A 56517-nucleotide genomic window follows, 5' to 3' on the forward strand; every position below is an offset into this window, starting at 1 on the left:
GTGCCGGGCGGGCAGTCCTCGCCCGCAAAGCCGATGACCGTGGCGTATTTCAGCACCGGCGCGCCACGGGCGATGTGCCGGGTGGCTACCTTGTGGCCCGCGGGCACGTCCGAAAGCGCCACCAGCCCGTCGCCCAGGTCGGTGCCCGCGGCGATGGCCACGCGCGCGACGGCGGTGTTGTCCTGCGCATCGAGGCGGATCAGGGGGCCGGGCACGGTGTGCGCCGGGCTGGCTGTCAGGGTATCGGTCATCGCCCGGTCTTCTGCCGCCAGTCCTCGTACTTCTGGCGGTTCTCGTCCTTGGTGCAGGGATAGAGGCCGATGATGGTCGCCCCGGCCTTCACCTGTTCCAGCGCGAAATCCTCGTAGGAGGTCATCTCGGTCGCCTCGGCGGCGATCTCGTCGGCGAGGTGCGCGGGGATGACGATCACGCTGTCGTCGTCGCCCACCATGATGTCGCCGGGAAAGATCGCGACGTTGCCGCAGCCAATGGGGCCGTTGATCTCGATCGCCTCGTTGTTGGTGAGGTTGGTGGGCGAGGAGGGGCGCTGGTGGTAGGCGCGCATCTCCAGCGTGGCGATGTTCATCGCGTCCCGGAAACCGCCGTCGGTCACGACGCCCGCGCCGCCGCGCATCATCAGCCGGGTGATGAGGATGTCCCCGGCGGAGGCCATGGAAGCGTCGCCGCGGCTGTCCATCACCAGCACGTGGCCCTCGGGGCAGGTTTCGACGGCGACGCGCTGCTTGTGGTCGGGGTTGCGGAAGACCTCGATCCCGTTGCGGTCCTCGCGGGCGGGGATGTAGCGCAGGGTGAAGGCGGGGCCGACCATGTTGCGGCCCTTCATCGCGACCGGGTGGACGTCCTGCAGCACCTGCTTCTTCAGCCCGCGCTTGAAGAGCGCGGTGGCCAGCGTCGCGACAGAGACCTGTTCAAGCTGCGCCTTGGTGTCGGGTTTGAGCGGAAAGTCGGTCATGCGGTGTCCTCAGATCAGGCCGTTGGCGGTCATGAAGGTTTCCAGCCGCTGGCGCTGGCTGTCGGAGAGCGGCCAGGCGGCGGGCGGTCGGGCGGCACCGCAGTCCTCGCCCATCATCTGGAGCGCGGCCTTCACGCCGGGCACGTTGGCGCCGCCCTGTTCCTCGGCGCGGATGTCCTCGAACACCTGCATCCCGGCGATCAGGCTGCGCGCCTCGTCGTAGTCGCCGCCTTCGAGCGCGGTGTTGATCGCGACGGAGCGTTCCGGCCAGACGTTGATCAGCCCGGAGGTGAAGCCGCGCGCGCCCACGGCGTAGAAGGTGGGCGCCCAGACTTCGGCGAGGCCGCCGGTCCAGACGATGTCGTCCGGGCAGGCGGCGATGGCGGCCTTCAGCTTCATCGGGTTGGGGGTGGCCCATTTGACGCCGATCACCCCGTCGATCAGGCACATGGCGCGGATCGCGTCGGTGCCGATGGCGTCGTTGCGCAGGTACAGCACGATGGGCAGGCCGTCGCCGGCCTCGCGCACCGCTTCGACGTAGTGGACGAGGCCACGGGGCGAGACGAAGGGATCGGGCGGCTGGTGGATCATCAGGGCGGAGGCCCCGGCAAGCCCCGACGCCTCGGCCAGCGCCTGCGCGTCGCGCACGCCGCGCCCGACGCCTGCGACCATGGGCACGCGGTCGTCGATGTGCTGGCCCGCGGCATGGACCATGGCCTGCGCCTCTTCCAGCGTCAGGCCGTAGAACTCGCCGGTGTTGCCGTTGGCGGTCAGGACATGAACGCCCGCCTCGATGGCGCGCTCGACGATGGGGCGTTGCAGGTCGGGGGCGATTTCGCCCGCCTCGTCGAAGGGGGTGACGAGGATGCCGGACACGCCGGTCAGGCTCTTGTGGAGGTCAGATGGCATGGGGTTCTCCGTGAAGCCGGGCGGCGGTCCTTCGGCAGGGCCGCGCGCCACAGGTGAAGAAATGGATGGGAGGAATGCGGGTCATGCCTGCCCTTTCCGGAGGGCGTTTAGGCACAGGAGCGCCAGAAGCGCAGGGCCCGCGATGTAGGGGAGGGCGCCCGGGTCTTCGAGCGCGCCGAAGCGGATGGCGATGCCGGTGAAGACGACCCAGACCGAAGCGATGAGCCAGAGCCCGGCCCGCAGGCCGCGCGGCGCGGGCCGCGCGGGTGTGCGGAAGAGGCGGATGAAGTGCACCGCGTTCCAGAACGCGATCCCCATCATCAGCGGGCAGAGGCCGACGTAGAGCGGCGACAGCATCAGGTCCCGGCGCGAGAGGCGGTCGGCGGTGAACATGTCCACCAGTACGCCGGCCAGCAGCACGCCGTAAAGCAGCGCCAGCGCGGCCAGCGCAAAGGCCGCCAGTGCGCCCAGGAGCACCGGACCGGGAAGGCCCTCCGGCCTGTCGTCTGCCGCCACCTCCGACACTCAGTTGATTTCCGGTTCCGGCACGGGGCCGCCGAATTCGCTGGTCAGGAAGTCGAAGTCGCAGCCCTTGTCGGCCTGTTCGACGTGCTTGGTGTAGACGTAGCCGTAGCCCCGTTCGAAGCGCGGTTCGGGCGCGGTCCAGGCGGCGCGGCGTTCGGCCATCTCCGCGTCGGAGATCTGCACGTTGAGGCGGCGGTTCGGGATGTCCATCTCGATCATGTCGCCGGTGCGGATCAGGGCGAGCGGGCCGCCGACGAAGGCTTCGGGCGCGACGTGCAGGATGCAGGCCCCGTAGGAGGTGCCGGACATGCGCGCGTCGGACAGGCGGACCATGTCGCGGTGGCCCTGTTTGAGCAGCGCCTTGGGCATCGGGATCATGCCCCATTCCGGCATCCCCGGCCCGCCCTGCGGCCCGGCGTTCCTGAGGACCAGGACGTGGTCCGGGGTCATCGGGTAGTTCTCGTCGTTGATGATCTCCTTCAGCTCCGCGTAGCTGTCGGCGACGATGCAGGGGCCGGTGTGCGTCTGGAACTTCGGGTCCATGGCGGCGGGCTTGATGACCGCGCCATCCGGGGCGAGGTTGCCGCGCAGCACGGCGAGCGAGCCTTCGTGGTAGAGCGGGTTGGACAGCGGGCGGATCACGTCTTCGTTGTAGTTCACCGCCGACTCGATGGTTTCGCCCAGCGTCTTGCCGGAGACGGTCATCACCGACAGGTCGAGCTTGTCGCCCAGTTCCTTCATCAGCGCCGGGAGGCCGCCGGCGTAGAAGAAGTCCTCCATCAGGTATTCCTTGCCCGAGGGGCGGATGTTGGCGATCACCGGGGTCGTCCTGCCGATCTCGTCGAGGTCGTCGAGCGTCAGCGGGATGCCCGCGCGGCGGGCCATGGCGATCATGTGGATGATGGCGTTGGTCGAGCAGCCGGTGGCCATGGCGACGGTGACGGCGTTGCGGGTGGAAGCCTCCGTCATGATCTTGTTCGGGGTCAGGTCTTCCCAGACCATGTCGACGATGCGGCGCCCGCAGGCCTTGGCCATGCGCTTGTGGCCCGCGTCGGGCGCGGGGATCGAGGAGGCGCCGGGCAGGGTCAGGCCCCAGCCGTCGGCGATGCTCATCATGGTGGAGGCGGTGCCCATGGTCATGCAGGTGCCGTAGCTGCGGGCGATGCCGCCCTGCACGCCCATCCACTCTTCCTTGCCGATGGTGCCGGCGCGGCGTTCGTCCCAGTATTTCCAGACATCCGTGCCGGAGCCGAGCTTCTGCCCGGCGTAGTTGCCGCGCAGCATGGCGCCCGCGGGCATGAAGATGAACGGCAAGCCCATGCTGACCGCGCCCATGACCAGCGCGGGCGTGGACTTGTCGCAGCCGCCCAGCAGCACCGCCCCGTCGATGGGGTGGGAGCGCAGGGTTTCCTCCACCTCCAGCGCGCCCATGTTGCGGTAGAGCATCGAGGTGGGTTTCAGGAACTGCTCGGAGAACGAGTGCACCGGCATCTCGACCGGGTGGCCGCCCGCCTGCAGGATGCCCTGCTTCACGAACTCTGCCCGGTCGCGCAGGTGGTGGTGGCAGGGCGAGAGGTCGGACCATGTGTTGATGACGGCGATCACCGGCTTGCCGGTCCAGTCCTCGTCGTCCCAGCCCATCTGCATCGCGCGGGACCTGTGGCCCATGGAGCGCAGGTCGTCGGGCGCGAACCAACGGGCGGAGCGGAGCTCTTCGGGGGACTTGCGGCGGTCGGTCATGGTCTTTCCTTACTGGTATTCGAAACTGGCGGCGCTGGCCGGGTCATTGCCGGCGGCGCGCGGCAGAAGGGTTTGGCACGGGGTCCGGAGGATGCTGCCCGGCACCACCATGCCATCTGCGGGGCTCGTGGTCACGTGGGCCCCGATGGGGTCTTGGGCGGGTTCTGCGAACGGTTCGTCCCCGGGCTTGGCGGCGTCCGGTCCGCGCCGGGGCCCGTGCGGGGGCGTCGGGTGCTCTGGCATCTCTTCCCCCTCCCACGGGCCGGCGTTCACGAAATCGGCTGTGCGGCACCGAACATGATGCCGATGATGACCGCCACCAGGACAAGCCCGAGGAGCCAGGGCCAGATGCCGTAGCCGTCGATGTCTTCACGTGAGTCGCGTCCGATCATGGCTCTACCTCAGTTCAGGAGTTCGGGAAGGAAAAGGGCAATCTGCGGGAAGACCATCACCAGCACGAGGCCGATGATCTGCAGACCGATGAAGGGCAGCACCGCGAGGAAGATCTCCTGCAGGGTCACGTCCTTCGGCGCCACCGACTTCAGCCAGAAGCAGGCCGGGCCGAAGGGCGGCGACAGGAAGTAGATCTGGATGTTCATCACGAAGAGGATGCCGAACCAGATCTTGGCCTGGTCCTCGGTCAGGCCGAGTTCGGGGGCCAGCGTCATGACCACCGGCGCGAAGACCGGGACGGTGATCAGCACGATGGCGATCCATTCCATGAAGGTGCCCAGCACCATCAGGATCAGCATCATGACGATCACGGTGCCCATGGCCGACAGCCCGAGGTCGAGGAACAGCGAGCGCATGAACTCTCCGCCGCCGACGAGGTTGAAGATGCCCACGAAGGAGACCGCGCCGAGGATCAGCCAGATGATCGTGCCGACGGTGGCCATGGTGCCCATGAGCGCGGCGGTCACCACCTCCCAGTTGAAGCGGTTGCGGATGGCGGCGATCACCATGGCGCCGATGCAGCCCACGGCGGCGGATTCGGTGACGGAGGCGATCCCGGCGTAGATCGACCCCATGACCGTGGCGATCAGCGCGATCGACAGGATCACGGCGGTCATCCGTTCGGAGGAGAGCTTCTGTTCGGTGCCGGTGATCTCGGCCACTTCCCTCGCGGTGGGCGCCATGGAGGGGGTGATGTTGACGCGGATCAGCACGTAGCCCGCGTAGAACACCGCCAGCATGATGCCGGGGATGGCGCCGGCCATGAACAGGTCGCCGATGCCGACCTCGGCCGAGAGGCCGTAGACGATCATGATGATCGACGGCGGGATCAGCGTGGCGAGCGCACCGGCGGCGCAGATCAGGCCGATGGTGATCTTGCGGTCGTAGCCCAGGCGGAACATCTGCGGCAGGGCGACGAGGCCCAGCATGACGATCTCGCCGCCCATGACGCCGGACATGGCGGCGAGGATCACGGCGACGACGGTGGTCTGCACGGCCACGCCGCCGCGCAGGTTGCCCGCGAAGATCGACATGGCGTCGAAGAGGTCCTCGGCGATGCCCGCCCGTTCGAGGATGGAGGCCATGAGCACGAAGAACGGCACCGCGACGAGGGAGTAGTGTTCCAGCAGACCCACGGCGTTCGAGGACACGAGGAACAGCCCGCGCGGTCCGAAGAAGCCGATGGCCATGATGACCGACACGATCAGCGTGACGATGCCCAGCGGCATCCCGGTCATCATCAGCGCGATCAGCATGACAACCATGATGAGCGACACGGTGCCGAGGTCCATGGACCGCATGTCGAGCGCCTGCGACGGGTCGAGCGCCTTGCCGATCCCGGAGATGAAGCCCGAGAACATCTCGGCCGGGGCGAAGGCGAAGACTTCGGCCAGGAAGGCGGAGGCGAAGTAGAGGACGAAGTAGGCGGAGACGATCTTGACCAGCAGGCGCCCGAGGTTGGAGTTCAGGTGCCGGTGCAGGTTCATCATGAGCTGCGCGAGGTACATGAAGGCACCGATCACCATCAGCGACTTCATCATCATCGGCAGCGGGGAGTTGAAGGCTGAGCCGGATTTCTCGACGCGTTCGATGCTGACATAGGCGCGGATCGGCGCGTCGGTCAGCAGCATGTAGAGCGCGAAGATCCCCACCAGCATGGCGAAGAGGTCGAGCCACCATTTCTGGCGCCGGGTGGTCAGCCCGTGGATGACGGTGATCGCGATGTGCCGCTTCTTCAGCGTGACGTAACCCGCCGACAGCATCCACGCGGCGGCAACCGTGGTCATCACCGTCTCGAACGCCCAGAAGGTCGGGTGGTTCAGCACGTAGCGCGAGAAGACCTCGTACAGCGTGGCAAGCGCCGCGACGAGGTAGAAGGAGGAGATGGCGATGCCGGTGATGTGGCTGGCATGGTCGACCACCGTGTAGTCAGACATCGGCAGGTCCCGCTCCTCCGCGTGGGCGAGGGGGTCCTGATCGGCGATTTCCAGATCGGTTTGGGCGATGGCGTCGTCGATGTTTCGGGTCACAGCGGGAGTCCTCCCTCGGGGCCGGGAAAAGAGGGCCGCAGACGGGCCCTAGAGGTGCTGCGGCGCCCCCTTGGCCGGGGGCGCCATCGGGTCTCTGTTGGAGTGCGTCAGAGCAGCCCGGCTTCCTTCATGAAGGCGATGTGCGCGTCGTAGACTTCCTGCGCGAGGTCGGAGCCCTTGGCGAAGTCTTCCCATGCCTGCTGCGCCACCTTTCGGAAAGCGTCGCGCTCTTCCTGCGGCCAGTCGATCACTTCCAGCTCTCCGGCGGCCTTGTCACGGGCGACAAGCTGGCGGTCGAGGCGGTCGAAGTGCTGGCGCAGCCCGTTGTAGGCGGCGAGATACCAGGTTTCGAGCGCGACCTGCTCCTGCTCCGACATCTCGTCCCAGACGGCCTGGGAGACGGTGAACTGCAGGATCGGGGTGGAGTGGATGCCCGGGAAGATCGGGTACTTGGCGATCTTGTGCATCCCGTTGGCGTCGTTGTTGGCATAGGCGGAGTTGTCCGCCGCGTCGATCACGCCCTTTTCGAGCGCGCCGTAGGTTTCGGAGCCGGACATGGACACGGGCGCTGCACCGACGCGCTTGAAGACGTCCGCCGCAAGCCCTTCGGGGGAGCGCACCTTGACGCCCTCGAAGTCCGCCACACCCCGGATCGGCACCTTGGAGACAAAGGCCTCACGCGCGTAGGCGCCGCAGCCGACGACGTGCACGCCCTCGAAATGCGCGTCGAAGAGCTTCTGCAGCATCTCCTTGCCGCCGCCCTGCGCGCAGAACGCCTGGATCTGGTCGGCCGAGTCGTAGCCTGCGATCAGGTCGCCCATCAGCGCGAAGGCCGGGTCGACACCCGCGAAGTAGTTGATCGAGGTGAGGTCGCCGTCGAGGATCCCGACCGAGATCGCCTCGGCCGTCTCGCGGCGCGGCACCACGGCGTCGATCGGCAGAAGCTCCACCCCCAGCGATCCGCCGGTCATGGTTTCCAGCTTCGGCACCCATTCCTCGTTCAGGTAGGCGAGCGAGGCGTGGCTGGCGTTGGACGAGGTCTGGATCTTCAGCGTCTTGTCTGCGGCGCTTGCCGCCGTGGCCAGTGCCGCGACGGAGGCCGCAAGGACCGCCGCCTTTGACATGTTCTTCAGGATGTCGGTTTTCATTGAGTTCCTCCCTTGGTGCAGTGCACGCGACGCGGCCCTCCTCGACCGGCGCTCACGAGCTGGTCAGACTAATATATTAGTTGAATTAGACGGTCAATCTTGATTGAATTGGCGAAGCGCCGATATTGAGTGGAGGCAAGGCCGCCACGGTGGCGCAATCGGAACGGACATGGCGATCATCGAACAGGCCTTCGGCGAACATGGAGAGAAGCACCCCGTCTCGGCGGCGGGCGCCGTCTATGACGCGCTGCGCAAGAAGGTGGTGTCGCTGGATTATCCGCCGGGCACAGTCCTGTCGCGCACGGCCATCGCGCAGGAGTACGGGGTCAGCCTGACGCCGGTGCGCGAAGCGCTGCAGCGGCTGGAGGAAGACGGGCTGGTCCGGATCATGCCGCAGTCCGGCACGGTGGTGAAACGCATCGACGTCGACCAGCTGCGCGAGACGCAGTTCCTGCGGGTGTCCGTCGAGACGGAGGTGGTGCGCCGGCTGGCGCTCGACCCCGATCCGGAGGTGATCTCACGCGCGCGGGCGATCATGAACATGCAGGAATCGCTGCACGGCGACACCACGCAGATGGGGCTGTTCAACGAGCTCGACCGCGCCTTTCACCGCACGCTGTTCGCGGGTGTCGGCATGACCAACCTGCAGCAGATCCTGATCCGCAGGCTGGGCCACCTGTTCCGCTGCCAGATGCTGGACCTGCCCTCCGAGGGCAAGATGGCCGACATCGTGGAGAAACACTGGCGCATCCTGCACGGCATCGAGCGGGGCGACCCCGACGAGGCGATGGAGGCGATCCGAGTCCATCTGTCGGGCACGATACGCCGGCTCGACATGCTCCGCGGGCAGTTTCCGGAGTTCTTTTCGAGCTGACGTCCCGCCGGGGCGCTCTGGGCGTTCAGGCGCTTTCGCGGACCTCTGCCACCTGCCGCTGTTCGTTCATCAGGGCGGTCAGCAGGGCGCGCGTGTCGATCGTGCCCACGGGCCTGCCGTCCTCCATCACGATCAGCGGATCGGTGTCCTGGCTGAGCAGGGGAAGGATCTCGCGGATCGGCGTCGTGGGGGCGACGTGCCGCGCCGAAGCGGGCGGCGAGGCGGGGGCGGGGCCCATGATCTCCATCGCGCGCAGGACGTTGAGCGGGTTCATGTGCGCGACGAAATCGGCGACGTATTCGGTGGCGGGGGTCAGGACGATGTCCTGTGGCGTGCCGCATTGCACGATGCGCCCGCCCTCCATGATCGCGATCCGGTTGCCGATTTTCAGCGCCTCGTCGAGGTCGTGGCTGACGAAGATGATCGTCCGCCCGAGTTTTTGCTGAAGTTCCAGCAGCTCGTCCTGAAGACGGTTGCGGATCAGCGGATCGAGGGCCGAGAACGGTTCGTCCATCAGGAGGATCGGCGCTTCGGTGGCAAGCGCCCGGGCAAGGCCCACGCGCTGCTGCATCCCGCCGGACAGTTCCTGCACCTTGCGGTCAGCCCATTCGCCGAGGTTCACGGTGTCAAGCTGCCGTCGGGCGCGGTCGAGGCGTTCGGCGGCGGGCACGCCCGCGATTTCGAGCCCGAAAGCCACGTTGTCGATGACCGTGCGCCACGGCAGCAGGCCGAACTGCTGGAAGACCATGGCGACACGCTGGGTGCGGATCTGGCGCAGCGCCTTCGGCGAGGCCTTGGCGACATCGACGAACCTGTCGTCGACGCGGACCTCCACCTTGCCGCGCGCCACGGGGTTCAGCCCGTTGACCGCGCGCAGCAGCGTCGACTTGCCGGAGCCGGACAGGCCCATCAGCACGAGGATCTCGCCGTCGTGCACGTCGAGGGTACAGTCGTGCACGCCCAGCACCTGGTTTGTGCGTTCCTGGATTTCGGGCCGCGAGAGGCCTTCGTCCATCAGCGGAAGGGCGGTTTCCGGCGCGTCGCCGAAGACGATGTTGACCGCGTCGAAGCGGACCATGGGACGGTTCATCACGGGATCGCTCATCTCAGGCCCCCCGCTTCTTGAACATGCGGTCGAAGATGATCGCCACGAGGACGATGGCGATGCCCACCTCGAAGCCCTGCGCGATGTTGACGGAGTTCAGCGCCCGCAGCGTCGGCACGCCCAGCCCGTCGGCACCGACCAGCGCGGCGATGACGACCATCGAGAGCGACAGCATGATCGTCTGGGTCAGCCCGGCCATGATCTGCGGCATCGCGTAGGGCAGTTCCACCTTGTAGAGCAGCTGGCGGCGGGTGGCGCCGAAGGCCTCGCCCGCCTCGATCAGCGCGGTGGGGGTGGATGTGATCCCGAGGTGGGTCAGGCGGATGGGGGCGGGGATGGCGAAGATCACCGTGGCGATCAGCCCCGGCACCATGCCCAGCCCGAAGAGGATCAGCGCCGGGATCAGGTACACGAAGGTCGGAATCGTCTGCATCAGGTCCAGCACCGGCGACAGCGCGTTATAGAGCCACGGACGGCGCGCGGCGGCGATGCCCACGGGAACGCCGACCCCCATGCAGACCACGGCGGCGGCGATCACCAGTGCCAGCGTCTCGGTGGTTTCTTCCCAGTAGCCCTGGTTGATGATCAGCAGGAGCCCGGCTGCGGTGAAGATCGTGAAGCCGACGGAGCGGCGGGCGAACCACGACAGCAGGGTGATGAGCGCGACGATCAGCAGCGCGGGCGGCGTCTGGAGGCACCAGAGCAGCGCGTCGATCACCGATTCCAGCGCGAGGGAGAGCCCGTCGAAGAACCACACGGCGTTGTCGGTCAGCCAGTCAACCGCGTCCCTGACCACGCTGCCGATCGGCAACTTGTGTTCTTCCAGCCATTCCATGTCACGCCCTCTTTCTTGATTGATCCGTCAGTCAACTACCGCAAGCGCGCCAATTTCTAAAGGGGGCTGGCGGTTCGGGTCCGGCGCACTATCGCAAAACCCTTCGGAATGTTCATGTTCTTTCCGCCGCGCGTGCCGGGAAATCCGGGTTGATGCGGAGGTCGGCAGCTTTGCCGGGCCCGGGCGAATCGCCCTGTCGGTCCGGCGGGTGGTCTTCGTTTCCGGTGCGTCTGGGCCGGTCGCGGCGGTTGGCGCGCGGCTGAAACGAAAGACGCCCCCGCGGTCTGCGGGGGCGTGTGGTGGGGTGGTCGTCGGGCGCTTATTCCAGCGCGGCCTTCACGGCCTCCATGGCGTCGCCGCCGTCCTTGGTGGTCACGCCGGTCAGCCAGCCGTCCAGCACGCCGGTGTTGGCCTGCAGCCATTCGGTCGCGGCATCTTCCGGGTCTGCGCCGCCGTCGAGGATCTTGCCCATGATCTCGTTCTCCATCGCGAGGGAGAATTCGAGGTTGTTGAGCAGGGCGCCGAGGTTCGGGCACTCTTCGGCGAAGCCGGCGGAGGTGTTGGTGTAGACGGTCGCGCCGCCGAGGTTCGGGCCGAAGTAGTCGTCGCCGCCGGTGAGGTAGGACATCTCGTAGTTGGCGTTCATCGGGTGCGGTTCCCAGCCGAGGAAGACGACGGGTTCGTCGCGGCGGTCGGCGCGGGCGACCTGGCTCAGCATGCCCTGCTCGGAGGATTCGACGACCTCGAACCCTTCGAGACCGAAGGCGTTCTCCTCGATCATGGACTGGATCAGGCGGTTGCCGTCATTGCCCGGCTCGATCCCGTAGATCTTGCCTTCCAGCGCGTCCCTGTGGGTGGCGATGTCGGCGAAGTCCTTGATGCCGAGGTCGGCGGCGGCCTTGTTGACGGCCAGCGTGTACTTCGCCCCTTCGAGGTTGGCGCGGACGGTGTCGACGGTCCCGGCTTCGCGGTAAGGCGCGATGTCGGCCTCCATCGTGGGCATCCAGTTGCCGAGGAACACGTCCACGTCGCCGGAGGCCATGGAGGTATAGGTCACCGGCACGGACAGCACCTTCACGTCGGTCTCGTAACCGAGTGCCTCGAGCACGACGGAGGTGGCTGCGGTGGTGGCGGTGATGTCGGTCCAGCCGACGTCGGACAGGACAACCGTCTCGCAATCGGCCCAAGCGCCATTGGCCGAAAGAGCCGCTACGGCGCAAAGGGTGAAGGTCTTTTTCATCTGGTTTCTCCGCTGTCGGGTCATTTTGATGCATCCCAACATCCGGCAATGTCGCCCTGTCTTCAAGCAATCTTGTCGCGGGCGTGTCAGAGGGTCATCTCAGGCGGCATTCCTCGCCGGCACCGGGCGTACGGGGTGAACCCGGGGCACGCTCAGTGCGCGCCGTTCCTTGCGGCGTGGCGAATGTCGCCTGTGTCCAGCACTGGGGACGCGTCCAGATCCTCCGCATCGAGCATGGCTGCAACGCGTTCGAGGGACGCCACGAGCATGGCCTGCTCCCAGTCGTCCATGGCCTCGAACTTGCGCACGAAACGCTGCTGCAGGGGGTCGGGCGCCCGGTCGAGCGTCTTGTATCCCAGCGGCGTCACCTGGATGTTGGTCTGACGGCGGTCGGCGGCGGACTTCTCCCGGACAACGAGCTCCTGCCGCACGAGCTTGTCGACAAGCGACGTCACCGTCGCCTGAGTTACCCTCATGCGTTGCGCGATCTCTGTCGCGGTGGCGGAACCGTTCTCCGCGATGATCTGCAAGGCGCGGAACTGGGGCGCGGTGATACCTGCCACCTGCTTCAGTTCGCGACCGAACAGCTCTGTCGCGCGGAGAATCCTGCGTAATGCGATCAACGACGTATCGATGCGATCCATCGAACCTCCTTTGTTAGACTGTCTAAATATAAGGACGGCTAACCATTGCGTCAAGCAGGTCACAGGTTAGCTTGTCGAAGGATGTGCCCTTAGCCATATAAAGGGCTTGTAAGCGCTTATAGCGGGGTTTTGCGCGAAACATGGCGCGAAACCGAAGAATATTTACTTTGCCTATTGAAGCAATGCCTAGCCCGCGCTATTTAGATTAACGAAGCAAAATGGAGCAACCGATACATGCAACATCCGCGTGACCTTGCCCGGCAGGCCTTGCCGACACTGCGCACCCCGGTATCCGAGGACGGCTCGGGCATCTGGGAGCTTGTGCGCGCCTGCAAGCCGCTCGATGAGAACTCGATGTATTGCAACCTTCTGCAGTGCGACCACTTTTCCGACACCTGCGTGGTGGCGGACAAGGGCGGTGAAGCTATTGGCTGGGTGTCTGCCTACATCCTCCCGAACGATCCCGAGACGCTGTTCGTCTGGCAGGTCGCCGTGTCCGAAAAGGCACGCGGCATGGGCCTTGGCGGCAAGATGCTGGCCGAGATCCTGAACCGTGACGTGTGTGCGGACGTGACCCGTCTGCAGACCACGATCACGAGCGACAACAAGGCGTCCTGGGGGCTTTTCCGCAAGTTCGCCCGCAACCAGGGTGGCAGCCTCAGCTCTGAGCCGCACTTCACCCGCGAAGATCACTTCGCAGGGCGCGCCGCGACCGAGAACATGGTGACCATCGAGTTGCCGAACCCGGTGGCGCAGGCCGCCTGAGGCGCAGACGCTCCAGAATTCCTGACATTCAAAGTTATCCGAGAGAGGTCGTAATGACTACGCAACCGACAGAACTTAACGTGTTTGAACGACGCGAATCCGAAGCCCGCTCCTACTGCCGCGGCTTCAAGACCACCTTCACCAGCGCCAGCGGGTCGGAGATGACCGACGAATCCGGTCAGACCTACATCGATTTCCTGGCGGGCTGCTCCTCGCTGAACTACGGGCACAACGACCCGGACATGAAGGCAGCGCTGATCGAGCACCTGACCAACGACGGCATCGCCCACGGTCTGGACCTGCACACCAACACCAAGAAGGACTTCATCGAAGCCTTCGAGCGTCACATCCTCGAACCGCGCGGGATGGACCACAAGCTGATGTTCGTGGGCCCGACCGGCGCCAACGCCGTCGAGGCGGCGATGAAGATCGCCCGCAAGGTGACCGGCCGCACGAACGTGATTTCCTTCACCAACGGTTTCCACGGCGTGACGCTTGGCGCGCTGGCCGCGACCGGCAACAGCTACCACCGTGGCGGCGCCGGCATCGAGCTGAACGGCGTGACCCGGATGCCCTACGACGGCTACATGGGTGAAGGCACCGACACCGCCGACATCCTCGAGACGATGCTCGAGGACAAGTCCTCCGGCATGGACGCGCCTGCCGCGATCATCGTGGAGCCCGTGCAGGGCGAGGGCGGCTTGAACGCCGCGCGCCCCGAGTGGCTGCGCCGCGTGGCGGAGCTTGCCAAGAAGCACGGCGCGCTGCTGATCGTCGACGACATCCAGGCGGGCTGCGGCCGGACCGGCGACTTCTTCGGCTTCGAAGAGGCAGGTCTCAAGCCGGACCTCGTCACCATGGCGAAATCCGTCTCGGGCTTCGGTCTGCCGATGGGCCTCGTGCTGGTGAAGCCGGAACATGACATCATGGGCCCGGCTGAGCACAACGGCACGTTCCGCGGCAACACCCATGCCTTCGTGACCGCCCGCGTGGCGATCGAGAAGTTCTGGGCCGACGATGCCTTTGCGAAGGACATCGCCCGCCGTGCCGACATCGTCGAGAAGGGCCTGAGCGCCCTGGCCGCGATGATCCCGGGCGCCTACCTGAAAGGCCGTGGCATGATGCGCGGCGTGGACGTGGGTTCCGGCGAACTGGCGGCAGCCATTTGCGCCAAGGCCTTCGAGAACGGCCTTGTCATCGAAACATCCGGTCCGGAGGACGAGGTGGTCAAGGTGCTCGCACCGCTCACCACCCCCGACGAGACGCTGGGTAAGGGTCTGGCCATCGTGCTGGACGCCGCCCGCGAGATCGTCGAGCCCGGCCAGAAAATCGCAGCGGAGTAACAGACATGATCGTCAGAGACTTCAACGAGATCACCAAGAACGAACCCGACCGCGTCGTGTCGGATGCAAAGTGGACCTCCGTCCGCATGCTTCTGGCCGACGACAAGATGGGGTTCTCGTTCCACATCACCTTCCTTGAGGCCGGTTCCGAACACACGTTCGAATACAAGAACCACTTCGAGAGCGTCTATTGCATGCAGGGTTCGGGCTCGATCACCGACCTCGCCACCGGCGAAACGCACCCGATCAAGCCCGGCGTCATGTACGCGCTCGACAAGCACGACCGGCACGTCCTGCGCGCGGACGAGGAACTCGTCATGGCGTGCTGCTTCAATCCGCCCGTGACGGGCAACGAAGTGCACCGTGAGGATGGCTCCTACGCCGCGCCCGAACCTGCAGAGGCCTGAATGACCCATACTGTCGAAAAGATCGGCGGGACGTCCATGTCCCGCCTCGGCGAACTGCGCGACACGCTGTTCATCAAGAACGGCAAACCGGAATACGGCCGCATCTTCGTCGTTTCCGCGTTCGGCGGCATCACCAACATGCTGCTCGAGCACAAGAAGACCGGTGAACAGGGCGTCTTTGCCAGCTTTGCGCAGGCGGATGACGACCACGGCTGGCACCGCGCAATGGACCGCGCCTCGACAGAGATGATCGCGGCGCACTCCGAGGTGCTGACCCACGCGGGCGACGTCCAGCTTGCGACCCGCTTCGTGCAGGATCGCATGGAGGGCGCCCGGAGCTGCCTGGTGGACCTTCAGCGGCTGTGCTCCTACGGGCACTTCCGCCTGAACGAGCACCTGCTGCAGATCCGCGAGCTGCTGTCGGGGCTGGGCGAGGCGCACTCCGCCTACGTCGCCGTCCTAATGTTGCAGCGCGCTGGCGTGAACGCCCGGCTGGTCGACCTGTCCGGCTGGCGTGACGAGGAGCATCTGAGCCTCGAGGATCGCCTGGCGAAGGGTATGGACGGCGTCGATCCGGCGACCGAGATGCCCATCGTCACCGGCTATGCCCAGTGCACCGAGGGCCTGATGCGCGAGTTCGACCGCGGCTATTCCGAGGTGACGTTCTCTCGTCTGGCGGCACAGACCGCCGCGCGCGAGGCGATCATCCACAAGGAATTCCACCTGTCCTCTGCCGACCCGAAGGTGGTCGGTGCGGAGGTGGTGCGCAAGCTCGGCCACACCAACTACGACGTGGCGGACCAGATGGCGAACCTCGGGATGGAGGCAATCCACCCCTCGGCCGCCAAGACGCTGCGCCGGGCCGGTGTACCGCTGCGCGTGACCAACGCGTTCGAGCCGGAAGATCCGGGCACCATCATCGACGACAAGCCGGCGGAAAGCGCCGCGGCGGAGATCGTGACGGGCCTTTCGGTCTTTGCGCTGGAAGTGTTCGAACAGGACATGGTCGGCGTGAAGGGCTACGACGCGACGATCCTCGACGCGCTGAAGCGCCATGACGTGTGGATCGTGTCGAAGGTGTCGAACGCCAACACGATCACCCACCACGTCCACGGCTCGCTGAAGGCGCTGCGCCGGGTCGAGAGCGACCTGAGCGACGTCTACCCGCAGGCCGACATTTCCCTGCGCAAATGCGCGCTGGTGTCGGTGATCGGCCGCGACCTGACCGGGCTGTCCGTGCTGACGCGTGGCATGGCGGCGCTGGAAGAGGCGGGCATCGTTCCGCTTGGCGCCGCGCAGGGTCCGCGCAGTGTCGACGTGCAGTTCATCGTCGACCACTCGGAACTGTCGAACGCGATCTGCAGCCTGCACGACGTGTTCTTTCCGCGAGAAGAAAAGGCCGGTGTCGCGCTCGTCGCGTGACGGCTGCGGCCTATAACCGAGTTCAACGACGGGCCCTGCCGGCAACGGTGGGGCCCGTTTTTCTGATGGTAGAGTAGTTCTTCGCGGATTCCCGCCTGGGCTGAAAACGTTGACGCATTCAAAATCCTGCATCAGGTTGGCAGGAATTCATAAAAGGTAATGCTGTATGCACTTCTCGAAATTTACCGATTATGCTCTCAGGGTCTGCCTTTACCTGGGCGTCCACGATGGGCGCGTGGTGCCGATCTCGGAAATCGCACGGGCGCACAACCTGTCGCAGAACAACCTGATGAAGGTTGTGAACATGCTGGTCGAGGGCAGCTACCTGAAAAGCACGCGGGGCCGTTCGGGCGGCGTTCAGCTTGCCCGGCCGGCGGAGGAGATCAGGGTCGGCGACGTGGCGCGCTACATGGAAGGCGATGCCAATATGGTCGATTGTTCGACCTGCATCCTGCTCGGGTCCTGCGGGCTCGTGGGGGCGCTGGCCGAGGCCAAGATCCTGTTCTACCAGACCCTCAACCGGCACAGCATCGCGGATGCGATTGCAGGTCATCCGAGGACAAGAGCCATCCTTATGGAGGCCGACAACCTGCCGGACCCGATATCCCGCGCGAGCTGAGCCTCGCCGCCGTGTGCCAGGATGCCAGGCGGGCCGCTCAGTTGCCCGCGCCGGTCCCGCCAGCCGTCAGCCCGGCGTAATAGGCGGCAAGGTCGGCGATGTCGCCGTCCGACAGGGGCTTTGCCGCCGCCTCCATGAGGTGGGCGCGGGGTGTCTCGGGCACCGGGCCGTCGCGGTACATCAGCAGCCAGTTGTACAGCCAGAAGCCGTCCTGCCCGGCGATCCGGGGCGTGTCGGCGCGGCGCGGCATTAACGGGTCGTCTCCGCCCTCGTGGCAGGAGGCACAGGACGCGATGTCGTCATGCTCGTCCCCCTTGCGGGCCAGTTCGGCGCCGCGCTCCGCATCGCCGAAGGGCAGGGGGCGGCCGCTCCAGTCGCCGTTCATCTCCGCGTACATGTCAGAGATACCGTCGATGTTGGCATCTGTCAGGATCGCGCCGAGCGGCTCCATGAAGCCGCTCTCGCGGCTGCCGTCGTGGTAGGCGTCCAGCACCAGCGTCAGCCATTCCCGCGACTGTCCCGCCAGTTTCGGCGCGGTGCCCTCGCGGCCCAGCCCGTCCTCGCCGTGGCAGCGGGCGCAGGCCATGTCCTTCGGAATCGCGCCGTAGAGGCCGGGGAAGCGGATGGCATCGCCTGCGTATGCGGTGCCGAGGGCCGCCTCCTCGTACGAGGCACGGTCGAAGTCGTCATACGCCCGCAGGAAGGCGGCGATGGCCCAAGGTTCGACCTCGCGGCCCTCGCCGGGCCAGGAGGGCATGCCGGAGTATCGGATGCCGTGCCGCGCGATCCACCACAGTTCGCCGTCGGTGAAGTCGAGCCCGTCGAGCATCGGGGGCGCGGGCATCATCTCGGCCGGGATCGGGTTGCGCGCGATGCCGGGCGCGCCGTGGCAGGTGGCGCAGCCGGTGGCGAAGTGTCCGGCGCCAAGGCGGATCAGGCCGGGATCGTCGAGATCGACCTGGCGCGGCACCTCCTTGTCGCGGGACCGGATGGCCACGGCGTTGCGCATGTACTGGTGCAGGACCTCGCCCACGCCGGGCCAGTGCGGCGTCGACGCGGCGATAGTGTAGGGGGCGAGCCAGTAGAAGGCGTTGCCCAGCACGAAGAGCAGCACGGCGGCAAAGAGGACCAGGCGTTTCATGCGGGTTCTCCTTCGTCGAGCGCGCGGCCCAGCCGGCTCAGTGCCGCCGCGAGGTAGAGCGCGCCGCCCAGCCCGGCCATCAGCACACCGGCGATCTGCTGTTCCTGCAGCGCGGTCAGGCCGAAGTACCCGGCGCAGATGTCGCCGTAGAGGTCGCGGGGGGCGAGGCCGATCAGGGCGCCCAGAAATGTCATGTGCATGGTCGTGGCCAGCAGCACCAGCGCGCCGCCGAACGGCCCGGCCTGCCGCACCGCACCCCAGAGCAGCAGCCCCGCGCCGAGGAAGCTGGCCTGTTCGAGGATGAGACCGGCGGTCTCCGTCCGGGCCCAGAGGTGCATGCCGGGCAGGTGCCACGTCCAGACCACGGCCATGTCGATCACCGATCCGAGCGCGAGGGCGATCGGACCGGAGGGCAATGCGTCCGGCAGGCGGGGCGCCCAGAGCATCGGCACGACCGCGACCACGCCCAGGTGCAGGACCATGTGGACCATCATCGACCCGGTGGCGTAGGCGGGCAGCGCCAGCCAAAGCACGGCCAGCAGCACAAGCGCTATGGCGCGGCGCATCAGCATGTCGTCATCACCAGCCCGGGGATCACGGTAAAGCCCACGGCCACAGCGGAGAGGATGCACAGGAGGAGCGACACGTGCCCCATGAAGCGTTCGCGCGCCGGGCGTGAATCCTCGGTGATCTCCTCGAAGATGACGAAGGTGCCGCCGTAGCGGCGCACGGCGATCAGTGCCAGCAGGCCGATCAGCACGATGGAGGCCAGCCCCAGCGCGGCGATGATCCAGCGCACGTCGAGGAGCGAGCCTCCGATCTTGGCGCACCAGATGGCGGCGACCCAGTAGCTGATCAGGAAGTGTGCGGCCCAGATCGAGGGCGCGGCGACCATGATCCAGAGGGAGCCGTCGTCGATCAGTCGGGGGGCGGGGATCTTGCTCGGGCGCCTCATCACAGCGCCCCCAGCCAGAGCGGGAAGACCGCCAGCATGGCGAAGGTCATGATGACCGTCACCGCGAGGAAGTGGGTATAAAGCGTCAGGTTGCGCAGGTCCGCCGGGAAGTCGGGCGTGCAGATGCCCGCCCAGATGCGCGCCGCTGTATAGAGCTGCATGAGCAGGCCAAGCGCCACGTGCACGGAAAGCCACAGGAGCAGCGCCCAGATGGTCGCGTCGAAGCTGTGGCGCGTGGGGTCGAGGCCCGCTTGCATCGCCGCCCAGGCAAACGCGGCCATGCCCAGCACGCCCGCCACCGGAGCGGCGAGGAGCGCGCCGATGGCTGCGCCCGGGGCACGGGACGCCAGTTGACCGCGTGCCGCGACGGTCAGGCCCCACTGTCCCATCACGCCGGCAAAGCCCAGGATGAGCCAGCCGAAGGGCATCGCCTCGGTCGTGGACATGAAGTCCGGCAGCACGGTCCAGAAGAAGAAGTAGGAGAACACCAGCCCGACAAACGCTGTCATGTCGCCGGTCATGGTGATGAACACGGCCCACCAGCCGACCGACCCGGCGCCTGCCTCGTAGGTCGGCAGGGTCAGGCCGCGCCCGGCGTATTTCTCGGGCTTCTCGGGGATCTGCGCGGTGCCGGTCCAGAGCCAGTAGAGCGTGACGGCGACAAAGGCCGCGCCGGAGATCAGGGCGATGGTCCACCAGTGGTAGGTGGCGACGATGAAGCTGGTCCCGAGGAAGAGGGCGGCGAACAGCATCAGCCAGGACGGCCCCGGCACGCGCTGGACGAACAGCGGGCGGGCGTCGAGGATGTCGGTGACGATCAGCTCGCGCTTGCCTTCCTCGGCGTCGGGCAGGAACCACTCGCCGCGGTCGATCTGGTCGAGCAGGCCGGGCTGGTCCCACAGCGGATAGCGCGAGGTGATGAGCGGGATCGACCGCACGCCCCACGGCTTGTCGGGGACTTCGGCGCTCCATTCCATCGTTCCGGCGTTCCAGACGTTGCGCTTCACCGGGGCGTGCTTGCCGCGCGGCCAGAGCACGTTGACGGCCAGCACGACGAACCCTGCGGCGAAGATGAAGCTGCCGACGGTCGACACCATGTTCAGCACGGCCCAGCCGTCGGTGACGTCATAGGTCCAGACGCGGCGGGGCATGCCCATGACGCCGGTCCAGTGCATCGGAAGGAAGGCGATGTTGAAGCCGCCGAACATCAGCCAGAAGGACCACTTGCCGGCTTTCTGGTTGGTCTGGCGCTGGGTGACGAAGGGATACCAGTAGTAGACACCGGCAAAGAGCGGGAAGAGCATGCCGCCGATCAGCGTGTAGTGCAGGTGGGCGACGACGAAGTAGCTGTCATGCGCCTGCCAGTCGAAGGGCACCAGCGCGACCATGACGCCCGTGAGGCCGCCGAAGACGAAGATCGCCAGCGCGCCGCCCGCAAACAGCATCGGCAGGGAGGGGCGCACCTTGGCCACGAGCATCGTCGCGACGAAGCAGAAGATCTGGATGCCTGTCGGGACCGCCACCGCCTCTGACGCGGCCGAGAAGAAGCTGAGCGAGATTTCAGGCAGGCCCACGGTGAACATGTGGTGGACCCACAGGCCGAAGGACAGGAAGGCCACGCCCACCGCCGAGAGCACGATCCACGAATGGCCGATCATCGGGCGGCTGGCAAAGGTCGGCAGGATCGTGGCGATCAGCGCGATGGACGGCAGGAAGACGATGTAGACCTCCGGGTGGCCGAAGATCCAGAACAGGTGCTGCCACAGCAGGGGATCGCCGCCCCGGTCCGGATCGAAGAAGGCCCAGCCGAAGGCGCGTTCGAGTTCGAGCAGCAGGTCGCCCGCGATCAGCGGCGGGAAGGCGAAGAGGATCATCCCCGCCACCACCAGCACGTACCAGCAGTAGAGCGGCATCTGGTTCAGGCGCATGCCCGGCGGGCGGGACTTCAGCACGCCGACGATCAGTTCGACCGCCGCCGCGATCGACGACACCTCGATGAACGACAGGCCCAAGAGCCAGATGTCCGCGCCGACGCCGGAGTATTCCGGGTTCGACGACAGCGGCGCGTACATGAACCAGCCGCCGTCCGGCGCCGCGCCGAAGAAGATCGACCCGCAGACAAAGACGCCGCCGATCAGGAAACACCAGTATCCGAACGCCGAGAGGCGCGGGAAGGGCAGGTCGCGCGCGCCGAGGATCTCGGGGAGGACGAGGATGGCCACCGCCTCGAAGATCGGCACGGCGAAGAGGAACATCATCGCCGTGCCGTGCAGCGTGAAGACCTGATTGTAGAGGTCCTGCGACAGGAAGTCGTTGCCCGGCACCGCAAGCTGCGTACGGATCAGCAGGGCCAGAACCCCGGCAAAGCAGAAGAAGGCGAAGGACGTCAGCAGATACCAGAGCCCGACCTCGGAGTTGTTGACGTCCGACAGGTAGCGCCAGCCCTTCGGGCTTTCCCATGTCTTCAGCAGGCGCTCTCGCTGCGCCTTATCGCGGGCCTCGTCGTAGGGCTCGGCGGGCGGCAGGTCGTCAAGGTCGAAGGCGTCTGATTTCATGGCGGCTTTACTTGAGGCTCATCAGGAAGGAGACGAGCGCGTCGAGGCGGTCGCCGGTGAGGTGCGGATAGGCAGGCATGTCGATGTCGGGCTTCATGGCGTCGAGGTCGGTGATCCAGCGCGCCAGGTTCTCGGGCGTCATGTCGTAGATGCCCGCGCCCAGCCGTTCGCGGCTGGCCAGGTGGGTGAGGTCGGGGCCGACCTGTCCCACGGCTTCCGTGCCACGCAGGGTGTGGCAGGCGCCGCAGCCCTCGTCGAGGAAGACCTCCCAGCCGGGATCGCCCTCCGTGACCCGGGCGGGCGAGGCTTCGTTCTCCAGCCAGGCTTCGAAGGCCTCCGGCTCCATCACCACGGCGTCGAAGCGCATCAGCGCATGGGCGCCGCCGCAGTATTCCGCGCAAAGCCCGCCCCAGCTTCCCAGTTTTGTCGGTGTCAGGGTCAGCTGAGTCTCACGCCCCGGAATCATGTCCATCTTGCCGCCCATCGCGGGCACCCAGAAGGAATGGATCACGTCGTCGGCGGTCAGCCGGAAGAGCGTCGTCTGGCCCAGCGGCATGCGGATCTCGTTCGCGGTGACGACCTCGCCCTCGGGCGTCTCGTAGATCACGCGCCACCACCAGCGTTCGCCGTCGACCTGAACGGTCATGTCGCCTTCGTCGGCAACGAGGTCGCGCAGGATGAACAGGCCCCAGATCAACAGGGCGCCGACGACGACGGTCGGCAGGACGGCGCCGCCCCAGATGATGAAGCGCCGCGCCTGTTGTTCGCGGTGGGGTTTGGCATCGGCCCGGTGGGCAAAGACGGCGGCGCCGACGACCAGTGTCCAGATCACGGCAGCGCCTGCCACGACGGTCCAGAACAGGGGTTCGATGGTCTGGGATTCGGCGCCTGCGGAAGACAGCCAGTTGTGCCGTCCGCTGCACCCGGACAGCAGCAGACCCGCCGTCAAAACTGAAATGCGCCGCAACCCTTCGTCCCGTCCCTGCTTGTGTCTGCAAGCTTGTGCTTAGGTGCCCAACGACCGAACCGGCATTCGGTTGCACGAAAAATTCATCCGTTGTGCATTTGTCGGGGCCGGTGCCGCAGGTGCTTGTAAAACGGGGGGCTTCGGGCTGTGATGAGTGCATGCGATCCATCCGGACCATCCATGTCATCTCTGCCCATGCCGAGGGCGAGGTCGGCGATGTCATCGTGGGCGGCGTCCTGCCGCCTCCGGGCGACACGATCTGGGAGCAGAGCCGCTGGATCGCGCGGGACGGCAGCCTGCGGAACTTCGTCCTGAACGAGCCGCGCGGCGGCGTGTTCCGGCACGTGAACCTGCTGGTGCCGCCCAGGCATCCGGAGGCGGATGCCGCCTTCATCATCATGGAGCCGGAGGACACGCCGCCGATGTCGGGGTCGAACTCGATCTGCGTGGCCACGGTGCTTCTGGACGGCGGGCTGATGCCGATGACGGAGCCGGTCACCCACCTGACGCTGGAGGCGCCCGGCGGGCTGGTGAAGGTCCGGGCCGACTGCCGGGACGGCAAGGCCGAGCGTATCCACGTGCGGAACCTGCCCTCCTTCGCCGCGCGCCTCGACCAGAGGCTGGAGGTCGAGGGGCTGGGCACGCTGACCGTCGACACAGCCTATGGCGGCGACAGTTTCGTCGTTGTGGACGCGGCGGCCATGGGCTTTGCCCTGACGGAGGACGAGGCGCATGACATCGCGCGGCTGGGTGTCCGGATCACCGACGCGGCCAACGCGCAGCTCGGGTTCACGCACCCGGACAATCCAGATTGGCGGCACATCTCCTTCTGCCTCTTCGCCGGGCCGCTGGAACAAGGGCCGGTGGGCCTTACAAGCAGCGCGGCGGTTGCGATCCAGCCGGGCAAGGTCGACCGCTCCCCGACGGGGACGGCGCTTTCCGCGCGGATGGCGCTGTTGCGAGCGCGGGGGGTGATGCAGGCCGGGGACACGCTGACCGTGCGGTCGGTGATCGGCTCGACCTTCCGCGGCAAGATCATCTCCGACACGGCGGTCGGCGGCCAACCGGCCATCGTGCCTGAGATATGCGGGCGCGGCTGGATCACCGGCATTCACCAGCACATGCTGGACCCCGCCGATCCGTGGCCCGAGGGCTATCGGCTGTCCGACACGTGGGGCGCGCGCTAGGGCGCGGCCTTCAGCCCGTCCAGAAGCGCCTTGAGCTGGTCCATGGGGATCGGTTTCTTCAGGACGGGGGTCTCGTCGTGGTGGGCGGGCCGGTCGGCGTTGGAGCCGAGGCCGGACATCAGCACGCAGGACAGGTCCGGCTTCATTGCGGTCGCCGCATCGACGAAGTCGAAGCCGCTGTGGCCCTGCGGCAGCGACACGTCCACAAGGGCCAGAACGATGCCCGGTTCCGCCGCCAGCGCCGCCAGCCCGGTTTCCATGTCCTCCGCCATCACCGCTTCCTGCCCCAGCACGCGGCAGATCTGGGTCATCAGCCTGGCGAGGTCGGCGTTGTCGTCCACGATCAGGACTGTGGTGTCTGGCATTGGAAAACTTCCGGTGAAAGGAGGGGAAAACGGCCGGTCAGGCACATGCGGAGCGCGAAATCTCCGTGCAGGGAAACGCGCCCTTGGCAGTATCTTCGCTTGCATCGCCAGATGCAACGGGTGTCACTGGTTGCACACGTCATACGGGACCGTCCCATGTTACGCCTGCTTGTCCGCGTCCTTCTGGCCGCGGCGGTTGCCTTGATCCACGCCTTCCCGGCCGCCGCTCAGACCGCGGCGGAGGACAGGGTCGTGGTGCCGTGGGGCCCGCTGAGCGGGGTCTACGAACAGACGGATACCGGGCTGACGGGTTTCTTCGCCGAGCTGGCCCTCGAGATCGGCAGCAGGGCGGATCTGGAGGTGGAGTTCCGCCGGTATCCGACCTACCCGGCGGCGCTTGCCGCCCAGGCCGCGGGCGAGACCGACATGATCGCCGGTGTTGTCGATCTGCCGATCCTGCGCGGCAATGTACTGTTGTCGGAGCCGATTGCCGAAACCGCCGTCTATCTTTTCGTCCGGAGCGAGGCGCGGTCCGACACCACCATGGAAAGCATGGCGGGCCGGCGCATCGGTGTCCTGCGCGACACCGCCTGGAGCGATCTGGCCGACCTTCAGGGACGGGCCGAGGTGGTGGCTTTTGACACGGTGTCGGCAGCCTTCGCCGCGCTTCTGGTCGGGCAGGTGGACGGGGTCGTCGCGCTGCACAAGGCCGGGGTGGATTTCCTGCGCAAGTCGCGGCTCGACTACCGGATCCGCATTGCCGGCGAACCGCTGCGCCGGGAATTGCACTACGTCGCCCTGTCGCCCGACCGGGCCGACCTGATGCCCCGGATCAACCGCGCCCTCGACGGGATGCGTGCGGACGGCACCCTGGCCGACCTGCTGCAATGGTGGAACATGGTCCCGCCGGAACCCGCGCCCGAGGTGCTGACCGTCGGCGTGACCCATTTCCCGCCCTACCAGGTGGTCAACGGGGACGGCACCTTCACCGGCTACGGGGTAGAGACGCTGCGCGGGCTGGCGGCGCGGGCGGGGCTGGCGCTGCAGTACAAGGGGATCACGGTCGAGGAATGGGCGCAGGGACCGGGCCCGGGGCGCTACGACCTGCTGCCCCCGATCAGCGTGACCGGCGAAAAGCAGCAGACGATGGATTTTTCCATTCCGATCCAGCAGTCGCCCTACGCGATTTTCATGCGCGCGGGCGAGGGCGACGATGTGAAGGGTCTCGACGATCTGGAGGGGCGCCCGGTCGGCGTGCGCGAGAACAACTACGCGGCGCAACTGGCGCAGAACCACGGCGGGCTGACGCTTTCCACCTACCCGGACGAGTTCGGGCTGTTCGACGGTCTTCTGCGCGGAGAGGTGGACGCGGTGCTTTATGCCAGCGTCCCCGCGCGCGAGGCGCTCGCCCGCTCCGGGAGAAGCCAGGATGTGCGGGAGATCCAGCCGCCCTTCGAGGTCTCGCAGCGGGCCGTCGCGTTGCGCCTTGGCCTGCCGGAGGTGCGGGAACGGCTGGATGCGGTCATCCCGGGCTACCTGTCTTCCGAGGAATACATCGCCCTGCGCGACCGCTGGCTGGGCGATCCGGTGTTCTGGACGCCCGCCCGGACGCGCCTTGCGCTGGGGATCGCCATTGCGCTTGCGGTGCTCATCCCGCTTGCCTTCCTTGTCCAGTCGAAGCGGGCGCAGCACCGGGTAGAGGCGCAGGCGGACGATCTGCGGCGCATCACCCTGCGGCTGGGGGCCATCCTGAACGCGACGCGTGCCGCCATCGTCGGCCTGCGCCGCGACGGGCGCATCGCCTTTGCCAACCCCGGCGCCGTGGGCTTGCTGGGCCTGCGTGCCGACACATGGCCCGCGGACTGGCCGGAGAACGTGTCGTTTGTGGGGGCGGACGACGACCTGCCGCTCCTGTCCTCCGCCGATCCTGTCCAGCGCGCCCGCGCCGGGTCGGAGATCGTGTCGGAACGGGCGGTGCTGAGGACCGGCGAGACGGACCCGAGGCGCTATGTCCGGATCTCAAGCTCGCCAGTGGATGCGCCTGCGCAGTCGGACCTGTCCACGGTGCTGGTGATCGAGGACGTGACCGAACAGGAAAAGGTGCGTCAGCAGGCGGAGCGGGCCGGGCGGCTCGACGCGCTGGGGCAGCTGACCGGCGGGGTGGCGCACGATTTCAACAACATCCTCGCCACGATCCAGTACGCGGCGCAACTGGCCAGCATGTCGGCGGACGCGACGCAGAAGGATTTTCTCGACAAGGCGCTGGCCTCTGTCGAGCGGGGCAGCCTGCTGACCGGCCGTCTGCTGGCCTTTGCCAAGCGCCAGCCTGCCGCGCCCGACGCCGTGTCCGTTGCCCGTATCCTGCGCGAGCTGCGGGACCTGGCCGGGCCGCTCCTGGAAAAATCCGTGACGCTCGAGACCGCCTTTCCCGAGCCCGACCTCTGGGTGGTCTGCGATCCCGCCCAGCTTGAGAACGCGCTCCTGAACCTCGTGCTGAACAGCAGGGACGCGATCCTGGGCGCGGCGGAAAGCGGGCGGATCGTCGTGCGCGCCTGTGCGACGGCGCCCGACGCGAGCGGTTTCGACCGGGTGGAGATCGCGGTGGAGGACGATGGCCCGGGCATGACGCCGGAGGTGCGCAAACGCGCCACGGACCCGTTCTTCACGACCAAGGGCGGCGAGGGCGGCACCGGACTGGGCCTTTCGATGGTCTATGGCTTTGTCGAGCAGTCGGACGGCGAGCTGGTGATCGAGAGCACGCCGGGGCAGGGCGCGACCGTGATCCTCAGGCTGCCGGGCGGCGACATGCCCGAGGAGGCGGGGGAGGAGACCGCGGGACAGATCGAGAAGGGCGCGGGGGAATGCGTGCTGATCGTCGAGGACGAACGCGACCTGCTGACCCTGACCTCGGAGATGGTGAAGTCGCTGGGCTACCGTGTCCTGACGGCGCCGACGGGGCGGGCGGCACTCGACCTCGTCAATGCCGATCCGGCGTGTTTCGACCTTCTCCTGACCGACGTGGTCATGCCCGGAGGGATCGGTGGCTTCGATCTGGTGCGCCGGGTGCAGGGGGTGCGGCCGGACGTGCCCGTCGTCTACATGTCCGGCTACACCGGCATCACGCGCGAGAACATGGGTAACGCGACGGCGCCGCTGATCCGCAAACCCTGCCGGCCCGTGGAACTGTCGCGGGTGCTGCGGCGGGCGCTTCGGGCAACGCAGCCGCCATCGCCGCTCTGATCCACAAGCATCTGTATGGGATGAGGTGAGGCGGCCTTGGCCACTGCTTTACATCTATGAGTGTTTATCAAGGTGCATTGCACTTTCTGGTTGCGTTCAACCGCTTTTCAGGAAAATATCGGAATGGTCTTTATCTGAGAGGGGGCAGGTCTTTTCGACAGGTCCCTGAGAGGTGGCGAGATGACCGCACCGGGCATGACCGGGTGCCCTGCGCGGTCCGCTTGCCCCACGACTCGGTCTGCCCGATCTCCGACTTGGACGGTCCGCGTGCAACCCGGACAGTTGCGGGTTTTCGCAAGTGAACGTCGTATCGTGCCAAGTGAGCTGACACATTTCTGTTTCTTTCGCATCCAGAGCGGGCAATTCTGCCCGTTCGGCGGAAACCTGCTGCTGACATGCTTGTTTTTTCCAATTGCGTGAGGAAATGGCTGTCGGAAATCACGGGATTGCGTTTTTGCAACCTTGTTCGGGGCGGGCATACTTTGTAGCAAAAACGTAAATTTCGAGTTTGGATACGCTATGTCGTCGCTTTCAGGTATGGCCAAGCTGCGTGAAGCGCTTTGGCAAATGGAAAAGGACATCGGACTCGCCGAGCTGTCGCGGAACGAGCGCGACCTCCTTTATGCGTTCCACTCCGTCGCGGCCGTGTCGGGCGGGGGCGAGGTGAGTTCGGAACAGGTCAGGACCGACGGTGTCGTCTGCGACATGAAGCACGCGACCTTCCACAGGTCGCTCAAGCGGTTGCTCGAGCTGGGCTATATCGAAGTGGCCCCGCAGAGAAAGACCAAGGTCTACCGGCTGACGGACAAACCGCTGGGCGTCTGACGCCGGGCGGCCTCGGCCGGATCGCGCCGGGCAACGCCGGGCGCGCCCCCCTTGACGATGCAGCCTCAGGCAGAAACAACGAGTGGACGCCGCGCGTCCGTTCAGGGCCGGTCCCGAGGAGTGACTCATGAAATTCCGCTTTCCCATCGTCATCATCGACGAGGATTTCCGATCCGAAAACACATCCGGCCTTGGCATCCGCGCCTTGGCCCAAGCCATTGAAAGCGAAGGGTTCGAGGTGCTCGGCGTCACCAGCTACGGTGACCTGAGCCAGTTCGCCCAGCAGCAAAGCCGCGCCTCTGCGTTCGTGTTGTCCATCGACGACGAGGAATTCACCCCCGGGCCCGATCTGGACCCGGCTGTGCTGAACCTGCGCAAGTTCATCGAGGAAGTGCGCTGGAAGAATGCCGACGTGCCGATCTACGTCTATGGCGAAACCAAGACCTCGCGCCATTTGCCAAACGACATCCTGCGTGAGCTGCACGGCTTCATCCACATGTTCGAGGACACGCCGGAGTTCGTGGCCAAGCACATCATCCGCGAGGCGAAAAGCTACCTCGAATACATCCAGCCGCCATTCTTCAAGGAGCTTCTGGATTACGCCGAGGACGGGTCCTACTCGTGGCACTGCCCTGGGCACTCGGGCGGCGTGGCGTTCCTGAAGTCGCCCATCGGGCAGATGTACCACCAGTTCTACGGCGAGAACATGCTGCGCGCCGACGTGTGCAACGCGGTGGAGGAGCTGGGCCAGCTTCTGGACCACAACGGGGCCATCGGCGAGTCGGAGAAGAACGCGGCGCGGATCTTCAACGCCGACCACTGCTTCTTCGTGACCAATGGCACCTCGACCTCGAACAAGATGGTCTGGCACCATACCGTTGCGCCGGGCGACGTGGTGGTGGTGGACCGCAACTGCCACAAGTCGATCCTGCACTCGATCATCATGACTGGCGCGATCCCGGTCTTCCTGAAGCCCACCCGCAACCACTGGGGCATCATCGGACCGATCCAGCGGTCGGAGTTCGAGCCGGAGGCGATCAAGGCCAAGATCCGCGCCAACCCGCTGCTGGAAGGCGTCGACCCGGAGACGGTCAAGCCGCGCATCCTGACCCTGACCCAATCGACCTATGACGGCGTGCTTTACAACACCGAGGTCATCAAGGGCATGCTGGACGGCTGGATCGAGAACCTGCATTTCGACGAGGCCTGGCTGCCGCACGCGGCCTTCCACCCGTTCTACGGCACCTATCACGCCATGGGGCGCAAGCGGGAACGCAGCAAGAAATCGGTGACCTACGTCACGCAGTCGGTGCACAAGCTGCTGGCCGGGATTTCGCAGGCGAGCCACGTTTTGGTGCAGGACAGCGAAGAGACGAAGCTGGACCGCCATCTGTTCAACGAGGCGTACCTGATGCACACCTCGACCTCGCCGCAGTATTCGATCATCGCGTCCTGCGACGTGGCTGCAGCGATGATGGAGCCTCCGGGCGGCACCGCGCTGGTGGAGGAGAGCCTCGACGAGGCGCTCGATTTCCGCCGGGCGATGCGCAAGGTCGACGAGGAGTTCGGCAACGACTGGTGGTTCCAGGTCTGGGGGCCGGACACGCTGGCCGAGGAAGGCATCGGCCGCGCCAAGGACTGGGAGCTGAAGAAGACCGACAGCGAGGGCGTCGAAAGTTCGGGCGAGGATGCGTGGCACGGCTTTGGCGACATGGCCCGCGGGTTCAACATGCTCGACCCGATCAAGGCGACGATCATCACGCCGGGCCTGAACATCGACGGTCTGTTCTCGGACGAGGGCATCCCGGCCTCCATCGTGTCGAAGTACCTGACCGAACATGGCGTCGTGGTCGAGAAGACCGGGCTTTATTCCTTCTTCATCATGTTCACCATCGGCATCACCAAGGGCCGGTGGAATACGCTTCTGGCGGCGTTGCAGCAGTTCAAGGACGACTACGACCGGAACAACCCGCTGTGGCGCGTCATGCCGGAGTTCTGCGCCGCACAGCGCCGGTACGAGAAGATGGGCCTGAAGGACCTCTGCCAGCACGTACACACGATGTATGCAAAGTATGACGTGGCCCGCCTGTCGACGGAGATCTACCTGAGCGACCACCACCCGGCGATGACCCCGTCCGAGGCGTTCTCGCACATCGCGCGCCGCACGACCCAGCGCGTGCCGATCGACGAGCTGGAGGGCCGCGTGACCACGTCGCTGGTGACGCCGTACCCGCCGGGTATCCCGCTTTTGATCCCGGGCGAGGTCTTCAACGCCAAGATCGTGGACTACCTGCGCTTCAACCGGGACTTCGCACGCGAATGCCCGGGGTTCGAGACCGACATCCACGGGCTGGTGCAGGAGGTGGGCGAGAACGGTGTCGTCCACTACTTCGCGGACTGCGTCGCCGAATAGGTAAGTGCACTGGACGTGACATCACGTGTGGCGCCCGTTCCTGCAGGAGCGGGCGCTATACATTTTGCAGGGCCAGCTCCGCGAAGACCCGACCCGTCGCGACACTTTCGATTTGCCCGCCCGGCGACCGTTGCAGGAACAGAGCGTCCAGGCCATGCCTTTCGGCGAGGGCGATGCCCTTCACCACACCCAGCACCATCAGCGCGGTCGCCCAGGCGTCCGCCTCTGCGCAGGTCTTTGCCACGACCGTGACCGATGCAGGCGGCGCGGACAGCGGCGCGCCCCGGGTCGGGTCCATCGTGTGGGACAGGCGGCGTGTGCCGAGATCGATCCAATGCCTGTAATCGCCGGAAGTGGCGACAGCGGCGTCCTCCAGCATCAGGACGGAATGGGCGGCGCGGTGCCCGTGATCGGGTGTTTCGACGGCGACGCTCCAGGGGCTCCTGTCGGGGCGCAGCCCCAGTGCGCGCAGTTCCCCGTCGATCCCGACGAGGCCGTTCGCGATCCCGAACCGGAGAAGCGTCTCGGCCAGCCGGTCGACGCCGTAGCCCTTGGCGATCCCGTTGAGGTCCAGCGCCAGCGGTACACGCTTGCGCACGGCGGACGCGCCGATCTCGACCGCGTCTGAGGCTGCTGTGCGCCTGCGGTCCATGGCGGCGCGGATCGCGTCCGGCGCGGCGTCTGCCGGGCCGAAGCCCCAGGCCGTGACCGCGTCGCCAAGACCCACGTCAAAGGCGCCGCCCGTCTGCTGCCCGATCTCCAGGCCCAGTCTCAGGACGGCAACCAGGTGGTCGGGCATAGGCACCCAACGGTCGACCGGCGCCGCGTTCAGGCGCATCAGGTCGCTGTCGGCCCGCCAGGTCGACATCTGTGCGTCGACCTCCTCCACCGCGGTTTGCAGGGCGGCGCGAAGGGGGGCAACGTCGAATCCCCTTGTTGCGTGGAAAACGGCGGACCAGCGGGTGCCCATGGTCGGGCCGTGGAGGGCGTGTCGGATCGGGTCAGTAGACATCTTCTGCATAGCGTCCCTGGGCTTTCAGTGTGGCCGGGCTCAGGCCGGTCGGGGCAAGGATATCGGTCAGCGCGGCGCGCACGCCCTCGGCCATCTGACGCCCGCCACAGACCATGACCTTCGCGCCGCTCTGGATGAGGCGGGCCACCTCGGCAGCATCGTCGCGCAGGGCATCCTGCACATGGCGCGGGTGCCCGCCGCGCGACGTGGCGGTGACGAGGCGGGCCAGCCGCCTCTCCCTCGCCCAGTCCGACAATTCCTCACCGTAGAGCAGATCGCTTTTCGGATCGCGCAGGCCGAAAAACAGATGCATGGGGCGCCGTTTCGCATTGGACCGCAGAAACCCGGCCAGCGGCGCGACCCCCGTGCCTGCCCCGATGAGGAGCAGAGGTTTGCGTCCCCGTCCGGGATGGAAAGCCGGGTTGCGGCGCAGGAAAGCGTTGACCGTTTCGCCGGGCGTGAGCGCGGTCAGCATGCCGGAACACAGCCCGCCGGGATGCCTGCGTACCACGATCTCGACAAACCCGTCCCGGGCGCCGGAGGCCAGGGAGTAGAAGCGCGGCACCTGTGACCCGTCCGGAAGGATGCCGATGAGATCGCCCGCCCGGAAACCAGCAAGGCCCTTGCCGGTCAGCCGCTGCCAAAGGGACGCGGGGGGAAGGGCGAACCGCAGAATGGAGGTGGGTGCCTGGACCTCTGCCCCGTAGTCCCGGCGCGACACCAGCCTGAGCGTTTCCGTCGCCGGGCGGACGGGCTGGTGGTTCAGCGTCAGGTCGCGCCCTATCGCGTCGCCAAGCGCATGGCCCCAGCGTTCGAAGTCCTGCGGCGATTGCCGGTCCACGGTGTCGAAGGGCAGGAGCAGTGGCCAGCCGGCGTTCTCTGCCGTAACCGCGAGGGTGCGGGCAAAGCCGCAGAACTCCGGGAAGCCGCTGTCGCCGAAGCCGAGCACGGCCAGTGGAATGTCGGCGGTCTGTGCTGCCAGCCGGTCCAGCGCGCCCTTGGCCGTGGCGGGGGCGTCGCCGTTGCCGTAGGTGGCGGCCATTATGACAATGCGCCGGGCCGAGGTATAGCGATGCGGCGCGAGGCTGGACAGCGGTGCTGTGTGAACCCTCTGGCCTGCGTCGGTCAGCGCGGCGTGCAGGGTGGCGGCAAAGCCCCATGTCGTGCCGCCCTCGCTGGCGACCAGCAGGATGGTGTCGGCCTCGCTAGCGGTGGCGTTCGCCGCAATGCGGGGCCGCCCGCGCGCTCCGGCCCGCCAGATGAGCAGACCGGTCACCCCCATTGCCGGTACGCCAAGCGCCATGAGCCCCAGCAGAAGGCCCAGCACGGCAGCGCCCTGTCCGGTATGCAGCGTGAATACAAGCTCCGAGACCCGCTCTGTCAGGGAAAGCGGAGTCCATGCCAGGAGGCTGCCCGTGCCCTGATCGACGTACCCGGTGCCGCGGTCGGTCTTCAGGGTGAAGACGTCGGAAGTGTCGCCGGGGTAGGGAAAGGTCAGTTCGCGCAGGGCGGTAACCGGCAGATCCGTCAGCGTCTCCATGTCGTGGAAGGCGGCGCCGTTCTGGCCGCTGATCGTCTCCGGGATGGGCAAGGGCCCGGCTTCAGGCAGAAGGCCGAAGGTCGAGGCGGTCATCCACAGTGCGGTGGCGGACGACAGCACGAATGCCGGAACGGCCACCCGTGCGAGCATGGTGTGCCACCGGCCCGCTGCCGGGCCCTGCGTGCGCGAGAACCAACGGTGCCATCCGCCTGCCCGCCGTGCCACCAGCGCAGCGCCGGAGGCCGACAGCAACAACATGGCCGCTGCGCCAAGCGCCGTGACGATGCGCCCCGCGTCCCCGAGGAAGAGCGAGCGGTGAAGGTTGGTCAGCCAGCGCACGGCCGGGTTCGGATCGGCGTCGGCCACCGCCTTGCCGGTGTCGGGGTCGACGATCGCGGAACCGGGCGTGCCGAGATCGAACCAGTAGGCGGTGATCTTGCCGGAAGGTGCGCGCCGGATCTGCTCGACGCCCGGGAACTGGACGCTGATGCGTTCGGCCAGCGTGGCCACCGAAAGCCCCGGATCGGTGGCCGGGGCCGACAGCCGTTCGGCCACGGGAAAGACCGAGAGCGCCGCGCCGCTCAGCACAAGCACGGTCAGGAGGGCCAGCGCCACAAGGCCCGGCCAGCGGTGAAGCGCGCGGATCATGCCCTTTTGCCTCACATCTCGTAGCTGAACTGTGCGACGTAGCGACGGCCCCGCGTCGCCGTGCCCTGGTCGCCCGAGGTCAACGGCACCGCGATTTCGTTCGGGCTGTCGCGCATGTCCTCGACCGCGGCGTCGACGTGCAGGGTGTAGCCCGCGTCGAACAGCGCATCGGCAAGGTCGAGCGTCACACTCAAGGTGCGGCCCGCGCCGACGCTGGCTCCGGTGATCCCGTCGATCTGTGCGCTGTCGCCGCCAGTGGCGCGAAACCAGTCGGTCAGGTGCTTGTAGTACTTGGACTTTCTGCCAGCCATCCAGAGGCTGCCGACATATTTGCCGGAGGCATCGGTGACATAGAGGCTGAGGTAGGCGCCGTCCCCGCCATAGGGGTTCAGCGTCGTGTTGAGGGTGACGGGACGGGCGGCGACGGCGGCGGGTGCGGACAACGCGGTGCAGAGCGCAAGAGCGGCGGTCAGGCTTTTCATCAGGGGACTCCGGTGTTCGGGAAAGGGGTTCGGGCGCGGCACGTCCTGCGCCGCGCCGTGCGGATCACTTCATTTCGACCTGCGGCGCGGCGCCGTTGCCGAAGAGACCGTTCTGCGGGGGCGTGACAGTGCCTGCGGGCGCCGGGTTCATCGCCGTGTTGCCGCAGTCGTCATCGTCGTCATCGTCGTCGTGGTCATCGTCGTCATCGCCGTAGGATGCCCGGCAGTCGTGATCGTCGTCGTCATCGTCATCGCCGTCCCAGTCGGCGAGGTGGAAGGCACGACCGGCTGCACCGTCTTCGAACAGTGTCCGGACGGTCTCGGCCGGTGTGCGTCCGGGGGAAGCCATCGCGCTCCAGGTGGGAATGCCGATGGCAGCGGCCAGAAGGGTGGTGCCGGTCAGAATGGCGAGGGTCTTTTTCATCGCGTGGTCTCCTTGTCGCGGGATAAGACCAATCTGGGGGCCGTGTCTGAGCGCAGCCTGACGGATCGGCAGATAGGCCTTCAGCTTTCCGTCAGGTTTGTCGGAAGACCGCGCTTGTCGGGAAAAGACGCGGAAATGCCCGGCAGGCGGGGCCTGTCGGGTTGAGGGTCATGGATGTTCAGGAGGAGCAGGTGTGCGCCGTTCAGTCGTCGTCGCGCTTCAGTTCGAACTCCACGATCTCAAGCGTCTGAGGGTTGATCTTGACCTCGATCCGCCGTCCGTCCGCGTCCTGTCCGCGGACCTCGTAGCAGCCATCGTCGATCTTGATCCGGCGTACGGTCCAGTTGTTGTCCTCTGCCAGCTTTGCGACGGCTCCGCGTGGCTGCCAGTCGGCCATCGGCACATAGCAGTCGTCGTCCGCCCGGACCGGACCCGCCAAGGCCGTGGCGAGAACGGCCAGAACTGCGCATGTCGTCTTCACGGGCCGATCTCCTTGTCGTGGCCGGGCGATGCCGGACTGGCCTCCACACTCCAACACGAAGCTGACGGCAAGCTGAAGCGAGGGTGCGCGGTTTGTCAGCCTTGTGTCAGCCCGGCAAGCCAAGGATGCTGCAACCGAGAGGAAGACGGCCACCATGCGCATCCTGCTGATCGAAGACGACCATGTCCTGGGCGCCGCCACGCGCGACCAGATCGCCAGCGACGGGCATTCTGCGGACTGGGTGAAACGTCTGGACGAGGCGCGCGAGGCGATCCGCAACGCGGCCTACGACCTGATCCTCCTGGACCTGATGCTGCCCGATGGCCTCGGGCTTCACTTTCTAAGGGCGCTGCGCACCGGCGGCGATGTCACGCCGGTCATCATCCTGACCGCGCTGGACCAGGTGTCCGACCGGATTGCGGGGCTGAACGCGGGCGCGGACGACTATCTCGTGAAGCCTTTCGACCTGGACGAACTGTCGGCGCGGATCGGCTCTGTCGCGCGGCGCTACACCGGCAACCCCAATCCGATCGTCACGCACGGTCCGCTGGCCATCGACCTTGCGGCCCGCAGCATCACCCGCGACGGCAGGCCGGTGCAATTGACCGCGCGCGAGTGGGCGCTGTTCGAGGCCTTCCTGTCCCGGCCCGGCCAGCTCCTGTCCAAGGCGCAACTGGAGGACAAGCTCTATGCCTTCGGCGCGGAGATCGAGAGCAACACAATCGAGGTGCACGTCAGCCGCCTGCGCAAGAAACTGGGGCCGGCGGTGATCGAGACGGAACGTGGCCTCGGCTACCGGCTGGGTCGCGCATGAGGCGACCGCGCAGCCTTCTGACCCGGCTGGCCCTGTCGCTGGGCGTGCTGCTGACAACCATCTGGATCGGTGCGGCCACGATCACGGCCATCGGCCTGCGGCACGAGATCGACGAGGTGTTCGATTCCGCGCTGCGCGAGACGGCGGAGCGCATCCTGCCGCTGGCGGTCATCGATATCGTCAGCCGCGACACGGACGGCGTCACGCAGCGGCTGGCGGCGCTGCGCGGTCATGACGAACATTTCACCTATGTCGTTCGGGACGCCGGGGGCACCGTCCTGCTGCAGTCCCATGCCGCCGACCCGGCGGTGTTCCCGCCCTATGACGGCCGCGGCTTCCGCAAGACGGCGACGCATCGGTTCTACAATGACGAGGCGGTCAGCGGCACCATCCGCATCACCGTGGCCGAGCCGCTGGGCCATCGTGCCGAGGTCGCGGGCGAGATCCAGATGGGGCTGGGCCTGCCGCTGCTGATCGTGCTGCCCGTGGCGCTGCTGGCGATCTTCCTCGCCGTGCGCGAAAGCCTTGGCCCGTTGCGCCGCTTCCGCAACCGGCTGGAGGCCCGCACGCCCCGCGACCTGACGCCTGTCCCGGCGCTGGACCTGCCGTCTGAGTTGGCGCCGCTGGCCGAGACGTTGAACCGGCTGTTCGGTCAGCTGCAGGCGGCGTTCGAGGCGGAGCGCAGCTTTGCCTCCAACGCGGCGCATGAACTGAGGACACCGCTGGCCGGGGCCATCGCGCAGGTGCAGAGGCTGCGGGCCGAGACCGACGATCCGAAGCTGAAAGAGCGCGCGTCCGGGATCGAGGCAACGCTCAAGCGGCTCACCCGGCTTTCGGAGCGGCTGATGCAGCTTGCCCGGGCCGAGGGCGGCCGGCTGAGGCTGCCGGAAAGGGCGGACCTGCGTCCTGTGGTCCGGATCGTGGCGGATGACATCGGGCGGGCGCCGGGCGGTCCTGACATCCGCTTGACCCTGCCGCCGGATCCGGTTCTGTCCGACCTCGATCCCGACATGCTGGCCATTCTCTGCCGGAACCTGATCGAGAATGCGCACCGCCACGGGGACAAGGGCCAGCCGGTCGAGGTGCGCCTGACGCAGGGGGGCACGCTGAGCGTTGCCAACGACGGCCCGCCCGTAGCCGCCGAAAAGCTGGCCCGCCTGACGCGGCGCTTCGAGCGGGCCGCCGATGACCCCGAAGGCAGCGGGTTGGGGCTGGCCATCGTCTCTGCCATCGCGGAGCGCAGCGGGAGCCGGTTGACCCTGAGCTCTCCCCGACCGGGCCAGAGCACCGGGTTCGAAGCCCGGCTGGACCTGCCGGTGGCGCCTTCGCCGGATGACAGCAGCTTCGAACGCGGCGACCATCGGGGCTAGAACGCCTTTGCGGGTGCTGTACGCCGTTCGGAGCCCGTCATGCGCGAATTACGAAGCGCGGGCCAGCAGCCTGCCGCATGGCGATGTGCCAGGGGTTTCCGGGCGATAGGCGAGCTTGCCGTTGAGGTAGACCGACACGATGCCCTCCGCCGGGCGGGTTGGGTCTTCGAAACTGGCGGCATCGCGGATGCGGCTGGGATCGAACAGCACCAGGTCGGCGGCGGCGCCTTCGGCAATCCGCCCGCGGTCGGGAAGCGCCAGAACATCTGCGGTCTGGCCGGTCATCTTGGCGATGGCCGTTGCCAGGGTCAGAAGGGACCGGTCGCGCACGTAGTGGCCCAGCACCCGCGGGAAGGCGCCCCAGAGCCGGGGATGCGGTCTTCGGTCACGCGGCAGTCCGTCGGAGCCCACAAGCGACGGGGGCCATGCGAGGATGCGTTCAAGGTCGCCGTCATCCATCTGGTGATAGATCGCGCCGCCCGGGCGCAGCCGGTCGAGCGCTTCCATCTCGGGGATGCCCCAAATCCCTGCGATCTCGCTCAGGTCGCGACCGGCCATTTCGGGATGCGGGTCCGACCAGCTTACGGTCACCCGGCGGCTGTCCCGCGCGAAGCTTTCGATCAGCACAGTGGAACTGGCGGTATAGGGATAGACGTCGATATCGAGCGTGATGTCCTGCCGCGCGTCCTCGATCATCGCGAGCGTTGTCCGGGACAGGCCGAACGCCGCCTCGCCGCAGCATTTGTGGTGAGAGATCAACGTGCGCGCGCCGCTGCGGCGGGCGATGTCGATGGTCTCTGCCACGGCGGACACCACGCCGGTCCGCTCGTCCCGCATGTGCGTCGTCCAGAGGGCGCCTGCGGCGGCGACCTCGCGGACCAGCGCGAGGACCTCACCGGTGGTGGCGGCCTTGGCGGGCGGATAGGCGAGGCCGGTGGACAGGCCCGCGGCCCCCTGATCCAGAGCGGCGACCAGATCGCGCCGCATGGCCTCGACCTCGTAACTGGTTGCGGGGCCGGTCAGGTCGTCGACAGCCCTTGCGCGCAGCACAGTGTGGCCGACCAGCGGGACGACGTTCAGCGCAGGGCCTGTGGCGCGGACGGCGGCCAGAAAATCCCCGAAAGTCTCATGGCGGTATTCGTCCTTCGTTGCGATCAGGTCGAGCGGTGGGACGACCATGTCGCGGCGTCCGAGCGGGGTGGGCCCGAGGCTGATGCCGCAGTTGCCGGTCACCACGGTGGTCACGCCCTGGCTCAGCTTTGGCAGGCTGGAGTCCAGCGACATGGCGGCCAGATCGTCATGCGTGTGGACGTCGATGAAACCGGGGGCAAGGGCCAGCCCTTCGGCCTGCACCTCTTCGCGTGCGGAGAGCGTCAGGCCGGAGCCCACCGCGACGATCCGGTCGCCTGCCACAGCAACGTCACAGGTCATCGGTGGTGCGCCGGTCCCGTCGAAGACGGAGGCGCCACGGATCAGCAGATCGCATTCGTAATCGCCGCTCATGCCGTGTCTCCCGGTGTCCAGGTGATCGTGTGGCCGCCGCGCGTGCTGGTCACTTTGCCGTTGCGCAGGATGCAATAGGCCTCCTGTATGACCTTCCCGACGACCCGGCCCCCGGCGATCACCGGATCGCCCCGGCGCACCGGGCAACCTTCCCACTCGGCGCGCCGCCACTCCGGTCCGGCCGCCTCGAATGCCAGGGGCGTGGCGGTGTCGGTATCGATCAGCAGGGCGCGTTCGGCGCTGCCGTCGCGCACCGTCAGGCCGATGGCCGTGCCCGATCCGGTCCATGCGTCCCTTGGCCAAAGCGTGTCGCGGATGGCGGAGACGGCAAGATCGGCCAGAGCCTCGTGCGGCAGGATCGAGTTGTGCATCACCGCGACGGACAGGCCCGGTTCGACCAGCAACGCCTCGCCGATGTCGTCGCGCGTGGCGACGGATGCGGAGTTCGCAAGCGCGATGTCCCCGCCAAGCGTCATCGCGATCAGCCCGGCATCGAGCTCCGGCGCGTCGCCGAGGGCGCGCGCGATCGCCTCTTCGGCGGACAGCCCTTCGCGGAGGGCCTGCAACGCCACGAGGTTCGGGGGGGTGCCATCCGGGCCGGGCATGTTGGGCAGGCGGTGGCCGGTCATCAGCCCCGCGTCCGCCGCCGCCGGGGTGAACTGCGAAAGGGGTTGGGGCCGGTCAGGACCCGACGACATGAGCACGCCCAGATGCGCCGCTGCCAGCGTGGCGAGCAGCGGCTCCGCCAGCATGGCCCGCGCGCCGCCCCTCTGGACGCCCAGATTGTGGAGCGCGCCGTCGGGGGTGATGACCGACAGGCTGACAAATCCGCCTATCGCGCCGCGTCCCACGGCTTCGACCGCTTCGAGACCCGCCAGTGCCGCGCGGGCGGCTCCGGGGGCATGTACTGCAATTCCAATAGTCAACTGGCCACCATGTGTTGGGGAGCGATCTCGGTCAGCGGCCCCATGGGCAACCGGTCCGTGTCGAGCGTCGGCAGGGTGCCGCGCGTGCGGGTCGGGTCGGGCACCGGGACGGCGGCGAGCAGCGCCTTGGTGTAGGCGTGGCGCGGGTCGTTCAGCACCGCCTGCCGTGGGCCGATCTCGACGATCCGGCCGCGGCGCATGACCGCGACCCGATGGGCGACCTCCTCCACCACCGCCATGTCGTGGCTGATGAAGAGATAGGCGAGGCCGATGCTTTGTTGCAGCTCCAGCATCAACTCCAGCACCTGCGCCTGCACGCTGACGTCGAGCGCGGAGGTCGGTTCGTCCGCGACGATCAGCTTCGGGTTCACCGAGAGGGCGCGGGCGATGGAGAGGCGCTGGCGCTGACCGCCGGAAAACTCGTGCGGGAAGCGGCGCATGTGGTCCGCCTCCAGCCCGACGCGCAGGAAGAGCTGCTCGGTACGGTCCTGCAGGTCCTTGCCACTGGCCAGCCCGTGGATCACCATGGGTTCCGCCACCAGACGCCCGGCGCTGAGGCGCGGGTTGAGCGAGGCGAACGGATCCTGAAAGATCATCTGCATTTCGCGCCGCGCCTTGCGGACGGCCTTGCCCGACAGCTTGCGCATGTCCGTGCCGCCGATCTCGATCACGCCTTCGTCGAGGTCGAGCAACCGGAGCACCGCACGCCCCGTGGTCGACTTGCCCGACCCGCTCTCGCCGACCAGTGCCAGTGTTTCACCTGACGCGAGGTCGAAGCCCACGTCCTGCATCGCTGCCGTGCCGCCGGCCTTCGCCACGAACAGGCCGCGTTCGCGGAAGGTCTTGCACATGCCGCGGGTATGCAGCAGCCGGTCGCCGGGGCGGGCGGGGCTGTCCACCACCTGCCGGGGTTCCGCCGCCGCAGCATGGGCGCCGAGCCGTGGAACGGCGGCCAGAAGCGCCTTGGTGTAGTCGTGTTGCGGCGCCTCGAAGATCTCTCGGACGGTGCCTTCCTCGATCTTGCGGCCCTTGCGCATGACGACGACGCGGTCGGCCATCTCGGCCACCACGCCCATGTCGTGGGTGATCAGGATGATCGAGGTGCCGAAGCGGGTCTTCAAGTCGCGCATCAGGTCGAGGATCTGCGCCTGCACGGTCACGTCCAGCGCGGTCGTCGGTTCATCCGCCAGCAGGATCGCCGGGTCGGAAGACATGGCCATGGCAATCATCACCCGCTGGCGCATGCCGCCCGACAGTTCGTGCGGGAATTGCCGCATCCGCCGGGGCGCGTCGTCGAGCCCGACGAGGGTCAGCATCTCGCGGCCCCGGGCTGCGGCCTCGGCGCGGGACATGCCCTTGTGCTCGATCAGCGCCTCCGTCAGTTGCTGGCCGATGCGCAGGACCGGCGTGAGGGAGGTCATCGGCTCCTGGAAGATCATCGTCACCCGGTCGCCCCGGATGCCGCGCAGCTCTTCGTCGGTGAGCGTCAGCAGGTCGCGTCCGTCGAAGGTCGCCGTGCCGGTTTCGACGTTGGCCGATCCGGGCGGCAGGAGGCCCAGCAGCGCCATGGAGGACACGCTCTTGCCCGATCCGCTTTCGCCCACGATGGCAAGCGTTTCGCCGGGGTGGAGGTCGTAGCTCAGGTCCTGCACCGCGACGTTGCGGTTGCGCCCCTTGCCGAAGGAGATGGTCAGCCCCCGGACCGACAGGAGGGGTGTGTCGGTATCTGGTGTCATCGTTCTGTCTGCCTCGGGTCGAGGGCCTCGCGGATGCCGTCACCCAGAAGGTTGAACCCAAGGACGGTGATGGCGATGGCGAGACCGGGAAAAATCATCATCCACGGCGCGCGGCTGATGAGGTCGCGCGACGAGGACAGCATGAAGCCCCATTCCGGTTGCGGCGGCTGCGCGCCGAGGCCGAGGAAGGACAGACCGGCGGCGGCAAGAATCGCGGTAGAGACACCCAGCGTGCCGATCACGATCAGGGTCGGCACCACGTTGGGCAGCAGGTGCAGGAAGATCAGCCGCATGTGCCCGGCGCCCGCCGCTATGGCGGCCTCGAAATAGGGTTTGCCCTTCTCCACCAGTACGACGGAATGCGTTACCCGGGCATAGAACGGGATCGAGGCGATGCCGATGGCGATCATCGCGTTGGTCAGGCCCACGCCGAAGATGGCGAGGCAGGCGAGGGCGATGACGATCTCGGTGAAGGAGAAGAGCACGTCCACCAGCCGCATCAGGATGCGTTCGGTCCAGCCGGAACTGTAGCCCGCGACCAGCCCGAGAAGCAGGCCGGCGGTCAGCGAGATGCCCACCGCGATCACCCCGATCTGCAGCGTCAGCCGCGCGCCGTAGATGATCCGGCTCAGCACGTCGCGGCCGAAGTCGTCGGTGCCCATGAGGTGATCCATTGACGGGCCCTGAAGCCTTGGACCGGCCGCCATGCGCAGCGGATCGAAGGGGGCGATCAACGGGGCGGTCAGGGCGGCGACGATGAGGACCGCCACGATGACGAGGCCGATGAGGCCCGAGGGGCTGGCCACCAGCGCCCGCCAGAAGCTGCGCTTGCGCGCGGCGGAGTCGGTGGCCAGATCGTCCGCCAGCTCGGCGGTAGAGGATGAATGGATCATCACGAATACCGGATGCGGGGGTCGAGGAAGGCATATGCGATGTCGATCACCACGGATGCCAGCGCGACCACGGTTGCAAAGAAGAGGATGAAACCCTGGATGAGCGGATAGTCCCGTGAGAGCACCGCCTCGATGGCGAGGCGCCCGACACCGTTCCAGGCAAAGACGTTCTCGATCACGATGGCGCCGCCCATAAGGTAGGCGAACTGCAGGCCCAGCATCGACACCACCGGAACGAGGCCGGAGCGCAACGCATGACGGTAGAGCACGATGGAGCGCGGCAGGCCCTTGGCGCGGGCGGTGCGGATGAAGTCCTGGTCGAAGATGTCGATCATTGCGGAGCGCGTCAGGCGGGCCAGAACGGCGGCATTGGCAAGGCCCAGCGTCAGCGCGGGGAGGATCAGGCTTCGCCAGTCACCCCCCGCCACGGGCAGCCACTGCAGTTGCAGGGCAAAGAGGAACAGCAACAGAAGACCAAGCCAGAAGTGCGGCATCGACACGCCGACGATGGCGAGGACCATCGCGCCCACGTCGACCCATGTTCCGCGCTTGTAGGCCGCGAGGAAGCCGAGGCTCATGCCCACGACGATGGCGATGGCGAGGCTTGATACAGTCAGGGCCAGCGTGGCCGGAAAGCGCGTCAGGAGCACATCGAGCACCGGTTGGTCGCCGACGATTGACCGGCCCAGGTCACCCTGCAGCAGCCGTTCGAGGTACATGAAGTACTGCGTCCAGATCGGCTGATCGAGGCCAAGCCTGACGCGGATCGCCTCCAGTTCCTCGGGCGTGGTCTGGAAGCTGCCATACATGATCCGCACCGGATCGCCCGGCACGAGGTGGATCAGGATCGTCACCGCGATGGTCGCGATCCAGATGGTCACGAGCGCGGCCAGCAGGCGCTGGAGGATGAACTTGCCCATGGACGGTCTCCTTGGCGGGAGGGATGGTTCGGCGCGCGGGGGGAACGTGTCCGCGCGCCGAGGTGGTGACGGGCCGGGGCCTCCAGGGGAATGGAGATCAGCCCCCGCTTGTCACCGTCACGTCAAGGAAGCTCGGATGCAGGAACGGCCCGACCTTGAAGCCCTCGACCTCGGGGCGCACGGCAAAGACCCACTCCCAGCCGGGGCTGTAGAGGCCGATGTGCACCGCGTTCTCCATCAGGTACTTGATGACCGCCTGCACCTTCTCCAGCCGCGCTTCGGGCTCGATCGTGGTGCGGGTTTCCTCCAGCATGGCGTCAAGCTCGGCGTTCTGGAAGCCGGAGTAGGCGCCGGGTGAATGCCAGAGCTGGTAGAGGATGTCCGGGTCGTACCAGGACCATGTCATCATGTCGAAGGTGCCCGGCTCGTCCGAGGTGGTGTCCTCGTTCTGGGCCTTCACGCGGGCGTTCATGGTGCCGATGTCCATGATCTCGATGCCGGCGTCGATGCCGACCTGCGCAAGCTGCGACTGGAAGATCTCGGCCAGCTTGTGCCGGTTGCCGCCGGTCCAGACGAACATCGTCGTCTCCATCGGATTGTCGGGTCCGTAGCCCATCTCGGCCAACAGTTCCTTCGCCTTCTCGGGGTCGTACTCGTAGCCGTACTGCTTGCAGAACTCCTGATCGTTGCCAAAGACGCCACGGGCGACCGGGCACCATTCACGGTTCGTCAGCCCGCCGTAGATGATGTCGATGGCCATCTGCGGATCGGTGGCATAGGCGACGGCCTGACGCGCGCGGATGTCGTCGAAGGGCGGGCGCGAGACGGTGAATTCCCAGAACACGTCCTGGCCGGTGTTCTCGGCCACGATGATGTCCAACTCACCCGCTTCCCGGATCGCCTCGATGTCGTCGAAGGGCGGTTCCGCGATATGGACCTCGCCGGTGCGCAGCGCGGCGAGACGGGTCTGCGCCTCCGGCACGGTGCGGATCAGCAACCGGTCGATGTGCGGGGCGCCCTCGTTCTCCCAAGGCTCGCCGTAGTTCACGTAGTCGGGGTTCTTCGACAGGACGATCTCGCTGCCCTTCACCCATTCGTCGAGGATGAACGGCCCGGTGCCGATGGCGGTGGTCGATCCGAAGGTGTCCGCGGTGTTGGTGTCGCAGACCATCGAAGAGAAGCTGTCGGCGAGGAACGGGAGGAAGGCGCCGAACTTGCTGTCAAGCGTGACCTTGAAGGTCAGCGGATCCTCGACGGTGACGTCGGTGATCGGACCCCAGCTTGTCTTCGTCAGGCTGGGCGTGTCGCCGAAGGCGCGGTCGATGGTGAACTTCACGTCATTGGCGTCGAAGGCGGTGCCGTCGTGGCACAGGATACCGTCGTTCAGAGTGAAGGTGTATTCGAGGCCGTCCTCGCTGACCTCCCAGCTTTTCGCCATGTTGGGGCCGGGGGTGCCGTCCATGTCGAAAGCGAGCAACGTGTCGTAGATCTGGTCCCAGACCTGCATTGAAAGCGTGCTTGTCGCGCGGTGCGGATCGAGGCTGTCGATGTCCCCGTAGCGTGCCCAGACGAGGTCCTGAGCACTGGCTGCGGTCGCGCCGAGCGCCAGCGCAGCCGTCACCATTCCCCCTGTTGCCGCGTGTAACCCGCGTCTTCTTTTGCGTGTGTCGTCCATTGTCCTCATCTCCGTCAGATCGAGTTGCGTCGCCTCGCTTGGAGGAACGACATGAGGACAAGGGTCCGTGCGGAACCTTCTTCAGCGCAAGGATTGTTTCATAAACGACATGGCGATTTTCAAAAGTGACTCTTTCGCGCGGATCGCTCCGGGCGATTCTTTTCACTTATGAAAACGCAACACTCTCATTTGCTGCTTTCTTCAGCCCATTGAGAATGAATCGACTCGATGTGGTCCAGACGCCGCTGTGCCGAATCGCCGGTCCGGGTCGCCACGCGCGCACAGAGGTAGGTGACGAGGCTGAGCGGCGCGGTCATCGAACCGAAGACCGTGGGCCCCTCGGATCGCCCGCGCAGGATCAGGTCTGCGCCGCGCTTGTCCCCGGCGGCGATGGAATTGGTCACGAGGATTACCTTCGCGCCCGCCCGGCGCGACGATCCGATGACATTGCGGAACTCGTCCGTCCGGCGGCCGACGCCAAAGGCCAGCACTGCGTCCTCCGGATTGATCGAGGCGAATTCCTCCGGCACGGGGAAACCGCTGAGGGGGATCATGCGGATGTCTGGGAAGACCTTGATCAGCAGTGCCCGCGCGAACAGCGCCAGCGGATAGCCCTCGCCGAAGCCCACCACCCAGAGTTTCGCGGCGCGGCAGAGGATCTCCACCGCTTCCGACATCTGTTCCGCGGGCAGGGTCTCGAACGTGCGCACGAGGTGCTTCACCTCGGCGTCGAGGTATTCGCCCGGTGACAGGAACCCACCGGAGAGCGCAGGCACCTCAGGTGCGGCGGCCTTGGTCGACTTGTTCTCGCGCACCTCACGCTGGGCGTCGCGATAGCCGTGATAGCCGAGGCGCCGGAACAGCCGCGCTGCGGTCGCCTTTGACACGCCGGCCTGATCCGCCAGATCGCTGGCTGTCAGGTAGCCCAGCACGCCGACATCCTCGAGCAGCAGGTCAGCCAACCGACGTTCGCCGCGCGGCATCTCGTCATAGGTCGACAGCAGGCGTTGCGCGATGTGAAAGGTCTTTTCCATGGCTCCGGTCCCCGCCGAATGGATCGTTTGCATTGCCCTGCAACCTAGAGGCTCACCCGGGGCGTATCCATGCGAAATCAATCCGATCGCCGAGCGCCCGTTGCGTGCTTCGGATGCGCATTGCGCGTGAAACGCTCTGCCGACCGGACGGGCGGCTCTATCTGCGTTGGGTCGCGGTGTATTCCGTCGGCGTCATGCCGAAGCGTTTCTTGAAGTTGACCGCAAAGACACGGGCGGATTCGAAGCCGCAGGCAATCGCGACCTCGTGCACCGACATGTTCGTGGTGGCCAGTTGCAGGCGCGCATGGTCGAGGCGCCGCAGCTTGGCATAGGCCTGGGGCGAATGGCCGGTGTATTTCTTGAACAACCGCTCGATCTGCCGTCGTGACAGGGCGTGCTTCTCGCAAAGCGTGTCCATCGTGTCGAACCAGTTGTCGCTGTTCTCGATGTCCTGGATCAGCGCGAGGAAGCGGGCGTTGCGCACTCCGAAGGTAAACGCCAGCGAAGCCTTCTGCGCCTCGTCCGGCATCCGCATCGCCGGGTGCAGGCACATTTCCATGACGACGCTCGCCGCGATGGGGCCATAGTGATCGTTCAGCACGGACAGCATCATGTCCGTCGCGGCGGTGCCCCCGGCGCAGGTCATCACGTTGTTGTCGATGGCAAACAGCTGCCGCGTCGACATGAGGTTCGGGTAGCGCAACTCGAAGCTGTCGGTGTTCTCCCAGTGCAGAGTGAATCGGCGGCCCTGCAGAAGCCCGGCCTCTGCCAGCGTGTAGGCACCGGTGCAGATGCCTCCGACGATGTGGCCGTGCCGCCATGCCCGGCGCACCATCGCGGTGACCGTGTCGGAGAGCGAGGTTTCCGGTTCCGTGCCGGAGCAGACGATCAGCCTTGTGTGGCGCGGCAGGTCGCGGGGCGGGCTTTCGGCCATCATGCTCAGCCCGGACGAGAAGGTCAGCGGCGCGCCGTCCGGCGTCACCAATCGCCAGCGCGCGATCTGACGTCCTGCGAGCTGGTTGATGATGCGCAGGGGCTCGACCGCCGAGGTGAAGGCCAGCATCGACGCCTTCGGCAGCCCGACGAAGGTGAAGTCCAGCGTGTCCACGTCGCCTTCGAGCGCGATGGACGCGATCCCCCGCGAGGTCTGCTCCTGTGTCGCCGGGCCGCCAGCGGGTCTGTTCGAGGCGTGATCTGCTTCCATGTCGCGGTGTCGTCGGTCCGTTTGGTCGTTGCGGGTGGTCTGGATGTCCGCTGGTTCTACGAGGCCAAGCGTCGGTTGGCTCATGGCCATCCAAAGGATATTGCCGCCCGACATCCTAGCAATGCGACACCGGCCAGTCAGCTTGTGGTGCGCCGCGACCGTACAGCCGCGTGCAGCGGTTGCAAGCAACCTCGGGCCGGTGTCGGCACGATCGGATGCGTCCGGCACAGACGATAGGCGGTCGAGGGCGTTGTGCCTCAGTGGAGGGTCAGAAGGGAAATCCCGCCGACCATGACAAGGCTGAGCGCCCAGACCACGTCGAGGTTGAACCAGCTGCGGGACAGGGCCTTCAGGCCGAACCAGCGATAGACGGCAAAGGCGAATGCGCCCCCGGCAAGGGTCATGGCCAGGGTGTGGGCCAGCGCCACCAGTGCCGCCACGCTGGCGTTTCCGGTCATCAGGCCGGCAGCCGCTGCATGACCGGCGTCGGTTTCGACCGTGCGGCAGATGCCAAGGTAGATCGGCACCAGCATCAGCCCCGCGCCATGCGCCATCGCAGCCAGGAAGGACCACAGCGCCAGCCGCGACGGCGGAATGCGGGCCAAGAAACGGGGGTGGCGCCGGTTGAACAGCAGGTACACCCCGAGGCCGATCACCAGGAGCGCGGCGCCGATCTGGATCTCGCGCTCCCATTCGGCAAGGAACATGAGCGCGCCGAAGGGAAACAGGATCGCGGCCATCGCCAGCAGGTGCCCGAGGGCCAGCGCCCCCAGCGCCCGCCAGAGGCTGCGGCGGCTGCGATCCATCAGCGCGGCAGAGACGGCCAGCGGCCAGCCCATGCCGGGATTGACCCCGTGGTAGAGGCCGGACAAGGCAACGGCCCCCCAGAGGGCCGTTGCGGTGGTTGGTGCGTCCATGTTCAGGCGGACGGATAGCAGAAGCTGTCGGTCGAGCAGTCCCCGCCTTCAAGACGGATCTGGTGGCTGCGATAGCCCTTGGGGAATTCGACGTAGAAGTCCTCGGCCAGGGTCAGGCCGCCGTTTTCGCCCACGTGGGCCATGACCATCTGCCCGCCCTCGTCGTCCGGGTAGAACTGATCGTCCCACGTCGAATAGAGCGAGTTGGTCCAGTAGACACGCTTGCCGTCCCGGCTGATCTCGACCATCTGCGGGCCATAGGCAAAGGGCTTGCCACAGGGATGCTTCGTGCCGCGCGCGATGCCGCCCAGCTCGACCTTGCCCGCCAGCTTGGGGTTCATCGGGTCGGTTACGTCGTACTGGTGCATCTCGCCCAGACCCCAGCAGGCGACGTAGAGATACTTGTCGTCGAGGCTGAGGTCGATGTCGGTGACCAGCGGCGGAACGGCCTCGAACCCTTTCAGCAGGGGCGGCAGGTTCTCGGGTTTTTCGGGGCGTGGGTCGATGGTCAGGGTCTTCTTCGCCTCGAAGGTGCCGTCGTCCTTCTGCCACCAGGTGAAAATCGACCCCTGAAGGTTGGTCGTGTCCACCACGACACCGCAGAAGCCGTAGTCCTTCGACGGATCGTGGGCAGGCCGGATTTCCAGCGCCATCTGGTGGTTTTCGCCAAGGTCGATGGTCTGGACGTTCTTGCGTTCGCGCAGTTTCCAGAAGTGGATCTTGTGCCCGTACTTGTTGGACAGCAGGTCCTCGGCGACGATGCCGTTCTCGAACTGCGGCGGCAGACCCCATTCGGACGATACCATGTAGTCGCGCGGCAGGTTCCACCAGAAATCGTAGTGCTTGTCCTGCTCGCCGCGGTCCATCTCGTAGCGGCCGAGGATGTCGAATGTCTCGCAATCCATGATGAAGATGCCCGGAGGGCCATCGGTGCCGTCCGCGCCACCGCCGCCGAGGGTCGAGACGTAGATGCCTTCGGGGCCGCAATGGATGGTGTGCGGGCGCGAATAGCCGGTCTTGGCAAAGACCTCTTCGGGTTCGATGATCTTGTGGATCTTGGCCTTCAGCGGCTCCTTCACGTCGATTACGTAGATCCGCGACGACCGGATGCCGGGAATGATCAGGTAGCGCCGTTCGAGGAAGGCGTGCCCCGAAAGCGGCGAGAGCGAGGACGAGCAGGCGTTCCAGCCGAAATGGTGAAACTCGTCGCCCTTGTTCGGCATGATGACCTGATGGACGATCTGGCCGTAAGTTTTGGACTTGGGGTCCACGTCGACAACGGCCAGTCCATCGGGCTGCGACCCGTCGGGGCTCAGCATCAGCGTGAAGGCCAGTGTCTCGGCCGGCGCCTCCATCGCCAGCCTCGGCGTCGCATGGAACGTCGGGTCGGGTCTCAGGTTCATGGTCTTTCCTCCCTTTTTATTCAGTTGGTATTCAGTGTGTGGTTATGCGTTTCCTTGAAATCTAATGGGCGAATTCTGCCATGGATTGTGGCTGTGCCGAAGTCTTTTGCCTGAGCAGTCCACCCGGCGTGCCGGATTCAGGCGTCTTCCAGCGCACGGGCCTTGTCGCGCAGGCTGAACTTCTGGATCTTGCCGGTGGATGTCCTCGGGACCCTGCCGAAGACGAACCGCCCGGGCACCTTGTAGTGGGCGAGGTAGGCCCGGCACCAGTCGCGCAGACCTTCCTGATCCGCGTGATGGCCCGGAGCCAGTTCGACGAAGGCGCAGGGCGTTTCGCCCATTTGTCGTGCGGCATGGCGACCACGGCGGCGACCGCCACGGCGCGGTGGCGGTAGAGCACCTCTTCGACCTCGATGGAGGAGATGTTCTCGCCCCCGGAGATGATGATGTCCTTGGAGCGGTCCTTGAGTTGGATGTAGCCGTCCGGATGCACGACGCCGAGGTCGCCGGAATGGAACCACCCGCCCCTGAAGGCCTCGTCTGTGGCCTTGGGATTGCGGAAATAGCCTTTCATCACGACGTTGCCGCGGAACATGACCTCTCCCATGGTCTGGCCGTCGCGCGGCACAGGCTGCATCGTGTCGGGGTCGAGCACGTCCAGCCCTTCGAGGGGGAGGTAACGCACGCCCTGGCGCGACTTCAGCCGGGCCTGTTTCGCCGGCGGCAGGTCCGACCAGTCGCTGTGCCAGTCGTTGACCACGGCGGGGCCGTAAGTTTCCGTCAGCCCGTACAGGTGGGTCACGTCGAACCCGGCATCCTTCATCTCGGCCAGCAGCTTTTCAGGCGGCGGCGCGGCGGCGGTGAAGAATTGCACGTCGTGCGTGAGCGCGCGCTTCTCGGTGTCCGGGGCCTGGATGATCAGCGACATGACGATGGGCGCGCCGCACAGGTGCGTGACCTTCTCCTCTGCCAGTGCGGCCCAGATCGGTTCGGCGCGGACCTGCCGCAGGCAGACATGGGTGCCGATGATCGCCGACAGGGTCCACGGAAAGCACCAGCCGTTGCAATGGAACATCGGCAGCGTCCAGAGATAGACCGCGTGTTTCGCCATGGATGCGGTCAGCGCGTTGCCTTGCGCCAGAAGGTACGCGCCACGATGATGGGTCACGACGCCCTTCGGATCGCCGGTGGTGCCGGAGGTGTAGCTGATCGCGATGGCGTCCCACTCGTCCTCGGGGCGCAGCCACGCGAAGTCCGGGTTGCCGCTGGCGAGGAAGGTCTCGTAATCGGTGGCGTCTGTCGGGGTGCGTGGGCCATCGTATTCGGGGTCGTCATAGACGATGACGGTCGGCGAGACCGCGGCCAGCCCAAGCGCTTCATTGAGAAGCGGCAGGAACTCGGCATCGACAACCACCAGCCGCGACATTGCGTGGTCGAGCTGGAACGCGATGATCGCCGCGTCGAGCCGCGTGTTGATCGCGTGCAGAACCGCGCCGCTCATGGGCACGCCGTAATGACATTCCAGCATGGCGGGCGTGTTGGCGAGCAGGGCAGAGACCGTGTCGCCGCGCCCCATGCCTGCCTGCGCCAGGGCAGAGGCCAGCTGCCGGGACCGCGTATAGAACGCGGCATAGCTGCGCCGGAGCGCGCCGTGCACGATGGCGGTGTGGTCGGGAAAGACCAGCGCTGCGCGTTCCAGAAAACCGAGCGGTGTCAGCGGCTGGTAATTGGCCGGGTTGCGGTCCAGTCCGGTGTTGTAGGGGTTCGACATGGGTCAGGCATCCTGCCATTGGGGCGCGCGTTTCTCGATGAAGGCGCCAATGCCTTCCTCGGCATCGCGGGCCAGCATGTTCTCGACCATCACCCGGGTGGCATGGTCATAGGCCTCGGCCAGCGGCATCTCTGCCTGCGTGTAGAAAGCGCGTTTGCCGGTGGCGAGGGTCATCGCGGACTTCGACGCGATCTTGCGGGCGATCTGCATGACCTCTTCGCGCAGGGCATCCGGGGACACCGCGCGGTTGACCAGGCCGATCTCCGCGGCACGAACGGCGGGGGTCATGTCGCCGGTCAACAGCATCTCCATCGCGTGCTTGTGCGCGACGTTGCGCGACAGGGCCACCATCGGGGTCGAGCAAAAGAGACCGATGTGAACGCCCGGTGTGCTGAACCGCGCTGTGTCGGCGGCGATCGCCAGATCGCAGCTGGCGACAAGCTGGCAACCGGCGGCGGTGGCGATGCCCGTGACCTCGGCAATGACCGGCTTCGGACAGGTGACGATCCCCTGCATGACGACCGAGCATTGGGTCAGTACCTTCGTGAAATAGGCACGCCCCCTGTCTCCGGCCGCCCGGCCCGCCGTCATCTCCTTCAGGTCGTGCCCTGCGCAGAACGCGGGGCCATTGGCGGCCAGCACGATCACCCGTACGGCAGGATCGCGGCCCGCCTCGGCAAAGGCTGTGCCCAGTTCCGTCAGCATCGCCTCCGACAGTGCGTTGCGCCTTGCCGGGTCGTTGAGTGTCAGGCGCAGGACGCCATCGGCATCGAGGTCGCGCAGCAGGATCGTTGACACGGGCGGCCCCCCTTTCAGCGGATGTTGATTTCCACGCTGTCGGCCAGCGTGTTGGCAATGAAGCAGTAGCGGTGCGCGCGGTCCTGCATCTGCGCCATGGCCTCGTCGGTGACGGCAAAGCCATGGTCGAAGCGCACCACCGGGTGCAGGTCGATGCGCGTGACGGACATCTGCCCCCGGGGGTTCTTGCCCAGGAAGGCCACCGCGTGATCGGAGTATCCCGCCACCGGCCAGCCCGCCTTTGCCGCCAGTGCGAGAAAGGTCATCATGTGACAACTCGACAGGGCAGAGGCCAGCGCCTGCTCCGGGTTGGTGTGGTCGGGATCGCCGCCCCAGTCGGGGGCGGCGTCCACATCGATGTCGTACCGGGTGCCGTAGGACACCCGGTGCGCGGCGGAATACTGGCCGGGCAACAGGGCTGGCCCGCCGCGCTGCCAGTGCAGGTCGATGGCGAGATCGGACATGGACCTGCCTTACGCCGCGGCCAGCGATTTCTTGGGGTCGTAGAACGGACGCTCCACCACGGTCGCCATCGACGGGCCGGAGGGCAGCAGGACCTCGATCTGCATCCCGAGGTGGGCGTGCTCCACCGTGACCATGGCGAGGGCGATGTTGCGCTCGAGCCGCGGGGAGTAGACCGCGGAGGTCACCTTGCCGACCTCGACGCCATCGCGATTGATCTGCCAGAAGGTCGTGTTCGGGCCTTTCAGCGGATCGGCGTCGATGATCAGGCCGACCTGGCAGCGTTTCACGCCCTCGTCCCGGATGCGCCTCAGCGCCGCCTTGCCGATGAAGTCGGCCTCCATGTCGAGGTTGACCAGCCGGTCGAGCCCCAGCTCGTAGGGATTCGTGTGGATGTCGGCGTCGGCGTGGTAGGACAGCATGCCGCCTTCGATCCGCCGGATCGAGGAGGTGTGCCCCGGCTTCAGGCCGAACTCCAGCCCTGCGGCCATGATCCGTTCCCACAGCGCATCGCCATGCGCGCTGTCGCGGAGGTACAGCTCATAGCCCAGCTCGCTCGACCAGCCGGTGCGCGACACGATCAGCGGAATGCCGTCGAGGTTCAGCTCGCGCAGCCAGTAGTATTTCAGGCTCAGGATGTCGTCACCGAAGAGCGCCTGCATGATCGCGCCCGACTTCGGCCCCTGAAGCTGCAGCGGCGACACGTCGGGCTCGCAGATCTGCACGTCGAGCCCGGAGTGCACCGCGACGCCCTGCGCCCACAGCAGGATGTCGCTGTCGGCAAGCGAGATCCAGAAGTGGTTCTCGGCCAGCCGCAGCAGGATCGGATCGTTCAGGATGCCGCCTTCGGCATTGGTGATGAGCACGTACTTGCACTGGCCCACGGCCATCTTGGACAGGTCGCGCGGTGTCAGCATCTGCACGAAGCGGGCCGCGTCCGGGCCGGTGATCTCGACCTGGCGTTCCACAGCCACGTCACAGAGGATGGCGTCGTTGACGAGGTTCCAGAAGTTCTGCTCCGAATCGCCGAAGTCGCGCGGGATATACATGTGATTGTAAACGGAAAACCCTTTTGCGCCCCACCGCACGGTGGCGTCGAAGTAGGGGGATTTCCGGATCTGCGTGCCAAAGCCGAACTCGTCTGCGTGCATCGTTTGCGCCCTTGCTGGAACCGGGCTGGCGGCCCGGGACACGGTGGAAGATGACGCTTATTTAGGCGGCGAAACCCTGCGACAGCGGACCAAAATAGGGCCCTGTCGCGGACCGTTCAGGCTGAAAAAGAGGACTTCGTCAGACCGTTCGGTCGCGCGGCGCGGAACTGGCCAGTTTGGCGATGTTGGGCCGCCCGGATTTCACCACCCGAGTCGCGATGTAGGTCATGTAGCGGTCCACGGGGATGTCCGCTTCGAGCATGTCCTGCATGAGCGCCTGAAACGCCGTCAGCGTCGGGCAGATTGTCCGCATCACGTAGTCCATTCCGCCGCCCGTCGCGATGCAGTCGACGATCTCGTCCTGCCGCCCGACCCATGCCTCGAACCGGTCGAAGTCGGCCTTGCGATGCGTGGTCAGCGAGACGGTCACCACGACCTGCGTGAAGTCGCACACCCGGTCGAGCGCCACGTCGGCGTAATATCCGCGAATGAACCCCGCCGCCTTCAGCCGGTCGAGACGCGCCCAGCAGGGCGTGGCCGAAATGTTGACGATCTCGGACAGGCGGGTCTTGCTCAGTTGCCCATGGCTCTGAACGGCGCTCAGGATACGGATGTCCGTGGCATCGAGACCGAACTTCTTCAACGCTGCCTCACCCTCGTGGTCTTGCTTGAACGGCGTGAACGCCCTGCGGGGCGACGGCCGTGGTGCTGTATAGCGGTTGTGGCGGTTGGGGCGAAACACTTTGCGACACGGGCCGCAAACGGATGGCGGCGCAGGTGGCCGGACGATGCAACCGGCTTGTCCGCACCCGTGATTGCCGTACAAGAATCGTTGTAATTTCAAGCCATAAGCCTCATGGACGGGGAGCTTAGGTTTTTTCTCTTCGAAACGCTGCTGCCGTATGCCCGGCGTCGGTTGATCGACTTGGATCAACTGTTTTCCGGACTGCCGCACTTCTGCGGTCAGCATTTTGAAGGAGCAAACGGACATGGCCAACGGCACCGTCAAATGGTTCAACGCCAGCAAGGGCTTCGGTTTCATCGAACCCGAACAGGGCAGCAGGGACGTCTTCCTGCATATCTCTGCCGTCGAGCGTGCGGGCCTGACCCGCATCGATGACGGCCAGAAGGTGACCTTCGACGTCGAAACCGGCCGCGATGGCCGCGAGTCCGCCAGCAACCTGGCGCTCGCTTGAAGACAACGTCCAGAGAAAGCCTTACGGGCGAACCCGCCATGGACGTCGACGCTGACGATCCCCTGAAATCCAGCGTGGCCGCCGCCAAGCCGAAGCCTGCGGATGTGGTCACGGCGATCGACAAGACCACTGCGAACGCCCGGCGCGTTCTGGAGGACGAGGCCGAAGAGCGCGCCGAAAAGATGGCGCGCCTGAAGGCGGCCCGCGAAAAGCGGGACAGCATGGGGTCGGATTGATCTTTGGCGGCGCGGCAGCCGGCCTATGCCATTGACAGTGGCATGGCTGCTGGGGGCGGTGGCCGCTGGCAGGCCGGTGATCAGCGGCCTGCCGGCGTGCAGGTCATCGACGCCTAGCGCCAAGCCTCAGTGACCCGAATGGGCATCCTGCGTACCGCCCCTGGCGATGGCCAGATGGTGGGCGGGATGGTGGTTGCCTGTGGCCATGAGGCCGAAGAACCCCAGACCGCGGATCTGGTCCGCTGCCGCCGCATCGGTCACGGCCCAGACGATGCTGTCTTCACCGACGGTCACGTCGCTGATCCAGCCGGTTTCTGCCGCGAGGACGGGGCCGTGGGCGGGCACCATGCGAAGGGCTGCCCCGGCGGCGGGACCCGCCAGGTCAATGGTCATCTGCAAGCCCTCCGGCACGTCAGTCTCGCTCACCTGTAGCTCGGTCACCAACTGGTCCATGTCCTGCAGGTGCAAGCGCAGCCGCCCCAGGTCCACCTGAGACCAGTCGGTCGTCGGATCGGCGCGGAGAAGGTCGGTGATCTCCGCCAGCGCCGCGAAACCGCCTTGGCCTGCTTCCTTCGGAGCGGCGGACGGCGCATGCATGTCATGCCCGGCGTGGGATTGCGCGTTCGCCGCCAAGGGCAGGCATGTCAGCAAGATGGCAAGCGGTTTCATCGGGATCTCCTGTTCGCATGTCCATGGATACTATCGCAGGAAACGGGCAAGGGTTATGATCACGATCATGATTGACGACCCGTTTGCCCTTTTGCCGCCCGGCCGTCTGAAGGCGTTCCAGGTCGAGACAGGCACCCATGTTTTCCGGAACGGGGAAGCTGGCACGGCGATGCTGCGTGTGGATGCCGGGCGGCTCGCGTTGGTACGCGTGACCGAGGACGGCCACAGGGTGACGATCGCGCAGGCCGGTCCGGGCGAGACGCTGGCCGAGGCGAGCATCTTCGCGGACGCCTACCACTGCGACTGCGTGGCCCTGTCCCCGGCGCGGGGCGTGCAGGTCGCGGGGACCGTGATCCGCGACCACCTGAGACACGATGCGGACTTCGCAGAAGCCTTCGTCGCGCGGCTGGCGCTACAGGTCCGCGAGGAACGGCTGAGGACCCAGATCATGTCGATCCGCGCCGCGCGGGAGCGGACGTTTGCGGCGCTGACCTGCTTTGGCCAGCCGGATACGGTCACGGCGTTGGCGGCGAGCATCGGCCTGACGCAGGAGGCCTGCTCCCGTGCCCTGG

The 56517-nt window shown here is 66.5% G+C and carries 53 protein-coding genes and 1 pseudogene (2 of these 54 only partly in view); 15 read left to right on the top strand and 39 right to left on the bottom strand.

What is annotated here, in order from left to right; genetic code table 11:
* The 8 genes from CDO87_RS12045 to CDO87_RS12085 all read right to left on the bottom strand — a co-directional run.
* Positions 1 to 251: the 5' end (the start) of a UxaA family hydrolase gene (locus CDO87_RS12045; RefSeq protein ID WP_100929000.1), read on the bottom strand. The gene continues 1303 nt to the left of window position 1, outside the view; 251 of the gene's 1554 nt are visible here — the first part of the coding sequence; it begins with the start codon at positions 249 to 251; its stop codon lies off the left edge, out of view.
* Positions 248 to 973: a ribonuclease activity regulator RraA gene (locus CDO87_RS12050; RefSeq protein ID WP_100929001.1), complete on the bottom strand. Its 726-nt coding sequence runs from the start codon at positions 971 to 973 to the stop codon at positions 248 to 250. The genes CDO87_RS12045 and CDO87_RS12050 overlap by 4 nt, the downstream gene beginning before the upstream one ends.
* 9 nt (positions 974 to 982) lie before the next feature.
* Positions 983 to 1882: a dihydrodipicolinate synthase family protein gene (locus CDO87_RS12055; protein ID WP_100929002.1), complete on the bottom strand. Its 900-nt coding sequence runs from the start codon at positions 1880 to 1882 to the stop codon at positions 983 to 985.
* Positions 1883 to 1963: 81 nt separating this feature from the next.
* Positions 1964 to 2407 (bottom strand): hypothetical protein, encoded by a 444-nt coding sequence (locus CDO87_RS12060; protein WP_100929003.1) that lies wholly within the window; start codon positions 2405 to 2407, stop codon positions 1964 to 1966.
* Positions 2408 to 4147, bottom strand: a complete 1740-nt coding sequence (araD, locus tag CDO87_RS12065) for an L-arabinonate dehydratase (RefSeq protein WP_100929004.1) — start codon at positions 4145 to 4147, stop codon at positions 2408 to 2410. It lies immediately after the preceding gene.
* 269 nt (positions 4148 to 4416) lie between these two features.
* Positions 4417 to 4539, bottom strand: a complete 123-nt coding sequence (locus CDO87_RS12075) for a dihydroxy-acid dehydratase (protein WP_100929006.1) — start codon at positions 4537 to 4539, stop codon at positions 4417 to 4419.
* 9 nt (positions 4540 to 4548) lie between these two features.
* Positions 4549 to 6630 carry a TRAP transporter large permease subunit gene (locus CDO87_RS12080; protein ID WP_100929007.1) on the bottom strand — a complete coding sequence of 694 codons (2082 nt, stop codon included), beginning with the start codon at positions 6628 to 6630 and terminating at the stop codon, positions 4549 to 4551.
* 107 nt (positions 6631 to 6737) lie between these two features.
* Complete coding sequence (locus CDO87_RS12085; protein WP_100929008.1) at positions 6738 to 7778, bottom strand: TRAP transporter substrate-binding protein; 1041 nt, start codon at positions 7776 to 7778, stop codon at positions 6738 to 6740.
* A 169-nt stretch (positions 7779 to 7947) separates the two neighbouring features.
* Between CDO87_RS12085 and CDO87_RS12090 the strand changes: the two genes are divergently transcribed.
* The gene (locus CDO87_RS12090) at positions 7948 to 8652 is read left to right on the top strand and encodes a GntR family transcriptional regulator (protein ID WP_100929009.1); all 705 of its coding nucleotides are present in this window, start codon (positions 7948 to 7950) and stop codon (positions 8650 to 8652) included.
* A gap of 25 nt (positions 8653 to 8677) precedes the next feature.
* Here the strand turns inward: CDO87_RS12090 and choV are convergent, their stop codons facing one another.
* The 4 genes from choV to CDO87_RS12110 all read right to left on the bottom strand — a co-directional run bounded on the left by choV (position 8678) and on the right by CDO87_RS12110 (position 12476).
* Positions 8678 to 9757 carry a choline ABC transporter ATP-binding protein gene (choV, locus tag CDO87_RS12095; RefSeq protein ID WP_254698086.1) on the bottom strand — a complete coding sequence of 360 codons (1080 nt, stop codon included), beginning with the start codon at positions 9755 to 9757 and terminating at the stop codon, positions 8678 to 8680.
* A gap of 1 nt (position 9758) precedes the next feature.
* Positions 9759 to 10592, bottom strand: coding sequence for a choline ABC transporter permease subunit (gene choW, locus CDO87_RS12100; RefSeq protein ID WP_100929010.1), 834 nt, complete (start codon positions 10590 to 10592; stop codon positions 9759 to 9761).
* A 319-nt stretch (positions 10593 to 10911) separates the two neighbouring features.
* Positions 10912 to 11832: a choline ABC transporter substrate-binding protein gene (locus tag CDO87_RS12105; RefSeq protein ID WP_100929011.1), complete on the bottom strand. Its 921-nt coding sequence runs from the start codon at positions 11830 to 11832 to the stop codon at positions 10912 to 10914.
* Between the two features lie 152 nt (positions 11833 to 11984).
* The gene (locus CDO87_RS12110; RefSeq protein WP_100929012.1) at positions 11985 to 12476 is read right to left on the bottom strand and encodes a MarR family winged helix-turn-helix transcriptional regulator; all 492 of its coding nucleotides are present in this window, start codon (positions 12474 to 12476) and stop codon (positions 11985 to 11987) included.
* A 234-nt stretch (positions 12477 to 12710) separates the two neighbouring features.
* On the opposite strand from CDO87_RS12110, the gene ectA reads away from it, so the two are divergent.
* The 5 genes from ectA to CDO87_RS12135 all read left to right on the top strand — a co-directional run bounded on the left by ectA (position 12711) and on the right by CDO87_RS12135 (position 17032).
* Positions 12711 to 13241, top strand: a complete 531-nt coding sequence (gene ectA, locus CDO87_RS12115; protein WP_100929013.1) for a diaminobutyrate acetyltransferase — start codon at positions 12711 to 12713, stop codon at positions 13239 to 13241.
* A gap of 53 nt (positions 13242 to 13294) precedes the next feature.
* Positions 13295 to 14584, top strand: a complete 1290-nt coding sequence (gene ectB, locus CDO87_RS12120) for a diaminobutyrate--2-oxoglutarate transaminase (protein WP_100929014.1) — start codon at positions 13295 to 13297, stop codon at positions 14582 to 14584.
* Positions 14585 to 14589: 5 nt separating this feature from the next.
* Positions 14590 to 14991, top strand: a complete 402-nt coding sequence (locus CDO87_RS12125; RefSeq protein ID WP_100929015.1) for an ectoine synthase — start codon at positions 14590 to 14592, stop codon at positions 14989 to 14991.
* Positions 14992 to 16413, top strand: coding sequence for an aspartate kinase (locus CDO87_RS12130; RefSeq protein WP_100929016.1), 1422 nt, complete (start codon positions 14992 to 14994; stop codon positions 16411 to 16413). It begins immediately after the preceding gene.
* A gap of 166 nt (positions 16414 to 16579) precedes the next feature.
* A complete protein-coding gene (locus CDO87_RS12135) occupies positions 16580 to 17032 on the top strand; it encodes an Rrf2 family transcriptional regulator (RefSeq protein WP_100929017.1) in 453 nt (150 codons plus the stop codon).
* Between the two features lie 37 nt (positions 17033 to 17069).
* Here the strand turns inward: CDO87_RS12135 and CDO87_RS12140 are convergent, their stop codons facing one another.
* Genes CDO87_RS12140 through coxB form a run of 5 tightly spaced genes read right to left on the bottom strand, consistent with a single transcriptional unit; the run spans position 17070 to position 22650 of the window.
* Positions 17070 to 18173 carry a c-type cytochrome gene (locus tag CDO87_RS12140; RefSeq protein ID WP_100929018.1) on the bottom strand — a complete coding sequence of 368 codons (1104 nt, stop codon included), beginning with the start codon at positions 18171 to 18173 and terminating at the stop codon, positions 17070 to 17072.
* Positions 18170 to 18745 (bottom strand): cytochrome c oxidase assembly protein, encoded by a 576-nt coding sequence (locus CDO87_RS12145; protein ID WP_100929019.1) that lies wholly within the window; start codon positions 18743 to 18745, stop codon positions 18170 to 18172. The genes CDO87_RS12140 and CDO87_RS12145 overlap by 4 nt, the downstream gene beginning before the upstream one ends.
* The gene (locus CDO87_RS12150; RefSeq protein WP_100929020.1) at positions 18739 to 19128 is read right to left on the bottom strand and encodes a hypothetical protein; all 390 of its coding nucleotides are present in this window, start codon (positions 19126 to 19128) and stop codon (positions 18739 to 18741) included. The genes CDO87_RS12145 and CDO87_RS12150 overlap by 7 nt, the downstream gene beginning before the upstream one ends.
* Positions 19128 to 21683, bottom strand: a complete 2556-nt coding sequence (gene ctaD, locus CDO87_RS12155) for a cytochrome c oxidase subunit I (protein WP_100929021.1) — start codon at positions 21681 to 21683, stop codon at positions 19128 to 19130. Before ctaD ends, CDO87_RS12150 begins: the two co-directional genes overlap by 1 nt.
* A 7-nt stretch (positions 21684 to 21690) precedes the next feature.
* On the bottom strand, positions 21691 to 22650 hold the full coding sequence (coxB, locus tag CDO87_RS12160; RefSeq protein WP_254698089.1) for a cytochrome c oxidase subunit II: 960 nt from the start codon (positions 22648 to 22650) through the stop codon (positions 21691 to 21693).
* A 158-nt stretch (positions 22651 to 22808) separates the two neighbouring features.
* Between coxB and CDO87_RS12165 the strand changes: the two genes are divergently transcribed.
* The gene (locus CDO87_RS12165; RefSeq protein ID WP_100929022.1) at positions 22809 to 23837 is read left to right on the top strand and encodes a trans-3-hydroxy-L-proline dehydratase; all 1029 of its coding nucleotides are present in this window, start codon (positions 22809 to 22811) and stop codon (positions 23835 to 23837) included.
* Here CDO87_RS12165 and CDO87_RS12170 read toward each other — a convergent pair.
* Positions 23834 to 24202 carry a response regulator gene (locus tag CDO87_RS12170; protein ID WP_157814979.1) on the bottom strand — a complete coding sequence of 123 codons (369 nt, stop codon included), beginning with the start codon at positions 24200 to 24202 and terminating at the stop codon, positions 23834 to 23836. The genes CDO87_RS12165 and CDO87_RS12170 overlap by 4 nt on opposite strands.
* A 156-nt stretch (positions 24203 to 24358) precedes the next feature.
* Here CDO87_RS12170 and CDO87_RS12175 point away from each other — a divergent pair, with 156 nt between their 5' ends.
* The 3 genes from CDO87_RS12175 to CDO87_RS12185 all read left to right on the top strand — a co-directional run bounded on the left by CDO87_RS12175 (position 24359) and on the right by CDO87_RS12185 (position 30680).
* Positions 24359 to 27442, top strand: a complete 3084-nt coding sequence (locus CDO87_RS12175) for a transporter substrate-binding domain-containing protein (protein WP_198521707.1) — start codon at positions 24359 to 24361, stop codon at positions 27440 to 27442.
* Between the two features lie 519 nt (positions 27443 to 27961).
* A complete protein-coding gene (locus CDO87_RS12180) occupies positions 27962 to 28267 on the top strand; it encodes a MarR family transcriptional regulator (protein ID WP_100929025.1) in 306 nt (101 codons plus the stop codon).
* A 127-nt stretch (positions 28268 to 28394) separates the two neighbouring features.
* Positions 28395 to 30680 carry an arginine/lysine/ornithine decarboxylase gene (locus CDO87_RS12185; protein ID WP_100929026.1) on the top strand — a complete coding sequence of 762 codons (2286 nt, stop codon included), beginning with the start codon at positions 28395 to 28397 and terminating at the stop codon, positions 30678 to 30680.
* A 55-nt stretch (positions 30681 to 30735) separates the two neighbouring features.
* Here CDO87_RS12185 and CDO87_RS12190 read toward each other — a convergent pair whose 3' ends face one another.
* The 5 genes from CDO87_RS12190 to CDO87_RS27220 all read right to left on the bottom strand — a co-directional run bounded on the left by CDO87_RS12190 (position 30736) and on the right by CDO87_RS27220 (position 35267).
* A complete protein-coding gene (locus tag CDO87_RS12190; protein WP_100929027.1) occupies positions 30736 to 31701 on the bottom strand; it encodes an FAD:protein FMN transferase in 966 nt (321 codons plus the stop codon).
* Positions 31682 to 33880 (bottom strand): PepSY domain-containing protein, encoded by a 2199-nt coding sequence (locus tag CDO87_RS12195; protein WP_100929028.1) that lies wholly within the window; start codon positions 33878 to 33880, stop codon positions 31682 to 31684. The genes CDO87_RS12190 and CDO87_RS12195 overlap by 20 nt, the downstream gene beginning before the upstream one ends.
* A gap of 11 nt (positions 33881 to 33891) precedes the next feature.
* On the bottom strand, positions 33892 to 34362 hold the full coding sequence (locus CDO87_RS12200; RefSeq protein ID WP_100929029.1) for a DUF2271 domain-containing protein: 471 nt from the start codon (positions 34360 to 34362) through the stop codon (positions 33892 to 33894).
* A gap of 64 nt (positions 34363 to 34426) precedes the next feature.
* Complete coding sequence (locus tag CDO87_RS12205) at positions 34427 to 34786, bottom strand: hypothetical protein (RefSeq protein ID WP_100929030.1); 360 nt, start codon at positions 34784 to 34786, stop codon at positions 34427 to 34429.
* A gap of 202 nt (positions 34787 to 34988) precedes the next feature.
* Positions 34989 to 35267 (bottom strand): PepSY domain-containing protein, encoded by a 279-nt coding sequence (locus CDO87_RS27220; protein WP_254698091.1) that lies wholly within the window; start codon positions 35265 to 35267, stop codon positions 34989 to 34991.
* A gap of 154 nt (positions 35268 to 35421) precedes the next feature.
* Between CDO87_RS27220 and CDO87_RS12215 the strand changes: the two genes are divergently transcribed.
* Positions 35422 to 36081, top strand: a complete 660-nt coding sequence (locus CDO87_RS12215) for a response regulator transcription factor (protein ID WP_100929032.1) — start codon at positions 35422 to 35424, stop codon at positions 36079 to 36081.
* Positions 36078 to 37451, top strand: coding sequence for an ATP-binding protein (locus CDO87_RS12220; RefSeq protein ID WP_100929033.1), 1374 nt, complete (start codon positions 36078 to 36080; stop codon positions 37449 to 37451). Before CDO87_RS12215 ends, CDO87_RS12220 begins: the two co-directional genes overlap by 4 nt.
* A 48-nt stretch (positions 37452 to 37499) precedes the next feature.
* Here the strand turns inward: CDO87_RS12220 and CDO87_RS12225 are convergent, their stop codons facing one another.
* The 15 genes and pseudogenes from CDO87_RS12225 to CDO87_RS27135 form a co-directional block, all read right to left on the bottom strand.
* Positions 37500 to 38954, bottom strand: coding sequence for an amidohydrolase family protein (locus CDO87_RS12225; protein WP_100929034.1), 1455 nt, complete (start codon positions 38952 to 38954; stop codon positions 37500 to 37502).
* Positions 38951 to 39880, bottom strand: coding sequence for a DUF6963 family protein (locus CDO87_RS12230; RefSeq protein WP_100929035.1), 930 nt, complete (start codon positions 39878 to 39880; stop codon positions 38951 to 38953). The genes CDO87_RS12225 and CDO87_RS12230 overlap by 4 nt, the downstream gene beginning before the upstream one ends.
* Complete coding sequence (locus CDO87_RS12235; protein WP_100929036.1) at positions 39877 to 41616, bottom strand: ABC transporter ATP-binding protein; 1740 nt, start codon at positions 41614 to 41616, stop codon at positions 39877 to 39879. Before CDO87_RS12235 ends, CDO87_RS12230 begins: the two co-directional genes overlap by 4 nt.
* Positions 41613 to 42509, bottom strand: coding sequence for an ABC transporter permease (locus CDO87_RS12240; protein ID WP_100929037.1), 897 nt, complete (start codon positions 42507 to 42509; stop codon positions 41613 to 41615). Before CDO87_RS12240 ends, CDO87_RS12235 begins: the two co-directional genes overlap by 4 nt.
* Positions 42509 to 43429 carry an ABC transporter permease gene (locus CDO87_RS12245; RefSeq protein WP_100929038.1) on the bottom strand — a complete coding sequence of 307 codons (921 nt, stop codon included), beginning with the start codon at positions 43427 to 43429 and terminating at the stop codon, positions 42509 to 42511. Before CDO87_RS12245 ends, CDO87_RS12240 begins: the two co-directional genes overlap by 1 nt.
* A 97-nt stretch (positions 43430 to 43526) precedes the next feature.
* A complete protein-coding gene (locus tag CDO87_RS12250; RefSeq protein ID WP_254698094.1) occupies positions 43527 to 45053 on the bottom strand; it encodes an ABC transporter substrate-binding protein in 1527 nt (508 codons plus the stop codon).
* Between the two features lie 236 nt (positions 45054 to 45289).
* On the bottom strand, positions 45290 to 46138 hold the full coding sequence (locus CDO87_RS12255; RefSeq protein ID WP_100929039.1) for a MurR/RpiR family transcriptional regulator: 849 nt from the start codon (positions 46136 to 46138) through the stop codon (positions 45290 to 45292).
* Between the two features lie 157 nt (positions 46139 to 46295).
* Entirely contained in the window at positions 46296 to 47342 is a 1047-nt protein-coding gene (locus CDO87_RS12260) for a GlxA family transcriptional regulator (RefSeq protein ID WP_198521708.1), read from the bottom strand.
* A 257-nt stretch (positions 47343 to 47599) separates the two neighbouring features.
* The gene (locus tag CDO87_RS12265; protein ID WP_100929041.1) at positions 47600 to 48259 is read right to left on the bottom strand and encodes a hypothetical protein; all 660 of its coding nucleotides are present in this window, start codon (positions 48257 to 48259) and stop codon (positions 47600 to 47602) included.
* Between the two features lie 2 nt (positions 48260 to 48261).
* Positions 48262 to 49662 carry a selenium-binding protein SBP56-related protein gene (locus tag CDO87_RS12270; protein WP_100929042.1) on the bottom strand — a complete coding sequence of 467 codons (1401 nt, stop codon included), beginning with the start codon at positions 49660 to 49662 and terminating at the stop codon, positions 48262 to 48264.
* A 137-nt stretch (positions 49663 to 49799) separates the two neighbouring features.
* Positions 49800 to 51433: pseudogene (locus CDO87_RS12275) on the bottom strand (acyl-CoA synthetase).
* Between the two features lie 3 nt (positions 51434 to 51436).
* Positions 51437 to 52231, bottom strand: coding sequence for an enoyl-CoA hydratase (locus CDO87_RS12280; RefSeq protein ID WP_100929043.1), 795 nt, complete (start codon positions 52229 to 52231; stop codon positions 51437 to 51439).
* 14 nt (positions 52232 to 52245) lie between these two features.
* On the bottom strand, positions 52246 to 52695 hold the full coding sequence (locus CDO87_RS12285) for an OsmC family protein (protein ID WP_100929044.1): 450 nt from the start codon (positions 52693 to 52695) through the stop codon (positions 52246 to 52248).
* A gap of 9 nt (positions 52696 to 52704) precedes the next feature.
* The gene (locus CDO87_RS12290; RefSeq protein ID WP_100929045.1) at positions 52705 to 53844 is read right to left on the bottom strand and encodes a glycine cleavage T C-terminal barrel domain-containing protein; all 1140 of its coding nucleotides are present in this window, start codon (positions 53842 to 53844) and stop codon (positions 52705 to 52707) included.
* Positions 53845 to 53983: 139 nt separating this feature from the next.
* Entirely contained in the window at positions 53984 to 54487 is a 504-nt protein-coding gene (locus tag CDO87_RS27135) for an Lrp/AsnC family transcriptional regulator (RefSeq protein WP_100929046.1), read from the bottom strand.
* A 346-nt stretch (positions 54488 to 54833) separates the two neighbouring features.
* On the opposite strand from CDO87_RS27135, the gene CDO87_RS12300 reads away from it, so the two are divergent.
* Positions 54834 to 55040, top strand: a complete 207-nt coding sequence (locus tag CDO87_RS12300) for a cold-shock protein (protein ID WP_100929047.1) — start codon at positions 54834 to 54836, stop codon at positions 55038 to 55040.
* A gap of 38 nt (positions 55041 to 55078) precedes the next feature.
* Positions 55079 to 55276: a hypothetical protein gene (locus tag CDO87_RS12305; RefSeq protein ID WP_254698096.1), complete on the top strand. Its 198-nt coding sequence runs from the start codon at positions 55079 to 55081 to the stop codon at positions 55274 to 55276.
* A 126-nt stretch (positions 55277 to 55402) separates the two neighbouring features.
* On the opposite strand, the gene CDO87_RS12310 is transcribed toward CDO87_RS12305, so the two are convergent.
* Positions 55403 to 55945 (bottom strand): hypothetical protein, encoded by a 543-nt coding sequence (locus CDO87_RS12310; protein ID WP_198521709.1) that lies wholly within the window; start codon positions 55943 to 55945, stop codon positions 55403 to 55405.
* Positions 55946 to 56012: 67 nt separating this feature from the next.
* On the opposite strand from CDO87_RS12310, the gene CDO87_RS12315 reads away from it, so the two are divergent.
* On the top strand, positions 56013 to 56517 hold the 5' portion of the coding sequence (locus tag CDO87_RS12315) for a Crp/Fnr family transcriptional regulator (RefSeq protein ID WP_198521710.1). The gene runs 62 nt beyond the window's last position; only the first 505 of its 567 coding nucleotides appear in the window; its start codon is at positions 56013 to 56015; its stop codon lies off the right edge, out of view.

The organism is Sagittula sp. P11 (assembly GCF_002814095.1).
Lineage (GTDB): Bacteria > Pseudomonadota > Alphaproteobacteria > Rhodobacterales > Rhodobacteraceae > Sagittula.

Coding starts and splice junctions, on each gene's coding strand:
- CDO87_RS12050 (WP_100929001.1), bottom strand. CDS start 973: ATGACCGACTTTCCGCTCAAACCCGACACCAAGGCGCAGCTTGAACAG.
- CDO87_RS12055 (WP_100929002.1), bottom strand. CDS start 1,882: ATGCCATCTGACCTCCACAAGAGCCTGACCGGCGTGTCCGGCATCCTC.
- araD (WP_100929004.1), bottom strand. CDS start 4,147: ATGACCGACCGCCGCAAGTCCCCCGAAGAGCTCCGCTCCGCCCGTTGG.
- CDO87_RS12075 (WP_100929006.1), bottom strand. CDS start 4,539: ATGATCGGACGCGACTCACGTGAAGACATCGACGGCTACGGCATCTGG.
- CDO87_RS12085 (WP_100929008.1), bottom strand. CDS start 7,778: ATGAAAACCGACATCCTGAAGAACATGTCAAAGGCGGCGGTCCTTGCG.
- CDO87_RS12090 (WP_100929009.1), top strand. CDS start 7,948: ATGGCGATCATCGAACAGGCCTTCGGCGAACATGGAGAGAAGCACCCC.
- choV (WP_254698086.1), bottom strand. CDS start 9,757: ATGAGCGATCCCGTGATGAACCGTCCCATGGTCCGCTTCGACGCGGTC.
- choW (WP_100929010.1), bottom strand. CDS start 10,592: ATGGAATGGCTGGAAGAACACAAGTTGCCGATCGGCAGCGTGGTCAGG.
- CDO87_RS12105 (WP_100929011.1), bottom strand. CDS start 11,832: ATGAAAAAGACCTTCACCCTTTGCGCCGTAGCGGCTCTTTCGGCCAAT.
- CDO87_RS12110 (WP_100929012.1), bottom strand. CDS start 12,476: ATGGATCGCATCGATACGTCGTTGATCGCATTACGCAGGATTCTCCGC.
- ectA (WP_100929013.1), top strand. CDS start 12,711: ATGCAACATCCGCGTGACCTTGCCCGGCAGGCCTTGCCGACACTGCGC.
- ectB (WP_100929014.1), top strand. CDS start 13,295: ATGACTACGCAACCGACAGAACTTAACGTGTTTGAACGACGCGAATCC.
- CDO87_RS12125 (WP_100929015.1), top strand. CDS start 14,590: ATGATCGTCAGAGACTTCAACGAGATCACCAAGAACGAACCCGACCGC.
- CDO87_RS12130 (WP_100929016.1), top strand. CDS start 14,992: ATGACCCATACTGTCGAAAAGATCGGCGGGACGTCCATGTCCCGCCTC.
- CDO87_RS12135 (WP_100929017.1), top strand. CDS start 16,580: ATGCACTTCTCGAAATTTACCGATTATGCTCTCAGGGTCTGCCTTTAC.
- CDO87_RS12140 (WP_100929018.1), bottom strand. CDS start 18,173: ATGAAACGCCTGGTCCTCTTTGCCGCCGTGCTGCTCTTCGTGCTGGGC.
- CDO87_RS12145 (WP_100929019.1), bottom strand. CDS start 18,745: ATGCTGATGCGCCGCGCCATAGCGCTTGTGCTGCTGGCCGTGCTTTGG.
- CDO87_RS12150 (WP_100929020.1), bottom strand. CDS start 19,128: ATGAGGCGCCCGAGCAAGATCCCCGCCCCCCGACTGATCGACGACGGC.
- ctaD (WP_100929021.1), bottom strand. CDS start 21,683: ATGAAATCAGACGCCTTCGACCTTGACGACCTGCCGCCCGCCGAGCCC.
- CDO87_RS12165 (WP_100929022.1), top strand. CDS start 22,809: ATGCGATCCATCCGGACCATCCATGTCATCTCTGCCCATGCCGAGGGC.
- CDO87_RS12170 (WP_157814979.1), bottom strand. CDS start 24,202: ATGCCAGACACCACAGTCCTGATCGTGGACGACAACGCCGACCTCGCC.
- CDO87_RS12175 (WP_198521707.1), top strand. CDS start 24,359: ATGTTACGCCTGCTTGTCCGCGTCCTTCTGGCCGCGGCGGTTGCCTTG.
- CDO87_RS12180 (WP_100929025.1), top strand. CDS start 27,962: ATGTCGTCGCTTTCAGGTATGGCCAAGCTGCGTGAAGCGCTTTGGCAA.
- CDO87_RS12185 (WP_100929026.1), top strand. CDS start 28,395: ATGAAATTCCGCTTTCCCATCGTCATCATCGACGAGGATTTCCGATCC.
- CDO87_RS12190 (WP_100929027.1), bottom strand. CDS start 31,701: ATGCAGAAGATGTCTACTGACCCGATCCGACACGCCCTCCACGGCCCG.
- CDO87_RS12195 (WP_100929028.1), bottom strand. CDS start 33,880: ATGATCCGCGCGCTTCACCGCTGGCCGGGCCTTGTGGCGCTGGCCCTC.
- CDO87_RS12200 (WP_100929029.1), bottom strand. CDS start 34,362: ATGAAAAGCCTGACCGCCGCTCTTGCGCTCTGCACCGCGTTGTCCGCA.
- CDO87_RS12205 (WP_100929030.1), bottom strand. CDS start 34,786: ATGAAAAAGACCCTCGCCATTCTGACCGGCACCACCCTTCTGGCCGCT.
- CDO87_RS12215 (WP_100929032.1), top strand. CDS start 35,422: ATGCGCATCCTGCTGATCGAAGACGACCATGTCCTGGGCGCCGCCACG.
- CDO87_RS12220 (WP_100929033.1), top strand. CDS start 36,078: ATGAGGCGACCGCGCAGCCTTCTGACCCGGCTGGCCCTGTCGCTGGGC.
- CDO87_RS12225 (WP_100929034.1), bottom strand. CDS start 38,954: ATGAGCGGCGATTACGAATGCGATCTGCTGATCCGTGGCGCCTCCGTC.
- CDO87_RS12235 (WP_100929036.1), bottom strand. CDS start 41,616: ATGACACCAGATACCGACACACCCCTCCTGTCGGTCCGGGGGCTGACC.
- CDO87_RS12240 (WP_100929037.1), bottom strand. CDS start 42,509: ATGATCCATTCATCCTCTACCGCCGAGCTGGCGGACGATCTGGCCACC.
- CDO87_RS12245 (WP_100929038.1), bottom strand. CDS start 43,429: ATGGGCAAGTTCATCCTCCAGCGCCTGCTGGCCGCGCTCGTGACCATC.
- CDO87_RS12250 (WP_254698094.1), bottom strand. CDS start 45,053: ATGGTGACGGCTGCGCTGGCGCTCGGCGCGACCGCAGCCAGTGCTCAG.
- CDO87_RS12255 (WP_100929039.1), bottom strand. CDS start 46,138: ATGGAAAAGACCTTTCACATCGCGCAACGCCTGCTGTCGACCTATGAC.
- CDO87_RS12260 (WP_198521708.1), bottom strand. CDS start 47,342: ATGGAAGCAGATCACGCCTCGAACAGACCCGCTGGCGGCCCGGCGACA.
- CDO87_RS12265 (WP_100929041.1), bottom strand. CDS start 48,259: ATGGACGCACCAACCACCGCAACGGCCCTCTGGGGGGCCGTTGCCTTG.
- CDO87_RS12270 (WP_100929042.1), bottom strand. CDS start 49,662: ATGAACCTGAGACCCGACCCGACGTTCCATGCGACGCCGAGGCTGGCG.
- CDO87_RS12285 (WP_100929044.1), bottom strand. CDS start 52,695: ATGTCCGATCTCGCCATCGACCTGCACTGGCAGCGCGGCGGGCCAGCC.
- CDO87_RS12290 (WP_100929045.1), bottom strand. CDS start 53,844: ATGCACGCAGACGAGTTCGGCTTTGGCACGCAGATCCGGAAATCCCCC.
- CDO87_RS12300 (WP_100929047.1), top strand. CDS start 54,834: ATGGCCAACGGCACCGTCAAATGGTTCAACGCCAGCAAGGGCTTCGGT.
- CDO87_RS12305 (WP_254698096.1), top strand. CDS start 55,079: ATGGACGTCGACGCTGACGATCCCCTGAAATCCAGCGTGGCCGCCGCC.
- CDO87_RS12310 (WP_198521709.1), bottom strand. CDS start 55,945: ATGAAACCGCTTGCCATCTTGCTGACATGCCTGCCCTTGGCGGCGAAC.